The organism is Shumkonia mesophila (genome assembly GCF_026163695.1).
Lineage (GTDB): Bacteria > Pseudomonadota > Alphaproteobacteria > Rhodospirillales > Shumkoniaceae > Shumkonia > Shumkonia mesophila.
On the sequence record NZ_JAOTID010000001.1, the window covers coordinates 340,393 to 397,515 of the forward strand.

The following is a 57,123-nucleotide window of genomic DNA, read 5'->3' on the forward strand; positions in this document are numbered from 1 at the left end:
CATGGGCCGCGGGATCATCCTGATGGACGAGCCCGAGGCGGCACTTTCGCCGTCGAGCCAGATGGCGTTCCTGGGCCTCCTTCGCGAGTGGGACCGCCTGGGGACCGTTCAGGTGATCGTTGCCACGCATTCGCCGATCATCATGTGCTATCCCGACGCCACGCTCTTCTGGTTCGATGGCCAGGGCATCGCCGAAACGACGGCCGAGCAGACGGAGCATTACCGCATCACCAAGGCTTTCCTGTCGAATCCGCCGCGCTATCTGGCGGAAATATTCGATGAAACGGACGCGGCGGAGCCCGAGGGAGCAGACGACCGCTGGGAATAGCCGCCGGCGTCGCCCCGTAATGGGCGGGGGCCGGAAAGGTCCGGACGCGACGGGGCGCCGGCGCCACTCCTTCACTCAAACGTCAATTGCCGCACTCCCCGAAACGTGCGACAAAATAGGCCGCGCGCGGGGCCGGCCGCATGCGGCGGACGGCGGTGGTGCGCCGGATATTTCTGGAACGATCGTGAACACGCCGATGCCTCGTCTCAACCGCGGGCGGGAAAGGGACGATGTGAATCCCCCCTCGCCATCCGTGAGCGCCGCCGCCTTCCTCGTCACCGCGAGGCCGGCATGAAGCGATCCTTCGTCCTTGTCGCCGTCCTGCTGCTGGCCGCCGCCGGCGGCTATGTCTATACCCACGGCATGCCGGCCCTGCCGTGGGCCGCCTCGGGCGGCGCCGCCAGGACGGCGCAGCCGGCGGGGCGCCCGGCCCTGCCCGTCACCGTCGCCCCGGTGGTCAGCCAGGCCGTTCCCGTCACGCTGGGCACCATCGGCACGGTGCAGGCCCGGGCCTCGGTCGCCATCCGCTCGCGGGTCGACGGGCAGCTGCTCAAGGCCTTCTTCACCGAGGGCCAGACGGTGAAGAGGGGCGAGATGCTGTTCGCGCTCGACCCGGCGCCGCTGGAAGCCCAGCTTCGCCAGGCCGAGGCCTTCCTGGCCCGCGACCGCGCCCAGCTGGACAACGCCCGCATCGAGATGGAGCGCTATCTGACGCTGGCCACCAAGGGCATCGCCACCCAGCAGAAGCTGGACGAGACGCGGGCCGCCGTGCACGCGCTGGAGGCCACCATCCGGGCCGACCTGGCGGCGGTGGAGGCGGCCCGGCTGCAACTGTCGTTCACCTCGATCGCGTCGCCCCTCGAGGGGCGGACCGGCAAGCTTCTGGTCGACCCCGGCAACCTGGTGAAGGCCAACGACGTGCCGCTGGTGGTCATCAACCAGATCCGGCCGATCACGGTGGCCTTCTCGCTGCCCGAGCGCCACCTGCCGGAAATCGGCCGGCGAATGCGCGAAGGGCCGCTGACGGTGGAGGCCCGGCTGCCCAACCTCGACCTGGCCCCGGCCAAGGGCACGCTCAGCTTCATCAACAACGCGGTGAACGTGGCGACCGGCACCATCGAGCTCAAGGCCACCTTCAAGAACGCCGACGAGCGGCTGGTTCCCGGCCAGTTCGTCGACGTGGTGCTGACCGTTTCGGTGCTATCCGACGCCCTGGTGGTGCCGGCCCAGGCGGTCCAGAACGGACAGAACGGCAACTATGCCTTCGTCGTCAAGCCCGACCAGACCGTCGAGATGCGCCCGCTTGCCGTGCGCACGCTGGACGACGGGCGGATGATCGCCGAGAGCGGGCTTAAGGCCGGCGAAACGGTGGTCACCGAGGGACAGATGCGCCTGACGCCGGGCGCCCGGGTTTCGGTCAAAACGGCCGCGCCCGGGACGGGCTGATACGGAAGGCCGCCGGCCATGAACGTTTCCGAACTGTGCATCCGCCGCCCGGTGATGACGTCGCTTCTGATGGTGGCGCTGCTGGTGTTCGGCTCCATCGCCTATGTGTCGCTGCCGGTCAGCGAACTGCCGACGGTCGACTTCCCGACCATTTCGGTTTCCGCCTCGCTGCCGGGGGCCGACCCGGAAACCATGGCCTCCGCCGTCGCCACGCCGCTGGAAAACGAGTTCGCCACCATCGCGGGGCTGGATTCCATCACCTCGACCAACACGCTCGGCCGGACCCGGATCACGCTGCAGTTCGCGCTCGATCGCGACATCGACGCCGCCGCCCAGGACGTCCAGGTCGCCATTTCCTCGACGTTGCGTAAGCTGCCCGACGAGATGACCGACCCGCCGACCTTCCGCAAGGTCAACCCGGCCGACGCCTCGATCCTCTATCTGGCGCTCAGTTCCTCGACGCTGCCGCTGACCACCGTCAACGAGTACGCGGAAACCATCCTGGCCCGCCGGCTGTCCACCGTCAGCGGCGTCGCCCAGGTGCAGGTGTTCGGCTCGCAGAAATTCGCGGTGCGCATCCAGGTCGACCCGGACGCGCTGGCGACGCGCGGCATCGGCATCGACGAGGTCGCCGCCGCCGCCCAGGCCGGCAACGTCAACCAGCCGACCGGCAGTCTCAGCGGCCCCTACCAGACGCTGACCATCCGCGCCTCGGGCAAGCTGATGGACGCCACCGCCTTCGCCCAGCAGATCGTCGCCTACCGCGAGGGCGCCCCGGTCCGGCTCAGCGACATCGCCACCGTCATCGGCAGCGTCGAGAACAACAAGAACGCCGGCTGGTACAACAACGCCCGGGCCGCCGTGCTGGCCATCCAGCGCCAGCCCGGCACCAACACGGTGCGCGTCGTCGACGCGGTGATGCGCGAGCTGCCGGCCTTCCGCGCCCAGCTTCCCGGCTCGGTCGAACTCGACGTCCTGTACGACCGCAGCGAGACCATTCGTGACTCGGTCGCCGACGTGCAGTTCACCCTGGTGCTGGCCGCCGGGCTGGTGGTGCTGGTCATCTTCCTGTTCCTGCGCAACCTGCCGGCCACCATCATCCCCAGCCTGGCGCTGCCCATCTCGGTGGTGGGGGCCTTCGGCGGCATGCACATGTTCGGCTTCAGCCTGGACAACCTGTCCCTGATGGCGCTGACGCTCTCGGTCGGCTTCGTGGTCGACGACGCCATCGTCATGCTGGAGAACATCGTCCGCCACGCCGAGCGCGGCGAGACCCGGCGCGAGGCCGCCTTCAAGGGGGCCCGGGAAATCTCGTTCACCATCATTTCCATGACGCTGTCGCTGGCCGCCGTCTTCATTCCGGTGCTGTTCATGGGCGGCATCCTGGGGCGCCTGCTCAACGAATTCGCCATCACCATCGTGCTGGCCATTTTCGTCTCCGGGTTCGTCTCGCTCACCCTCACCCCGATGCTGTGCAGCCGCATGATCGGCACCTCGAAGACCGCCCACCACGGGCGGGCCTACTGGCTGACCCAGAAGGGCTTCGACGTCATGCTCGCGGCCTATGCGGCCAGCCTCGGTTGGTGCCTTAAGCACCGGCGCATCGTGTTCGCCACGTTCCTGATGACCATCGTCGGGGCCGGCTATCTTTACGTCATCGTCCCCAAAGGATTCCTGCCGTCCGAGGACACCGGGCGCATCATCGCCTACACCGAGGCGGCCACCGACATCTCGTTCGACGCCATGGTCCGCAACCAGCAGCAGGCGGCGGCGATCATCGCCAAGGACCCCAACGTCGCCGCCTTCATGTCCTCGGTGGGGTCCGGCGGCCCGCGCGCGGCCGGCAATTCCGGCACCCTGTTCCTGACGCTGAAGCCCCGCCACGAGCGCGAGCTTTCGGCCGACGAGGTCATGCAGCAGCTGCGCCGCAAGCTTGCCGGACTGCCCGGCATCAACGTCTTCCTGCAGAACCCGCCTTCCATCCGCATCGGCGGCCGGCTCAGCAAGTCGCAATACCAGTACACGCTCCAGGACCTGGATCAGGAGCAGCTCTACGCCTCGGCCGGGCGGCTGGTCGAGGCGCTGTCCCGCGAGCCCACCTTCCAGGGCGTGACCAGCGACATGGACATCACCAGCCCCAGCCTCGACGTCCACATCGACCGCAACAAGGCCGCCGTGCTGGGCGTCACCCCGGCCCAGATCGAAACCGCGCTGGGCAGCGCCTATGGGTCGCGCCAGGTATCGACCATCTACACCGCGTCGAACCAGTATGCGGTGATCCTCGAGGTGGAGCCGGCCTACCAGACCGACGCCAGCGCGCTGTCCCGCCTCTACATCCGCTCCAGCAAGGACGTCCTGGTGCCGCTCACCGCCGTCACCACCATGAAGCACGGCTCCGCGCCGCTGGCCATCAACCACCAGGGCCAGCTGCCGTCGGTAACGGTATCCTTCGACCTGTCGCCGGGCGTCTCGCTGGGCGAGGCGGTGGATCGCATCGGCGAGGTGACGCGCGACCTCAAATTACCGGCGACGTTGAGCGGCAGCTTCTCGGGCACCGCCCAGGCCTTCCAGGATTCCTTCCGCGGCCTCGGCATCCTGGTGGTGATGGCCATCCTGGTGGTCTACATCGTGCTGGGCATTCTCTATGAAAGCTACGTCCACCCCCTGACCATCCTGTCGGGCTTGCCGTCGGCCGGCCTGGGGGCGCTTTTGACCCTGCTGCTGTTCGGGGAGGAGCTCAACCTTTACGGCTTCGTCGGCATCATCATGCTGATCGGCATCGTCAAGAAGAACGCCATCATGATGATCGACTTCGCCTTGCAGGCGCAGCGGCGCGACGGCATGGCCGCCGCCGAGGCCATCTACGAGGCCTGCCTGGTGCGCTTCCGCCCGATCATGATGACGACGATGGCGGCCTTCGTCGGCACGCTGCCCATCGCGGTGGGCTTCGGCCAAGGCGCCGAGGCGAGAAGGGCGCTCGGCCTCGCCGTGGTCGGCGGCCTGGTGGTTTCCCAGCTCCTCACGCTCTACCTGACGCCGGTGATCTTCCTCTACTTCGACCGCCTGCAAGGCGCGCGCATGCCGCGCCGCCGGCGCGAAGCCGCCCAGCCCTCGGCCTAAAGCCTACTTGGCCGGCTTCGCCTTCAGGCGCTTGGCGAAGGCCTCCAGCGCCAGATCGTAGCCCTGCGAGCCCAAACCGCAGATCATGCCGACCGAGACCTTGGAGATGTAGGACAGGTGGCGGAAGGTTTCGCGCTGGTGGATGTTCGACAGGTGAACCTCGATGACCGCCATCTCGGCCGACGAGATGGCGTCCATGAGGGCGACCGAGGTGTGGGTGTAGGCCCCGGCGTTGAGCACGATGCCGGCGAACTTGCCGCGCGCCTGCTGGACCCAGGTCACCAGCTCGCCCTCGCTGTTGCTCTGCCTGCAGACGACCTTGAGGCCGAGCTTGCGGCCGTGCTCGACGCAGCGCTTCTCGACATCGGCCAGCGTCTCGCGGCCATAGATTTCGGGCTGGCGGGTTCCCAGCAGGTTGAGGTTGGGGCCGTTCAGAAGAAGAATGGACGTCGCCATGGGCGTGCTCCTTTGTGCGGCCGGATGCCGTCAGCCCGGCATCCGTTCAGGCGGGGAAACCATACAACGCCGCCGGATTGTCGACCAGCACCTCGCGGAAGCCGCCCAGCAGCGCAGATTGTTCACGGATAATGCCGCCGCCCTCTACGGATTTGCGCTCGCGTAGGCTCCCCGACCGGCCCATTTGAGAAGGGACGCCGTCCGACCGCCTCGAGGGAGGTTCGCCGTGAGCCGTTTCATCCATCGTATGCCGTTCGGTGCCGAAACCGGCGCCGGGGGAACCCGTTTTCGCCTGTGGGCGCCGGACGCCGAGGAGGTTTCCCTGCTGATCGAGCGCAGCGCGGAGGAAGGGACCATCGAGGTGCCGATGGCCGCCTTCGAAGACGGCTGGCGCGAGGCGCGGCTCCCCGACGCCGGCCCCGGCAGCCACTACCGGTTCCGCGTCGACGGCGGCCAGGCCGTACCCGATCCCGCCTCGCGCTTCCAGCCGGCCGACGTGCACGGCCCCAGCGAGGTCATCGATCCGCTGGCCTATCCCTGGCGGCATTCCGACTGGCGCGGCCGTCCGTGGGAGGAGAGCGTCTTCTACGAGCTTCACGTCGGCGCCTTTACCGCCGAGGGCACGTTTGCCGCCGCCGCCCGCCACCTCGAGGAACTGGCCGAGCTTGGCGTCACCGCCGTCGAGCTGATGCCGGTGGCCGACTGCCCGGGACGGCGCAACTGGGGCTACGACGGCGTCGGCCTGTTCGCCCCCGATTCCGCCTACGGCCGGCCCGACGACCTGAAGGCCCTTGTCGATGCCGCCCACGGGCTTGGCCTGATGGTTTTCCTCGACGTCGTCTACAACCACTTCGGCCCCGAGGGAAATTACCTCTCCGCCTATGCCGGGCGGTTCTTCGACCCCGCCCGCCAGACCCCGTGGGGCGCGGCCATCGCCTTCGATACCGAAGACAGCCGGCCGGTGCGCGACTTCTTCGTCAACAACGCCCTCTACTGGCTGGAGGAATACCGCTTCGACGGCCTGCGCCTGGACGCCGTGCACGCCATCGAGGATCGCTCCCGCCCCGACATCCTGGAGGAGCTGGCCGACGCCGTTAAGGCCGGTCCGGGGGCCGGGCGGCACGTCCATCTGGTGCTGGAGAACGGCCTCAATCAGGCCCATTACCTGGAGCGCGGGGGGGACGGCCGGCCGCGCCATTACGCCGCCCAATGGAACGACGACATCCACCACGCCTTCCATGTGCTGCTGACCGGGGAAACGCACGGCTATTACACCGACTTCGGCGACGATGCCGCCGCCCACCTCGGCCGCTGCCTGGCCGAGGGCTTCGCCTATCAGGGCGAGGCCAGTCCCTATTTCAAAAGCAGGCGCGGCGAGGCCAGCGCGCAGTTGCCCCCCACCGCCTTCGTCGGCTTCGTGCAGAACCACGACCAGATCGGCAACCGGGCGCTGGGCGACCGGCTGGGCACGCTGGCGCCGCCGGAGGCGCTTCGGGCGGCCACGGTGGCGCTGCTGCTGGCCCCGGCGGTGCCGTTGCTGTTCATGGGCCAGGAGTGGGGCGCCGCGCAGCCGTTCCTCTTCTTCTGCGACCTCGGCGACGCGCTGAAGGCGGCGGTGCGCGACGGCCGGCGGCGGGAGTTCGCCGACTTTCCCGCCTTCCGCGACGAGGCGGCCCGCGAGCGCATTCCCGATCCCACCGCCGAGGAAACCTTCCGCCGCTCGGTGCTGGTGCGCCCGGCGGCCGACGATGCCGCGGCCCTGGGGTGGCTCGACCTGCACCGCCAGTTGCTGTCGCTCCGCCGCTACGAGATCGCGCATCGGTTGGCGGGCGCCGCCGCCGGGCGCGTGCTCTGGCGGGCCGGGGCCGGCCTGATGGTGGCTTGGCGGCTGGGCGACGGCGCCCGGCTGACCATGATGGTCAACCTTGCCGCCGAACCGACCCCCGAGACCCCGCCGCGTGCGAGCGGGCGGCGGCTGTTCGCCACAGAAGACGACATCGGCCAGCCGGGGACGCCGCTTCCCGCGTGGTCGACCGCCGTCTTCCTCGCGGACGCCACGGCCGGGCCGGCATGAGCGCCGCCGACATCCCCGCCATTCCCAGGGCCACCTATCGCCTGCAGTTCCACGGCGGGTTCGGCTTCGCCGACGCGAAAGCCGTGGTCGATTACCTGGACCGGCTCGGCATCAGCCATCTTTATGCCTCGCCCTATCTCAAGGCGCGCGCCGGCAGCACCCACGGCTACGACATCGTCGATCACAACGCGCTCAACCCCGAGGTCGGCGACGAAGCGGCCTTTGCCGCCCTCTGCGACGCTTTGACGGAGCGCGGCATGGGCCAGATCCTCGACTTCGTGCCCAACCACATGGGGGTGGGCCTGGCCGACAACGCGTGGTGGCTCGACGTCCTGGAATGGGGCCGCCAATCGCCCCACGCCGAGGTCTTCGACATCGACTGGCGGCCCGCCCAGGCGGCGCTGCGCGGCAAGGTGCTGCTGCCCGTCCTCGGCGACCACTACGGCCGGGTGCTGGAAGCCGGCGAACTGCGGCTGTCCTTCGACGCCGGCGAGGGCTCGTTCTCGGTGTGGTATTACGGGCATCGCTTTCCCATCTCGCCGCGCCAGTACGCCGGCCTTCTCGATGCCGCCGTCCGGACTCTCGCCGCCGACGCCGATTCGGGCGGCCGCGAGATCGAACCGATCGCCGCCGGCTTTCACGATCTCCGGCGTCCGGCCCGCTCGGCCCGCGGTCGCGCCGCCCGCCGCGAGAAGGCCCGCTCGCTCCAGCAGCGCCTGGCCGCCGCCGTCGCCCGTCACCCCGCCCTGGCCCGCCACGTCGAAGCGGCGGTGGCGCGCCTTAACGGCACGCCCGGCGATGCCGCCAGTTTCGGCCCCCTGCACCGCCTGCTCGAAAGCCAGTCCTACCGTCTCGCCTTCTGGCGGGTCGCCGCCGAGGAGATCAATTATCGCCGCTTCTTCCAGATCAACGACCTGGCCGGGGTGCGCGTCGAGGTGCCGGCGGTGTTCGACGCCGTCCACGCCTTCGTCCTGCGCCTGATCGCCGAAGGCCGCATCCACGGCCTGCGCATCGACCACGTCGACGGCCTGTTCGACCCCCGCCGGTACCTGGAGCGTTTGCAGGCGCGGGCGCGCGCCGCCGCCGGCCTGCCCGACGGGCGGCCGTTCTACGTCGTCGTCGAGAAGATCCTGGCCGGCCACGAGCGCCTGCGCGAGGACTGGCCGGTGGCCGGCACCACCGGCTACGATTTCCTCAACCGGGTCAACGGCCTGTTCGTCGATGCCGCTTCCGAGCGGCCGCTGTCGCAGGTCTACCGGCGCCTCGTCGGCGGACCGGCCGACTTCGACGAGGTCGCCCATGAGGGCCGGCGCCAGGTCATGGACCTGGAGCTGGCCAGCGAACTTCGCGTGCTGGCCAACGGCTTCAACCGCCTGGCCGAGATGAGCTGGCTGACCCGCGACCACACCCTGGTCGGCCTGCGCCAGGCGTTGCGCGAGGTGGCGGCCTGTTTTCCGGTCTATCGTACCTATGTCGACGCCCGGGGGGCGACCGCCGACGATCGCCGCGACCTCGACTGGGCGCTGTCCCTGGCCCGCAGACGCAGCCGCCGCGCCGACAAGAGCGTCTTCGATTTCGTCCACGCCGCGCTGACCACCGACCTGGCGGCCGGCCGGCACGGCCCCTACCGGCGAAACGAGGTCCGGCGCCTGGCCATGAAGTTCCAGCAGTACACCGGCCCGGTCACCGCCAAGGGCGTCGAGGATACCGCGTTTTATCGGTTCAACCGGCTGATCTCGCTGAACGAGGTGGGCGGCGAACCGGCCCGTTTCGGCACCACCGCTTCGGCCTTCCACCATGGCATGCAGGAGCGGGCCCGCGCCTGGCCCCATGCCATGCTGGCCTCCGCCACCCATGACACCAAGCGCGGCGAGGACGCCCGGGCGCGCATCGACGCCCTGTCGGAGATTCCCGGCCTGTGGGAGCACCGGGTGCGGCGCTGGCGGACCCTCACGCGCCGCCTGCGGGTCGACGTGGACGGCCGCCCCGCCCCCGCCGCCAACGACGAATACCTGCTTTACCAAGCCCTGGTCGGCGCCTGGCCGGCCGAATTCCATGGCGCGGCGCCCCTCGACGCCGACGCGCTCGACGCGTTCCGCGAGCGGATCGTCGCCTACATGGCCAAGGCGGTGCGCGAGGCCAAGGTCCATTCCAGCTGGATCGACCCCGATCAGGCCTACGAGGCGGCGCTGGCCACCTTCATCGGCCGCCTGCTGGACGGCCGGCGGCGCAACCTCTTCCTCGACGACTTCCGGGCTTTCCACCGGCGGGTGGCGGAGTTGGGCGCCGTCAATGCGCTGGCCCAGGCCGTCCTCAAGCTGACGGCGCCGGGGGTGCCCGACTTCTATCAGGGCGGCGAACTGTGGGACTTCAGCCTGGTCGACCCCGACAACCGGCGCCCCGTCGATTTCGGCCTCCGGCGCCGGCTGCTCGACGACCTGTCGAGAATGGCCATCGGCGACGGCGTGGCGGACCTGCTGCGGACCTGGCCGGACGGCCGCATCAAGCTGTTCGTCCTCTGGCGCCTGCTGTCCATCCGGCGAGAGCACCCCGAGTTTTTTGCGGAAGGCCGTTACGAAGCGGTAACCGTGGCCGGCGGAAAGGCCGATCACGTGGTCGCTTTTGTGCGGCGGAATGCCGGCGCCGCGCTTCTGGTGGCGGTGCCCCGCCTGGCCTTCCGCCTCAGCGATACCGGGCGGCCCTTCCCTCTCGGTGCCGACGCCTGGGGAGACACCGCGCTCGCTTTGCCTGACGACCTCGCTTCGGGGGCGTGGTCCCATCTTTTCACCGGAGCACACCCGACCGCCGCCAGCGATGGCCGGCTGGCCGTCGCCGACCTGCTGTCAGTCCTGCCGGTCGCCGTCGCCCTGCGAACCGGGGTCGACGGCTAGGGGCGCCATACCGGGCCCGGCCCGGCCTTCGGCGGCCAGCATGGCGGCCAGCCGGCGAAGCCTGGGATCGGCCATCAGCGCCTCGACGGTCAGCGGCAGCCGGCGCTTCCAGTTGGGGTGCTCGTCGCGGGTGCCCGGCAGATTGGTCTGCTCGACGAGCCCCAGCACGTCTTCGGGCCTAACCATCAGCAGATGGGCCGGCGTGCGGGCCAGGAAGCGATAGGCGGAAAGCGCGATGTCGTCGGGCGACGGATGGCCGCCCTCGGGTAGCCCGCCATGGGCGTGCAAGGCGTCGGCGAGCGCGGTGCGATCCTCGACGCGCTCGCGCTTGGCGGCGCGCTCGGCCCCGGAAGAGGCGAGCAGGCCGAGCCGGGCCCGCGTCTCGATGTCGTGGCCGCTCCAGTAGCCGGGCAGCGGCGGCAGGTCGTGGGTGGCGACCGCGGCCAGCGCCAGTTGGGGATAGTGGGCCGGCGGCGTGAACCCGCCGTCGCCGCGCTCGAAATAAAGCAGCCGGTAGGACAGGATGCCGGCCTGGGCCAGGCGTTCGCGGAAGCCGTCGGGAACGGTGCCCAGGTCCTCGCCGATGACGACGCAGCCATGGCGCCGGCTTTCCAGGGCGACGATGCCAAGCAGGTCCTCCAGCGGGAAGCGCATGTACGCGCCCTCGGCCGGCGAGCCCCCGGCCGGAATCCAGAACTGGCGGGCCAGCCCCATCACGTGGTCGATGCGCACGGCGCCGGCATGGCGCATGTTGGCCCTGAGGAGGGCGATGAACGGCGCATAGGCCGCCTCGCCCAAGGCATGCGGATCGAACGGCGGCAGGCCCCAGCCCTGGCCGTCCGGATTGAAGGCGTCGGGCGGCGCGCCGATCTCGGCGCCGAACACCAGCGAATCCTGGTGGATCCACGCTTCCGCCCCGTCCGGCGACGCCCCCAGCGCGATATCGCGATAGAGCCCGATCGTAAGGCCGGCCTGCCGGCCCGCCTCGGCCGCCGCCGCCAGCTGGCGGTCGGCTTCCCATTGCAGGTAGAGGAAGAAGTCGACGGCTTCGGGCTCGGTCGTGCAAAACGCCGCCACGCCGGCGCCGTCGGGCCGCCGGCAGTCGGCCGGCCAGCTTCGCCAGTCGGGACCGAGGGCGGCGCTGAGTGCGTCGAAGGCGGCGTGCGCCGCCAGCTCCCCGCCGCCGCGGCGCGCAAAATCGCGGAAGGCGGCGCCGCGCTCGCTGCCGCCCTCCAGATGGCGCACCCTGAACCCGGCGAACAGGGTGCGCAGGGCGTCGAACTTGAGCGACGCCACCCCCTCGTAGTCGATCAGTTCCAGACGGGCCAGGGCGTCCCGCGTCCTGGCGAAGGCAGGCCCGGCGAAGCGTTGCCGAGCGGCCGGGTCGTCGGCCCAGTCGGGCACCGCCTCGACATCGATGAAGAGTGCGTTGAGGAATCCGCGGTTCGAGCCGTAATAGGGGCTGTCGTGGGTGGGCCTGGCCGGAAACAGGGCGTTCAGCGGGGTCACTCCGACGGCGCCGGCCCCGAGGCCGCCGGCGGCGCGGGCGAGGTCGGCCAGCGCGGTGAAGTCGCCGATCCCCCAATCGCCCGCGGAACGCAGCGCATAGGGCTCGACGGCCATGCCCCAGGCGCGGCCGCCGGCTTCCCACGCCGCCGGCAGGTGGCAGCGGGCCGGCGCCACGATGAGGGTCTGCGTGCATCCCTTGCGCCCGGCCACCGCCGGACCGTCCAGGCACAGCCGGTGATAGCCGAGCGGCAGCCCCGCCCCGAGGTCGAGGCGCACCGCCAGCAGCGGTTCGTCGTTCGGCCCCTCGGTCCGGCCTCCGGCCAGTTCGCCAGGGTGCGCCGACCCGGCGCGCCCGCCGCCGTCTTCGAATTCCAGCCGCCAGTCGAGCCGGACGTTGCCGGCCGCCGCCGCGAACAGGGCGTCGACGGCGACGGCGCCCTCGCCGGCGACGACCACCCGCACCGGATCGAGTGCCCGTTCCGCCCACCGGGCCTCGAGCGCCCTCAACACGGCCTCGGCGGCGGCCTCGTCCGCCGCCGGCCGGCCGAGGCCGGCCAGCAGGGCGGAAAGCGGCCCGGCGGCGACGGAATGGACCCGCCCGGTGATGTCGCGGTAGGTGGGCCCGATGCCGACGGCTTCGGCCAGCCGGGCAAGGAACGGGCCGGGTGGGGATGCCGGATGGGAAGGGTCGTCGGTCATGGCGATCCGCCCCTTGCCTTAAGCGGCATCCGTGCTGGCGTATTCGAACATCAGGAAGGTGCGGGGCGGCACGGTCACGCTGCCGCCCCTCGCCACCCGTGGGCCGCCGCCGGTGGGCGGATCGGCCGCCGTGTCGACGACGCACGCCCAGTCGCCGGGGCCGGAGGCGTTGGGCAGCCGGAAGGAGACCTCGATGTCGCCGGCGTTGAGCACGACAAGGAAGGTGACGTCCGGTTCGGGCTCGCCGGCCGACGTCAGATGGTAATCGCCGGCCTCGCCGCTCAGCAGAAAGCCGATGCAGTGGTTGGTCGGGGTCCGCCAGTCGGCTTCGCCGAACTCGCGGCCGTCCGGCCGCAGCCAGGTGATGTCCTTGATCTCGGTGCCCGGGATGATGCCGCCATGGAAGAAGCGCGAACGGCGGAAGACCACGTGGCGGCGGCGCAGCGCGATGAGGAAGCGGACGAACTCCCGCAACTGGCGGCCTTCCGAGCCGACGTCGTTCCAGTCGATCCAGCTGATCTCGGAATCCTGGCAGTAGGCGTTGTTGTTGCCGAGCTGGCTGCGGGCGAACTCGTCGCCGGCCACCAGCATGGGAACGCCTTGGGACACCAGCAGCGTGGCCAGGAAGTTGCGCATCTGTTGGAAGCGAACGCGCGAGATCGCCCGATCGGCGGTCGGCCCCTCGACGCCGCAATTGGCGCTGAAATTGTCGTTGGTGCCGTCCACGTTGTCTTCCTGGTTGGCCTCGTTGTGCTTCTTGGTATAGCTGACCAGGTCGTTCAGCGTGAAGCCGTCGTGGGCGGTGACGAAATTGATGCTGGCCCACGGCCGCCGGCCGCGCCGCTCGAACAGGTCGCTGGAACCGGTGGTGCGGGTGGCCAGTTCCGAAAGCTGGCCGGCGTCGCCCCGCCAGAAGCGGCGCACGGTATCGCGGTAGCGGTCGTTCCATTCGGCCCAGCCCGGCGGAAAGCCGCCCAGGCGGTATCCGCCCTCGCCCAGGTCCCACGGCTCGGCGATCAGCTTGACCCTGGACAGCGCCGGGTCCTGGCGGACGGCATCGAGAAAGCCGGCGTGCACGTGATATTGCTGGTCGTACTCGCGGGCCAGTGTCGTTGCCAGATCGAAACGATATCCGTCGACGTGCATCTCCTGGACCCAGAAGCGCAGCGAATCCATGACCAGCTGCAAGACCCGCGGATGGTGCGGGTTGAAGCTGTTGCCGCAGCCGGTGAAGTCCAGGTAATCGCGGTAGTTGTCGCCCTGCAGGCGGTAGTAGTTGCGGTTGTCGATGCCGCGGAAGCACAGCGTCGGTCCCAGGCGATCGCTTTCCGCCGTGTGATTGAAGACGACGTCCAGGATGACCTCGATGCCGGCGTCGTGCAGGACATGCACCATGGTCTTGAACTCGCCGAGGCCGCCCTCGGCCAGATAGAGGGGGTGCGGCGCGAAAAAACCGATGGAATTGTAGCCCCAGTAGTTGCGCTGGCCCTTGGCGGCCAGACGGTGCTCGTCGACGAAGGCGTGAACCGGCAACAGCTCGACGGCGGTGATGCCGAGGCCGCGCAGGTAGTCGACCACGGCCGGCGTGGCCAGGCCGGCGAAGGTGCCGCGGTTCTCGGTGGCAACCTCGGGATGGCGCATGGTCAGGCCGCGCACGTGGGCCTCGTAGAGGATGCTCTGCTCCCACGGCGTGCCCGGCGCCTTGTCGTTGCCCCAGGTGAAGGCGGTGTCGACCACCCGGCACTTGTAGGTGTACTTGGCGCTGTCGCGCGAATCGAACGACAGATCCTCCTTGGGATCGCCGACGCGATATCCGAACAGGGCGTCGTGCCAGCGGATGCCGCCGACCAGGGCCTTGGCGTAGGGATCGATCAGCAGCTTGTTGGCATTGAAGCGGTGTCCCTTGTCCGGCGCATACGGGCCGTGCACCCGATAGCCGTAGATCTGGCCGGGGCGGGCGTCGGGCAGATAACAGTGCCACGTCTCGTCGGTATATTCGGGAAGCTGGATGCGCTGGATCTCGCGATCGCCGTGTTCGTCGAACAGGCACAGTTCGACCTTCTCGGCGTTTTCCGAGAACAGCGCGAAATTGACCCCCTTGCCGTCCCAGTTGGCGCCGAGCGGATACGGACTGCCCGGCCACACCCGCATGCGCTTTGCGCTCATGCTTGTCCCTCGATGCCGCGTGGCCGCAGGATGAGAACGGCCAACGGCGGCAGGGTCAGGTTGACCGACCACGGATGGCCGTGGGCGGGCACGGCCTCGGCCTGGACGCCGCCCAGGTTGCCGACCCCGCTGCCGCCGTAGTCGGCGGCGTCGGTGTTGATGCATTCGACATAGAAATCGCCGCTCGGCACCCCGATGCGGTAGCCGTGATGGACCACCGGCGTGAAGTTGCAGACCACCACCGCCACCTCCTCCGGCCGCTTGCCGCGGCGCAGGAAGCTGACCACGCTGTTGTCGACATCCTGGCAGTCGATCCACGAGAAGCCGGCCGGCTCGAAGTCGACCTCGTAAAGGGCGGGCGCCGCCCGGTACAGCCGGTTGAGGTCGCCCACCAGCTGCTTGGCGCCGGCGTGCAGGGGATCGTCGAGCAGGTGCCAGTCCAGGCTGCGGTCGTGCGACCACTCGCGTTCCTGGGCGATGTCGGCGCCCATGAACAGCAGCTTCTTGCCGGGATGGCCGAACATGAAGGCGAAATAGGCCCGGAGGTTGGCGAACTTCTGCCAGCGGTCCCCGGGCATCTTGCCCAAAAGCGAGCCCTTGCCGTGCACCACCTCGTCGTGGGACAGCGCCAGCACGAAATTCTCGGTGAAGGCATAGAGCAGGCCGAAGGTCAGGTTGTTCGGGTGGTAACGACGATAGATCGGCTCCTTGGACATGTACTGCAGGGTGTCGTGCATCCAGCCCATGTTCCATTTGAGCCCGAAGCCCAGACCGCCGAGGTAGGTCGGCCGCGACACCATCGGCCAGGCGGTCGATTCCTCGGCCACCGTCGTCGCCCCGCCGTTCTCGCCGAAGATGACCTCGTTCATGCGTTTGAGGAAGGCCACCGCCTCCAGGTTCTCGTTGCCGCCGTATTGGTTGGGCACCCATTCGCCCGCCTTGCGACTGTAGTCGAGGTAGAGCATGGACGCCACGGCGTCGACGCGCAGGCCGTCGATGTGGAAGGAATCGATCCAGTAGCGGGCGTTGGCCAGCAGGAAGTTCGCCACCTCGCGCCGCCCGTAATTGTAGATCAGCGTCCCCCAGTCGGTGTGGCGGCCCTTGCGGGGGTCGGCGTGCTCGTAGAGATGGGTGCCGTCGAAGAGGCCGAGGCCGTGCTCGTCGGTCGGGAAGTGGCCGGGCACCCAGTCGATCAGCACGCCGATGTCGGCGGCGTGGCAGGCATCGACGAAGGCGCGGAAATCGTCGGGCGAACCGAAGCGGCTGGTCGGCGCGAACAGGCCGATCGGCTGGTAGCCCCACGAGCCGTCGAACGGAAACTCGGACACCGGCATCAGCTCGATGTGGGTGAAGCCCAGGTCGCGCACGTAGGGAACCAGTTCGCCGGCCAGCTCGCGGTAGGTCAGGTAGCGGTTCCCCTCCTCGGGCTTGCGCCGCCAGGAGCCGAGATGGACCTCGTAAACCGAGACGGGCGCGTCGAGCGCGTTGGTCTCGCCGAGGCGGCCGCGCCACAGCTCGTCGGTCCAGGCGAAGGGTTGCGCGGCGACGACGACGCTGGCCGTCTTCGGCGGCACTTCGGCGGCAAACGCGTAAGGATCGGTCTTCAGCGGCAGCAGCCGGCCATCCCCGGCCTTGATCTCGAACTTGTAGGGCTCGCCGGGGCCGATGCCGGGAACGAAGATCTCCCAGATGCCGAAGCTGTGGCGCAGGCGCATGACGTGGCGCCGGCCGTCCCAGCCGTTGAAGCCGCCGACCACGCTGACCCGCCGGGCGTTGGGGGCCCAGACGGCGAAGGCGACGCCGGCGACGCCTTCCAGCGTACGGGGATGGGCCCCCATCACCTCGTAGGCCCTGAGATGGTTGCCCTCGCCCAGGAGGTGCAGGTCGAAATCGCTGATGACCGGCGGGAAGCGGTAGGCGTCCTCGGCCTCCACCACCTCGCCGTTCCAGTCGACGCGCAGGCGATAGGCGAAGCGCTGGCGCCGCTTGCCCAACGGCCCGGCGAAGATGCCGGCGTCGTGAATGCGGGGCAGATCGGCGACGGTCGTGCCGTCGGCGGCGTCCACCACCGCCACCGAACGGGCGCCGGGCAGGCAGGCCCGAGCCAGGAGGCGGCCGCCCGAGGCTTCGTGCATGCCAAGCACGCCGAAGGGGTCTGCGTGATCGCCCGACGCCAGGGCATTAAGGGCGTTACGGTCGAGGGATTGGGGCATTACACCGGCTCCGTTTCATTCAGCAGGCGGGTCAAGCCGGCCAGGGGGATGCGCAGCCAGTCCGGCCGGTTCGCCGCCTCGTAGCCAATCTCGTAGAACAGTTTCTCGAACAGGAACAGCCGTAAGATGCGGGCCCGTCCGGCGGCGTCGGCCGGATAGGACGGGCAGTCGCCGATGACGGCCTGGTAATGGGCGAGGAAGGTTTCGGCCGTCCGGCGCTCCCACTCGGTGGCCAGCGGACGCAGCTTCTCCAGCAAATCGAGCTGCCCCGCCGCGTGTTCGAAAAGGGCGGCCCAGCTGGCGTAATTGAAGGAGCGCAGCATGCCGGCCACGTCCTTGAGCGGCGAACCCTTGGCCCGGCGCTGCGCCAAGGGGCGGGCCGGTTCGCCCTCGAAGTCGAGGATCTGCACGTCGTCCTGGGCGATGATCACCTGGCCCAGGTGGAAGTCGCCGTGCAGGCGGGTGCGGACGGCATCGAGGCGGGACGGCGCCAGATCCTTCAGGCGAGCGAGGATATCGTCGCGCCGGGCCAGCAGGCGGTCGATGTCGTCCTGCAATCCCGGCCCCGCCGCGGAGCGCGCCCGCTTGAGTGCCGCGAAGGCGTCGCGCGCCTGGCCGACGGCCTGGCGCGACCATTCCCGGAGATCCGCCGCGCCCGTCGGCTCGGGGGCGAAGGCCGGATCGCCGACATCGAGCGCGAAGGCCCGGTGCAGCTCGGCGGTCCGCTCGCCCAGGCGGCCCGCCATCAGCAGGAAGAGGGCGTGCGGGTCGCCTTCGCCGCCGGCCGTCCCCGCCTCGGGCTGGACGATCTGGGCGTCTTCGAGATGACGGCCGACGTGATCGAGGGTGAACGACCAGCCGTCGCCCAGATTGCGCACGAACTTCTGCAACACGGCCAAGGCCATCGTCTCGCCGCCCGTCGCGCGGTATTCGGCGGTCCCCAGCAACTGCGGCGAATGGGCATAGCCGGCGGTTTCGGTGAGGAAGCGGCCAACCTCCATCTCCGGGTGGCAGCCAACCTGCACCTGGCGATAGGCCTTGATGATCATCTCCTCGCCGACGATGACCGAGGTGTTGCTCTGCTCGCGCCCCAGGCGGCGAATCTCCATCGCCTTCACGTCGACGCCGGCCGGGAAAGCGGTGGTCGCGGCGAAGTCGAAGCGACCGCCGGCGGTGGCGAGGCCGCGGCCCTCGGCCATGGCGGCGACCAGGCGGCGCACCATCTCGCCGTCGGCCATGGCGTCATAAAGTACGCCGACCCGGGCGTTGCGGCGCACCCGGCACAGGATCGACGGCAGAAGCTGCGTCAGGGGATCGTCGGACATGCTTTCCCAGGCCACCGCGAAGGGCAGGAAATAGCGCTGGCTGGTGCCGTCCGCGAAGGTCGCCTCGAAGAGGCACAGCAGCCAGCCGGTCAGGGAATCGGGCAGTTCGGCGTGCTCGATCAGGTCGACCTTGACCAGCGTCTTGCCCTTGCCGGCGAACCACCGCTGATGGCTCAGGTATTCGGGCAGGATGCGCTCGGTCAGCGTCGCGCGAGGGCCGTCGGCGACCAGGCTCGCCCAGCCCTGCGGCAACACCAGGGTCAAAAGGTCGGGAACCGCCTTCGCGAAATCCTCGTGCCAGACCGGCGCCGCCGCCTCCTCGGCCAGCAGGAACCAATAGAAACCGTAAGCCGGCAAGGTGATGAAATAGGGCAGTTCGCCGATCGGCGGGAAGGCGCTGTTGCCCAAAAGCTCGACCGGCACCCGTCTGGCGAAGCCCGACATGTCGAGCTCGGCCGGCTGCGCCGAGCGCGACAGGTTGGCGATGCAGAGGATCGTTTCGCTTTCGTACTGACGCAGGTAGGCCAGCACCTTGCGGTTGCCCGGATAGAGCAGCGTCAGGCTGCCCCGCCCGAAGGCGCGGTGCGCCTTGCGCACGGTCAGCAGGCGGCGCACCCAGTTGAGCAGCGAGGCCGGATTGCGGGCCTGGGCTTCGACGTTCACCGCCTGGAAGCCATAGACCGGGTCCATGATGGAGGGCAGGAAAAGCTGCGGCGGATCGGCCTTGGAAAAACCGCCGTTGCGGTCGGGCGACCACTGCATGGGCGTGCGCACGCCGTCGCGATCGCCGAGAAAGATATTGTCGCCCATGCCCAGTTCGTCGCCGTAGTAAAGGACCGGCGTGCCGGGCATGGAGAGCAGCAGGCTGTTCAAGAGCTGGATCTTGCTGCGGTCGTTGTCCAGCAGCGGCGCCAACCGGCGGCGGATGCCGACGTTGATGCGGGCCCGGGGATCGGCGGCGTAGAAGCGCCACAGATAGTCGCGCTCGCGGTCGCTGACCATTTCGAGCGTCAGCTCGTCGTGGTTGCGAAGGAAGATGGCCCACTGGCAGGTGTCTGGGATGTCCGGGGTCTGGCGCAGGATGTCGGTGATCGGATGGCGGTCCTCCTGGGCCAGCGCCATGTAGATGCGCGGCATCAGGGGAAAGTGGAAGGCCATGTGGCATTCGTCGCCGTCGCCGAAATAGGGGCGCACGTCCTCCGGCCACTGGTTGGCCTCGGCCAGGAACATGCGGTCGCTGAAGTTCTTGTCCAGCCAGGCGCGCAACTGCTTCACCACGCCGTGCGTCTCGGCGAGATTCTCGTTGTTGGTGCCGTCGCGCTCGACCAGATAGGGGATGGCGTCGAGCCGCACGCCGTCGACCCCGGCGTCGAGCCAGAACTTCATGGCGCTCTTCACCGCCCTCATGACCCGCGGGTTGTCGAAATTGAGGTCGGGCTGGTGCGAGAAGAAGCGGTGCCAGTAGTAGGCCTTGGCCTCGGGGTCCCACGCCCAGTTGGACGCCTCGGTGTCGGTGAAGATGACGCGGGTGCCGGAATACTTCTGGTCGCTGTCGCTCCACACATAGAAATTGCGCCACGACGAGCCGGGTCCGGCCTTCCGGGCCCGCTGGAACCACGGATGCTGGTCCGAGGTGTGGTTGATCACCAGCTCGTTGATCACCCGCATGCCCCGGGCGTGCGCGGCCCGCACGAACTGGCGGAAATCTCGCAGCGTGCCGTAGGCCGGATTGACGTTGTTGTAGTCGGCGATGTCGTAGCCGTCGTCGCGCAAAGGCGAGGGATAGAACGGCAACAGCCACAGCGCGGTGACGCCCAGGCTTTCCAGGTAGTCGAGCTTCTCGGTCAGTCCCGCGAAGTCGCCGATGCCGTCGTTGTTGGCGTCGAAGAAGGCCTTGACGTGCACCTCGTAGACGATGGCGTCCTTGTACCAGAGCGGATCATCGGAAATCATCGCGTTCCCCTCGGCTCGGCATGATCGATGTCACGGGCGGGGCGCACGATCGTCGACGCGCGCACCGGGGTGGACCCGGAAGATGGCGGCGGGGTTCCAGTGGGGGTCGAGACGCAGGGGCTGCCACGCGCCCTGCCAGCGATGGCGTTCGCCCGACAGCATGTCCTCGACCTCGAAGCCGCCGTCGGTGCCCACCCCCATGTCGGCCAGCGGAAACTCGACATGGGCCTCGCGGACGTCGAAGGGATTGAGATTGACGGCGACGAAGATCATGTTCCGCCGGTCCGCCGTCATCTTGCCGTAGAACAGAACGTCGTCGTGGCTGGCGGCGTAAAATCGCAGGTTCTCCATCTCGTGAAGCGCGGGATTGTCGCGCCTGAGCCGGTTGATGCGCGCGATGTAATCCTTGATGTTGCCGGGGCGGTTCCAGTCCCACACCTTGTAGTCGTACTTCTCCGAGTTGTCGTACTCCTCGCGGCCGGGAATGCCGGCGTTTTCGCACAGCTCGAAGCCGTTGTAGATGCCATAGACGCTGGACAGGGTCGCGGCCAGCACGAAGCGGATCATGAAGGCCGGCCGCCCGCCCGTTTGCAGGAAGACGGGCAGGATGTCCGGCGTGTTCGGGAAGAAGTTCGGCCGCAGGTATTCCTTGACCTCGCTTTGCGTCAGCTCGCTCAGGTATTCGGTCAGTTCGTGCTTGGTGTGGCGCCAGGTGAAATAGGTGTAGGACTGCGAGAAGCCGGCCTTGGCCAGCATCTTCAGCATCGGCGGGCGGGTGAACGCCTCGGCCAGGAACAGAACGTCCGGGTGGCGGCCCTGGATGTCCTTGATCATCCATTCCCAGAACGGCACCGGCTTGGTGTGGGGATTGTCGACGCGGAAGATGCGCACGCCCTGCCCGGCCCAGAATTCGACGACGTCGCGAAGCGCGGTCCACAGGGCGTCCCGCTCGGCGCAGTGGAAGTCGACGTTGACGATGTCCTGGTACTTTTTCGGCGGATTCTCGGCGTACTTGATGGTGCCGTCGGGACGGAAGCTGAACCATTCCGGGTGCTCCTTGACCCACGGATGGTCGGGCGCGCACTGGATGGCGAAATCGAGCGCCACCTCCATGCCCACGGCGCGGCAGCGGCCGATGAAGCGACGGAAATCGGCGAGCGTGCCAAGCTCGGGATGGATGGCGTCGTGGCCGCCCTCCGCCGCGCCGATGGCATAGGGGCTGCCCGGGTCGTGGGGGCCGGCGGCGAGCGTGTTGTTCGGCCCCTTGCGATGAATCCGGCCGATCGGATGGATGGGCACGAGGTAGACGACGTCGAAGCCCATGTCGCGGATTTCCGGCAGACGCCGCTCGCAGTCCGCAAAGGTGGCGCCGCGCCCCGGCACCGTCCCCTGCGAGCGGGGAAACATCTCGTACCAGGCGGCGAAGCGCGCCTGCACGCGATCGACCACGACCTCCAGCGTCTTGTAGGCGACAACCCCCTCGCGCTCCGGCCAGGCGGCCATCAGGGCCAGCAGGTCGTCTCCCATCATCACCTCGGCACGCCGGCCGGCATCGGCGGCGGCATCGAAGGCGGCCAGCCGGCCTTCCAGGGCGGTCCGGCCGGCGCCCCGGGCGCGCTCCCGGGCCCGCTCGACGATGACGCGGCCCTCGATCAGTTCCAGGGTCACGTCCTGGCCGGCGCCCCGTTTCTTGGCCAGTTCGTCGCGCCACGTCGCGAAGGCGTCGACCCACGCCTCGAGGGTATAGGCGGCCCGGCCGTTGCGCGTCAGGCGCGCCCGGCCGACCCACAGGTCGAGGCCGGCGTTGACGACCTGCATCGGCGTTTCCGACCACTCCCTGGCGCCGGCCTCGCGCACCTTGAGGACGGCCGCCACCTTGACGTGGCCGTCGGTGAAGACCTCGGCGCGCACCTCCAGCTCGTCGCCCACCTCGCGCTTGATCGGGTATTTGCCGCCGTCGATTTCGAGCGACACGTTCTGGATGATGATGGGCCTCGCCGACAGTTGGGCGCGATCGATGCGGGTGGCGGCGCCGGCCGGCCGGTCGCGGCGGGGACCGGGGGCCGGAACCACGAACAGGCGCGCCCCATGGGGCGGCACCTCCAGCAGGCCGAACGGATTGGGCGCGGCGGCGGGCGGCGCCCCCGGCGTGATCTCGCGCACGGCGCCACCGGCTTCGACGATGCCGGGGATGGCGCTGAGATCGACGGCGGCCGCGCCGTCGGGCCGGGGATTGATGGCGGTCACCACCCGTTCTCCGCCGTCGGCGGTCTGGCGCACCAGCACGGCGGCGTCGGCGGCCGCGGCATACAGCCGATACTGCGGCCCCTCCTCGTTCAGCGCCGGCCGCGCCGTCTTCATGGCGTTGACCTCGGCGATGAACGGCGACAGGTCGAACAGCGGCTCCTCCCAGTCGGCCGGACGGGTGGTGACGACATGAAGCGACCGCGTGAAGCCGTACTCGAAGCCGATCGGCATCATGACGCCGGTCGAGAAGGTGGCCGCGAACAGGTAGCGCTGGCCGCAGATCGCCTCTAGCGTGGCGGTATCGGCGACGCCCCGGCTCTGCAGTTCGGCGGCCAGGCGTGGGGTGTCGTGGCTGTCGGGGAAGGCGATGGAGGGGGCGATGTGGCGGAACTGCTCGTACTGATCGAGAAGCCAGGAACGGCGGAAGTCCCACCAGCGCGAACTGTTGAACAGGTAATCGAAGCCGCCGCCGGCGAGCGCCTCCACCTCGTCCACTCGGCAGCCCAGGGTTTCGGCGGCCAGCACGGCGCCGGAACGAACCTCGCGGGCGGCCTCGGCCACCGCCGCCCATACCGCCGCCGGCACCTTGTAGGCGGCGTCGCAGCGGAAGCCGCCGAAGCCGAGGGCGGCGTAGTGGCGCACCAAGCGCCGCCATTCCTCGACGATGGCGTCGCGCTCGGGCCGTTCGGCGTAGTCGATCTCGGCCAGATCCCCCCACACCGTCACCTTGCCCGGGTCGTCGGGGTCGACGGCGAAGGGCGATTGCACCTTGCCGTCCTCGCCCCTGACGTACCACGAGGCGCGCTCGGTCACCCACGGGTGGTCGATGGCGGTGTGGTTGATCACCAGGTCCATCATGACGGAAAGGCCGTGGCGCCCGGCCTCGGCCGTGAAGGCCGCCAGGCGGCGGTCGGTGTCGGCGGGCGGGCCGTCGCCGAACAGCGGGTTCAGGCGGTAGTAGTCGCGGACCGCATAGAGGCTGCCCGACATCCCGGGCAGATGGAAAGGATTGACGAAGACCCAGTCGAAGCCCATGGCGGCGATGCGGGAAAGGTGGCGCGACCACGCTTCGATCGGCCCGACCAGGGGTGGAAAGAGGTTATAGATTCGGGGACCGTTTTTCATGCCTTTCCCTTGCGCATGTTTTCCATATACGTCCTCGATGCGGATTTTCATCCGGGATTGCCCGCCTTTCCGCCGGGCATCTTTCTTTTGCCTCCCCGTCCCCCGAAAAAGGGGCCTTTCCCCAGCCCCGTTTGAAACGCAGCGCCTCCAATCGTCCTAGACGACGACGGGAGCCACCCCCCAGATGTCCGTCGCGTAGGAATGGATGGAGCGGTCGCTCGAAAACTTGCCCATGTGGGCGACGTTGATGATGGCCTTTCGCGTCCAGTCCTCGACATCAACAAACGTGGCGTCGACTCGTTCCTGGGATTCTAGATATGACGCGAAGTCGGCGAGCAGCAGATAGGGATCACCGCCCCGGAGCAGCTTGTCGACGACCGCGCGGTAGCGGTCGGGTTCGTCGGGCGAGAAGAAGCCTTCGGCGACCATGTCCAGCACCCGCTTCAGTTCGGCGTTCCCGTTATAGTAGCGCCACGGGTCATAGCCACGCAAATGCAGGTGTTCGGCCTCCTCGGCATTAAGCCCGAAGATGAAGATGTTGTCCTCGCCCACCTCGTCCTTGATTTCGATGTTGGCACCGTCGAGCGTGCCGATGGTCAGCGCCCCGTTGAGCGCGAACTTCATGTTGCCGGTGCCCGAGGCCTCGGTGCCGGCCGTCGAGATCTGTTCGGAGAGATCGCTGCCGGGAATGATGACGCCGGCCGCCGACACGTTGTAGTTGGGGATGAACACCACCTTCAGCAGGCCCTGCGCCGCCGGGTCCTCGTTGACCACGGCGGCCACGTCGTTGATCAGGTGGATGATCGACTTCGCCATGACGTAGCTGGGCGCCGCCTTGCCGCCGAAGATCACGGTGCGCGGCACCAGGCCGGCGCCGTTGCCGTCGCGGATGCGGTTGTAGCGGGCGACCACCTGCAGGATGTTCAGGAGCTGGCGCTTGTATTCGTGCAGCCGCTTGACCTGCACGTCGAACATCGAGGCGGGGTCGACGCGGATTTCCACCTCGCGCTGGATAAGGGCGGCCAGCTGGACCTTGTTCTGGCGCTTGATGTCGATGAAGCGGGCGCGGAATTCGGCGTCGTCGACCGACGGCGCCAGGCCCTGCAGCACCGCGAGATCGGTCGTCCAGCCGGTCCCCACCTTTTCGTCGATCAGCTTGGCCAGGCTGGGATTGGCCTGCAGCAGCCAGCGCCGCTGGGTGATGCCGTTGGTGACGTTGACGAACTTGTCGGGGTCCATGCGGTCGAAATCGGCAAACGTGCGGGTGCGCAGGATCTGCGTGTGCAGCGCCGCCACGCCGTTCACCTTGTGGCTGCCGACGATGGCGAGATGGGCCATGCGGATGCGGTGCGCGTCGTCGTCGACCAGGGACACCCGCTTGGGCACGGAAAAATCGCCAGGGAAGACCGCGCGGACGCGCTTCAGGAAGCCGTCGTTGATCCGGTAGATGATGTCCAGATGGTGCGGCAGCACCGCTTCCAGCAGGGGGACCTGCCAGGTTTCCAGCGCCTCGGGCAGCAGGGTGTGGTTGGTGTAGGAGAACACCCGCTGGGTCAGCGCCCAGGCATTTTCCCAGTCATAGCCGTGGTTGTCCATCAGCAGGCGGACCAGTTCGGGGATGGCCAGGGCCGGGTGGGTGTCGTTCAGCTGGATGGCGACCTTCTTGGGCAGGTCGTCGAGGCTGCCGTGCAGTTTCTGGAAGCGCCGGAGGATGTCCTGGATGGAGGCGCTGACGAAAAAGTACTCCTGCTTGAGGCGCAATTCCTGGCCGACCGCGGTGGCGTCGTTGGGATAGAGCACCTTGGAAAGATTTTCCGACAGGGTCTTCTCGCGCACCGCCTCGACGTAGTTGCCTTCATTGAAGGTGCCGAGATCGAACTCGCGGGTAGAGCGGGCCGACCACAGGCGCAGGTTGGTCACGGTGCGCGAGCGGAACCCCGACATCGGCACGTCGAAGGCCATGGCGATGACGTTTTCGGTGTCCACCCAATGGCACTGTTCGCGGCCGTCTGCGCCCTTAAAGGTGAGGATGCGGCCGTTGAAACGCACCGGATAGATGACGTTCGGGCGCTCGAACTCCCACGGGTTGCCGTAGCGCAGCCAGTTTTCCGGTTGCTCGACCTGCTGGCCCTTCTCGATCCGCTGGTTGAACATCCCGAACTCGTAGCGGATGCCGTAGCCGTAGCCCGGATAGCCGTGGGTGGCCAGCGAATCGAGGAAACAGGCGGCCAGCCGCCCCAGGCCGCCGTTGCCCAGCGCGGCGTCGACCTCGCAGTCGGTCACCTGGGCGATGTCGACACCCAGCCGCTTCAGCGCCTCGTCGATGACCCCGTCGACGCCAAGGTCGAGCAGGCATTGCTCCAGCCGCCGGCCGATCAGGTATTCCATCGACAGGTAGTAGACGCGCCGGGCGTCGGCGCGGTGCTGGGCCTGCGAGGTGGCCATCAGGCGTTCGCCGAGGACACCGCGGAGCAGATAGGAAAGGGCATAGTACCAGTCCCGCTCGGTCGCGAACTGGGGATCCTTGCCGACCACATGAACCATGTAGTCGAGCAGGCGCCGCTCGAGGGCCTGGGCGTCGCCGAGCATGCCGGCGCGCGCGTCGTCGCAGGGGTAGAGGGTCAGGGGATCGTTGTTCATCGTTGGTCGCTTTTCAAGCCCGCAGGATGGGTCGCGCCGGAAGCCCGGTGTCGAGACGACGCCGGAAAAGCCGTACGACCATGTCGGAGAAAAATAGGGTCCTTTTGCGAAATGCCGAGGGAATTCTATTCCCCATGGGCGGCGGCTCTAAGTCTTTTTTCGCGGCCGCCGGACGGCGCGCAGGGAAGCGTGAAGGCGGCGACGGCGCCGCGGTCGCCGCGCGAGCCGATCGACAGCTTGCCATCGTGCGCCTCGATGATCCGCTGGCAGACCAGAAGCCCGATGCCCATGTTGCCCGGCTTGGTGGTGAAAAATGGCTCGAACAGGCGGGGTCCGACGTCGGCGGGAATCCCGCAGCCGGTATCCTCGACCTCGACCTTGACGGCGTCGCCGCCGTCGATCGCGGTGCGGATGGTCACCCGGCGTTCGGCCCCGTCGTTCTCGCCCATCGCCTCGATGCTGTTGCGGGCCAGGTTGATGACCACCTGCTGGATGTGCAGGGCGTCCGCCATCACCCGGGGAAGGCCATCCTCGAGATCGAGAACGACCGACACGTCGCACTCGCCGGCCAGGGTGTCGACCAGACGCAGCGCCGAATCGATCGTCCCGTTGATATCGATCGGCGTCCGCTCCAGTTCCTCCTTCGACAGGAACCGCCGGATCCGCCGGTTGATCTCGCCGGCCCGTTCGGCCTGCTCCGACGCCTTGAGCAGGATCGGCAACAGCTCGGCCGGCGCCATGGCGCCCTTCTGCAGGCGGCGGATGCAGCCGCGGATATAGGAATTGATCGCCGCCAGCGGCTGGTTGATCTCGTGGGCGAAGCCGGCCGCCATTTCGCCCATGGCGTTGAGCCGCGAGATGTGGGAGAGCTCGGTTTGCAGGCGGCGCGTCTTCTCCTGGGCGCGCACAAGGTCGGTGAGGTCGGTATAGGACACCGCCACGCCGCCTTCCGGCGTCGGCGACTCGCGGATCATGTATCGCCGGCCGTCGGCCATCTGTTGGATGAACGATTCCCGCGGATGGCGATGGTGCTCGAGGCGCTCGCGGATGAACTCCTCCTCGCGCCCGGCCGCTTCCCCCACCAGTCCCAGGGGCACCAGGGCCCGCAGCAGGGCCTCGAACGAGATGCCGTCGCGCACGCCGTCGGCGGCCGTCGGGACGATCCGCGCATAGGCGGCGTTGGCCAGCACCAGGCGATCCTGGGCGTCGAACAGCGCGAACCCTTCGCGCAGGCTCTCGACAGCGCCGCGCAGTCTGGTCTCGCTGGCCGCCAGCGCCGCTTCCGCCTGGCGGCGCTCATCGATCTCGGTCGTCAGCGCCCGCGTGCGCTCCGCAACCCGCTGTTCCAAAAGGTCGTTGGCCTCCTGGAGCGCCCGCTCCACCTGCTTGCGGCGCACGGCGTCGCAATAGACGTTCAGCGCCGCCCGCACGATCTCCAGGTCGCCCTCCTCGAAGACGCCCGAGACGCCGACCTCCGATTTGTTGCCGGCGACCAGGACGTGATGCGTCGCCGCATCCAGCGCCCACAGGAAGCAGGGCACCCCCAGGCCCTGTTGCAGGGCTTGCGCCACCGCGTCCAGCGGCGTCCACGAATTGACGAACAGCGCCGCCGGCGGCTCGGCGATGGGCGACAGGTCCGGCGGAGCCTCGAAACCCAGCGCGTGCAGCACCATAAAGCCGCCGGTCGCCGGGTCGTGCTTCAGAATCGCCGTCTGATCGTACCAGGTGGACCGCAGAACCGCCTCGAGGAAGGCGTCGCCGATTTCCGTGGCGTCGGTAGCCGTTTCGGCGATGGTCACCGCCTCGCGGATCAGGGCGGCGACGGCCCGGCTGCGGCGCGCCTCCAGATGGGCGCGCTCGTGGGCCCGCTGCAGGCGCAGAAGCTGGCTTCCCATCTCGTCGCACTGGCGGCGATAGAAGTCGCGTTCGCGCCGGAGGTCCTGATCGGAGGTGTCCGCCGTCATCCCTGCGTCCAATGGACAACCGTCAAAACGCCCGTCCAGTCGAGCGGCCGGCTTCGCCCCATGAGCGGGGCGATCTCGACGCCCGAAAAAAATCCCAGCACCGGCATGTCGGACCGGCAAAGCCGGACCATGTCCTGCGCCTCCTCGCTGGAGGACCCGCTCACCAGCCCCGAGCGGCCGGCGCAATCGAAGTACAGGCCGAGCACGCAGGACTTGCCGGCGAGGCGCTCCATCAGCGCCTTCGTTCCCCGCTTGACCGAAGCCAGCATCATGTCGTTGTCGCGGGCCATGAACTGGACGCGGGCGCCGGTCCGGAAGTCGGCCTCGAACAGCGTCAGCGCCCCGCTCTTGGCGTCGGCGGCGACGATCAGCCGGTTGACGTAGGCCGACTCGTCATAGGGCGCGAAGGGATCGCCATGCTTCTCGCCCAGGGTCACCCTGAGCGACAGATCCCGGGCCCGCTTGTCGTCGATCGGCATGCCCAGCATCGTCTCCAGGGCCTCGATGGCGGGCCGGCCGTCCAGCTCGTAGACGACGGCGCCCTCGGCCCGGGTGATCTCCATGAACGAGCTGGCCGGAACGCAGCCGTGCAGGATCACCGTGTCGGCGGTGAGCGCCGGCGGCAGGATGACCGCCACCGCCGCGTGGCGGGTCGAGCCCTGGCCGTCGAACACGTAGCTGGCGGTGAGTTGGACATCGGCGATGGTGCCGCCCCCGACAAGATGGATGGCCATGCCGTCGAGGCCCGCATAAATGCCCTCGACCAGGCGGCTGCCGGCATGCAGGACCGGCGGCGGCCCCGAGCGGACGCTGTCGTAGAACAGGATGACCGCCGCCCCCGGCCGGGCGGCCTCGCGGATGCGCCGGCCCAGCCGTTCGCCGGCCGCCGCTTCGCCGTCATCGAGCCCCGCCTCGGCCAGGATGGCCGGTGCCCCGAGCGAGGCCGGAAAAACGGCGACGGCACATTCGAAGCCGCTGTAGCCGACCGCGTGGCGGGTGATGGTGCCGACGGCGGCGCCGCCGACCAGCGGAATGTCGCCCAAGACGTCGCGCATGGCGGCGAACGCCCTGGGGCCGTCGTGGCGCCCGCCGCTGAAGGCCACCGCCCATGCCGGCGGGTCCCCTGGCGCCAGACCGACAAGGGCCTGGCAGGCCGCCTCGCGGCAGACGACCGCCGAGTCGGGTCCGATGCCCTGTCCCAGGCCAACGGGACTTCCGGCGGCAGGCGGGGCCGCGTCGATCGAATCCATCAGTCCATCCCCCTCCGCGATCGGACGATCGCCACAAGCGAAAAACAGCGAGACCTCCCTGCCGAAGAGCGGCCGCGTCCGTATCCCTCCATCGCGAGTGCCGGCGGATTGTCCCATCGGACCCCGCCCCGATCAATCGCCGAATGCGCCCCCCGCCCCGACCGGCGGGCGGAATCTCATTCCGTGGCACGGCCGTTGAAGCACAGCGGAAGCGTTCCGGACGGCGCGATCCGTGGAATCGGCGGTCTGCGGGGTGGAATTAGGGATTTCCCGGACGCCCGTCCGGGGTTTCCCCAGTTTGTCGCTGGCCCGGGCGTCCTTTAGTCTCCAGGCTTCCGATGGATTCTGCCGCTCCCGGAGCGGCGATGGCGGGACGTGACGTGCGATGGGTAACCTGTTTTGCGGAATGATCTTCACGACCCGGGTGCCGACCGGCGAGGTGGCCTCCTGGCTCCAGAGCCATTGCGAGGGCCAGTGGGACCTGCATCCGGCCAGCGTCGAGCATGACGGGATCACCCGCAAGTTCATGGTACTGTTCGAGCGCGAACGCGACCGTTTGAATTTCGAGGCTCGCTTCTCGGCGGCACCGAGCCTCTCCCCCTCCTTCTGACCGATCCGGACGGGTCCGGCGCCCCGGCGGCGGCCGTCAATCCTCGCGCGGGTCGCGCCGCCCGGAGCGCCGCCCGGGCAGGCGTTTTTCCTCGCTCTTGCGCTCCAGCCTGGCCAACCGTTCCAGCCCTCGCACCACGGCGCGGTTGACGCTGCCGATTGGAAAGCCCCCCTTGGCGTCGGCTTCCCCGGCGGGGACGCCGGTCAGGATCTCGATGCCCTGATCGACGGTCTCCACCGCATAGATGCGGAAGGACTTCGCGGCGACGGCCTCGACGACGTCCCGGCGCAGCATCAGGTGCCTGACGTTGGCGGCGGGGATGAGGACGCCCTGGCGGCCGGTCAGGCCGCGCGCCCGGCAGACGTCGAAGAACCCCTCGATCTTCTCGTTGACGCCGCCGATCGCCTGGACCCGCCCGTGCTGGTCGACCGAGCCGGTCACCGCCCAGCCCTGGCGGATGGGAATCTCGCTCAGCGCCGAGAGCAGCGCGTACAGCTCGGCCGAGGAGGCGCTGTCGCCGTCGACCCCGGAATAGGATTGCTCGAACACCAGGCTGGCCGACAGCGACAGCGGCATCTCGCGGGCGAAACGGGTGCCGAGATAGGAGGCCAGGATCAGCACCCCCTTGGAGTGGAGCGGCCCGCCCAGGGCCACCTCGCGTTCGATGTCGACCACCTGGCCCTTGCCCAGGCGCACCCGGCAGCTGATGCGCGACGGCCGGCCGAAAGCGAAATCGTGCATCTGCAGCACGGCCAGGCCGTTGATCTGCCCCACCCGCTCGCCGCCGGTCTCGACCAAAAGGGTGCCGCGCCGGATTTCTTCCTGGATGCGCTCGCGGACCCGGTCGGCGCGATGGATGCGGGCGTCGATGGCCTTTTGCACATGCGGGGCGCCGACCACCGCCGCCCCTTCCTCGCCGGCCCAGAAGTCCGCCTCGCGCACCAGATCGACGATGCTGCCCATGTGGGTGCTGAGCTTCTCGGCATCGCCGGCCAGCCGGGCGCCGTGCTCGACGACGCGGGCCATGGCGCCGCGGTCCAGCGACTTCAGGTTCTCGCGCCGGGCCAGGGTGGCGATCAGCTTGGCGTATTGCAGCGCGCTGCCGGTGCTGCGGTCCATGCGGTTGTCGAAATCGGCCACCACCTTGAACAGCTCGCCCGCTTCCGGATCGCTTTCGGTCAGCACGTAGTAGAGCTGGGGCTCGCCCAGCAGCACCACCTTGACGTCGAGCGGGATGGGCTCGGGTTCCAGCGTCACCGTGCCCAGAAGGCCGCCGGCCTCGCCGGGCGATTCGATGCGCAGCCGGCGCGAGCGCAGGGCCCGCTTGAGGGTTTCCCAGGCGAACGGCTGGGTCAGCAGCTTGCGGGCGTCGAGGATCAGATAGCCGCCGTTGGCCCGGTGCAGGGCGCCGGCCTTGATCAGGTTGAAGTCGGTGACCAGGGTCCCGAATTCCGACAGGTGCTCGACGCGGCCGATCAGGTTGGGCAGCGTCGGATGATCCTCGTAGACCACCGGTGCGCCCGCCAACCGGCCGTCGACGCAGGCCGGTCCGTGGTCCGAGCGCCCCTCGGCCTCGTCGACCGGCGACGGGCAGGTGTTGTCGACCAGCACGTTGACGTGATAGCGCCGGTAGGGATCGGCCTCGATCTTCGACGGCGGCCGTCCCTGTGCCGCCGCCTCCGGCGCCTGCTCGAAGGACAGGAAATCGCGGACGTTCTCGACCACGTCGCGGCGCACCGCCTCCAGATGGTCGAGCACCGCGGGCAGGCCCGTCCACGGCCGCTTGGCCTCCTCGATCAGGTGGTCGACGGCCTGGCGCGTCACCTGGCGGTTGAGCTTGCGGATCTCCTGGCGCTGCGCCTTCTCCCACTTGGGGATCTCGGCCAGGTGGGCCTCCAGTTCCTTTTGCAGATCGGCCATGGCCTGGGTGCGCCGCTCCTGCTCGTCCTTCGGCAGCTTGGCGAAATCCTGCGGCTCCAGCACCTCGCCGTCGGCGACCGGCGCCAGGACGAGGCCGGCCTGGGTGCGGACAAGGGCGATGCCCTGGCTCTGCGCCCTTTCGTGCAGGCCGCCGAACGCCTCTTCGTGGCGCTGCTTGAAGCGCTGATCGATGACGGCGCGCTGCGCCCGGTAGGCGTCGCTTTCGAAGGCGGCGGGAATGGCGGCGCGCAGTTCCTCGACCAGGCGGTCCATGTCGGCGGCCAGCGGTGCCGCCCGGCCGGGCGGCAGCCGGAGCGCGCGCGGCCGGTGCGGCTCGTCGAAGTTGTTGACATAGCCCCAGTCGTCGGGAACCGGCTCGCCGGCGGCGCGCAGTTCGAGGAAACGGCGGATCAAGCTGTACTTGCCGGTGCCTTCCGGGCCCATGGCGAACAGGTTGAAGCCGTGATGCTTCATGCCGATGGCGAAACGGACCGCCGCCACCGCTCGGTCCTGGCCGATGACGTCCTCGACGGGGTCGATCTCTGCGGTGGTGGCGAAGGGGAAGTCGGCGGGGTCGCAGGGCGTGTAGAGGGCACCCGGCGGCAGGGGCTTCAGGCGGCCCGTCATATCTGCTCCTCAATGCGCTCCATGTCTTCGTCGCTGAGGCCGAAGTGATGGCCGATCTCGTGGATCAGCACGTGGCGCACGATGCGCGTCAGGTCGTCGCCGGTCTCGCACCAATAGTCGAGGATGGGCGAGCGGTAGAGGAAGATCATGTCGGGTTCCTGCCGGGCGTCGGCGACGCTCTGGCGGTCCAGCGACACGCCGCGGTAGAGGCCGAGCAGGTCGAACGGGCTTTCCAGGTCCATCTCGTCCTGGGTTTCCTCGTCGGCGAACTCCTCGATGCGGATCACCACGTCGGTGACATAGCGGCGCAGTTCGAAGGGAATGCGGGCATACGCCTCGTGGGCGATGTCCTCGATGTCGGCCAGCGAAGGCGGAACGGTGAATCGGGGTCTCATGGCGCGAACCTTACCCCGGCTTGACCCGGCGGCCAAGCGCTCCTATGTCGCCGGCAGGCAGTTCCCATCCCGGAACCCGAGAAGGAGGCCCCGATGACCGAAAAACTGACCGGCCCGGCCCGCCGTTCCGCCCTCGCCGCCCTCGACGGATGGAGCGAGGCCGACGGCCGCGACGCCATCGCCAAGGACTTCCGCTTCGCCGATTTCAACGCCGCCTTCGCCTTCATGACGCGGGTCGCGCTCAAGGCCGAGCGCATGGACCACCATCCCGAATGGAGCAACGTCTATAACCGGGTCGGCGTCGTGCTTTCCACCCACGATGCCGGCGGCGTCACGGCGCGCGACATCGAGCTGGCCCGCTTCATCGATCGGGCGGCCGCGGGGTGACGCGCCGGGCCAGTCGGGCCTCCCGCCGGGCGGTGTAGAGGGTCGCCGAAAAGATGATGGCGGCGCCCATCCCCGTCCACAGGTCGAGAACCTCGCCGAACATGACGAAGCCGGCCGCCGCCACGAAGATCAGCCGCGAGAACTCGAACGGCAGCACGGCGGTGACGTCGGCCAGCGCGTAGGCCTTGGCCATGCCCCACTGGACGCCCGAAGCGAACAGGCCCGACGCGATGAGCCACGGCCAAGTGTCGGGCGGCGGCGCCGTCCACACGAAAAGGGCGGGGATCAGCGATAGCGGCGTCGACAGCAGGGCCACCAGCAGCACCACCGTAGTCGGCGGATCGGTGCGCGACAGCACCTTCACCGACAGCGGGATGACCGCCATGAAGAGCGCGGCCAGCAGGGCGACCCACGCCCCCGCCGCCAGCGCCTCGACGCCCGGCCTCAGGATCACCAGGGTGCCGGCGAAGCCGACCGCCACCGCCCCCCAGCGGCGCACCCCCACCCGCTCGCCCAGCAGCAGGCCGGCCCCCAGGGTCGAGAACAGGGGCGCGGTAAAGGTCAGCGCGGTGACCTCGGCGATCGGCATCAGGCTCAGCGCCGAGAACCACGCCATCATCGCCGCCACGCTGGCCACGGCGCGGAACAGGTGCATCCGCCAGTTCCGCGTCGCCAGCGCCGACCGCCCCGAGCGCAGCAGCAAGGGCGACATGACAAGAAGGAAGAAGACCGTGCGGAAGAAGGCGATCTCGAAGGGATGAATCCGCCCGGCCAGGGAATGGACCACCACCGACACACCGGCGAAACTGCAGGCGGAAAACGCCATCCACAGCGCCCCCTGCACGGGCGGCGGGATGTCGGCGGCAAAGACGGCGAAACGGCGGCGGCTCATGGCGGACCGGACCATACGGAGCTTGTCCGGCGATTGCCAGAAGGAAGCGCAAAATGCCGCAAGCGGCCCCCCCGGGGGCGGAGAGGAAATCGGTTATACCGATTGCCCGTGGCGGGACGGGACGGCATACTCCGCGCCCCGCCAACCCATGTCGATAGCCCCACCCATGACCAACGCGCTGCTCTACGCCACCACCGTGCTCTTCTGGGGTACCAGCTGGCTGGCCATCAAGTTCCAGCTGGGCGTGGTGGCGCCCGAGGTGTCGATCGTCTATCGCTTCGGCGCCTCGGCCGTGATCCTGCTGGCTCTCTGCCTCGTCACCCGCCGGCGGCTGCGCTTCTCGCTGCGCGAGCACGCCTTCATGGCGGCCCAGGGACTGTGCCTTTTCTCGACCAACTTCCTGCTCATCTATTCCGCCACCCAATACCTGACCAGCGGACTGGTGGCGGTGGCGTTTTCGACCATCACGGTGATGACCATCGTGCTCGGCGCCCTCTTCTTCGGTTTCCCCGTCCGCCCGCGGGTGGCGGCCGGCGCGGCCTGCGGGCTCCTCGGCATCGGCCTGGTCTTCTGGCCGGAAATCCGGGCTTTCGATCTCGCCGCGGGCGGCAGCCTGGGCCTCGCCCTGGCCCTGGCCGGCACGACCTTCGCGACGACCGGAATGCTGCTCAGCGCCCGCAACCAGCGGGCCGGCCTGCCGGTCATTCCCAACAACGCCTGGAGCATGGCCTACGGCTTCGCCTTCATCGCGCTTTACAGCATCGCGCGCGGCATCCCCTTCACCTTCGATCCGTCGCCGACCTACGTGCTGTCGCTGCTTCACCTTGCCATCGGCGCCACGGTGATCGGCTTCTGGAGCTATCTCACCCTGGTCGGCCGTATCGGACCCGACCGAGCGGCCTATGCCTCGGTCCTCTTTCCCATCGTGGCGCTCACCCTCTCCACCCTCTTCGAGGGCTTCGCCTGGACGCCGCTGGCGCTGGGCGGCGTCGTCCTGGTGCTGGCCGGCAATGGGCTTGTCCTCGCCAAAGGCGGAAAATAGGCCCCCACCCGGGTTCAGATGGCGTCGTCCGGCAATCGTCGTTTCCTGTACTCGTCGGCGTACACCGTCATCGGCTCGGCCATGAGGTCCCGGTAAAGTCCCATTTTGAAATAGAAGGCGTTGCTGTCCGTATACCCGCCCTCGGCCGGGTAGGCGTTGACGCCCCGGTAGTCGATGATCGCCTCATCGCCAAGCCAGGCCCTGATTCGCCCGTTCCGGCCTTGCGAGAAGCGGATCTGGAACCGGAAGTCCAGCCACCGCCCCCTGATGTCCTCCTGCGTTCGGTAGAGGACGGTCGGCTGCGGCCCGGTTTTGTGGGTGATCCGCAGCTCCCCCGCGACATACCGGATGGCGATGACGGGATTGTTGGGATTGCAGTCTTCGATCGGGCAGTCCTGCTTCCACTGGGCCAGAACGAGGCGAACCGGGACAACCGGGAAATCCGGCGGGACAAAAAGGCTGAACACGTATTCATAGCTCAGGTCTTCGAGCGTCCACAGTCCCCATGATTCCATCAGTTCGGCGCGCTCCAGGCCCGATCCCCGTTCGGTCGGAATCTGGTCTCCGCCATGAAGCGTGATTCGGACGGCCCCCATTCCGGCCCTGACAACCGATGACTGCATTTCCACGGCGTCGGGAAGGAATTTGCTGCGCGACCAGATCGTGTCGAGCCGGGACGTCTCGAAGCCATCCTGAACCTGCGGCGGGGAATGTCCGAACAACCGCGAAACGGCGTGCCGGACGGCCCCCGGGTTGACATCCGGATTCACATCGCATGACGTCAGGACAAAGGCACACAAAATCGCGGCGATCTTAAGGGCTCTCACAATGTCACAACTCCAGTAGGGCATCATTTCCGGGTCGTTCCCTCCCCGGCAATTCCGACGGCCTCTTTTTGGGACGCCGGAATTCTAACTCCATTCCCCGGAAGGGATTACCCGGATGCCGTGTGCGAGTCAAATTCCTGGACGGCCCGGCGGTCATCCCCCCAATCGCCCGACGCCTTCAGCGAAGGCATCGCGCACCCCCCATGCGGCCAGGGCATTTCGTGACGCGGTCGAGTCATCCTCGCCACCTCACACCCCCCCCCGCGTCAACCCTATCGAAGGCTTTCGGGGCGCAGCCCCATCGCTTTGTCGCCATGACAATATTGTCGTCGGCAAGCGAACTCGCCGTTCCCATATGAGGCGAACGTGTCGCTTTTCGGGAGCCGTCGTCATGCCCGCCGCCGTCCGCACACCTCTCGTCGCCATCGTCTGCGGCGGGCTCATCCTCAGCCTCGCCATGGGCATCCGCCAGACCTTCGGGCTGTTCCTGCCGCCCGTGACCGCCGACCTGTGCATGGCCCGCGAGACCTTTTCGCTGGCCATGGCGGTGCAGAACCTGCTGTGGGGCGCCGTGCAGCCCGTCGTCGGCATGATCGCCGACCGCTACGGGGCGGGGCGCGTGGTGACGGCCGGGGCCGCCGCCTACGTCGCCGGGCTTGTCGTGATGTCGGGCATGGAGGGGACGGCCGGCCTGCAGATGGGCGGCGGCGTGCTGATCGGCCTGGCCATGGCCGCCACCGGCTTCTCGGTGGTGCTGGGCGCGGTGGCCCGGCGGGTGCCCGAGGAAAAGCGCAGCATGGCCTTGGGGCTGGTTTCCGCCGGCGGCTCGTTCGGCCAGTTCGCCATGGCCCCGGTCGGCCAGGCCCTGATCGCCCAGCAGGGCTGGCAGGGGGCGTTCCTGTCGATGGCGGTGCTGGCCGCCCTGATGGTGCCCCTCGCCCTTGCCGTGGCCGGGCGGCCCTCGGCGGCGGGGCGCGGCCACGGTGCGGCGACGCTGCGCGTGGCGCTGTCGGAAGCCCTCAGCCATCGCGGCTATCTGTACCTGACGGCCGGCTTCTTCGTCTGCGGCTTCCAGGTGGTGTTCGTCGCCGTCCACCTGCCGGCCTACCTCAGGGACCTGGGCCTGCCGGGCACCACGGCGGCCACCGCGCTGGCCCTGATCGGCATCTTCAACATCGCCGGCACCTATGCCTGCGGCGCCCTGGGCGGCATGTATCCCAAGAAGTGGGTGCTGGCCGGCCTTTACGTGCTGCGGGCCATGGTCATCGCCGTCTTCCTGGCCGCCCCCAAGAGTGAGATGTCGGTCTACATCTTCGCCTCCGCCTTGGGCTTCCTGTGGCTGGGCACCGTGCCGCTGACCAGCGGGCTGGTCGGCCACATCTTCGGGGTGCGCTATCTTTCCACCCTGTTCGGCATCGTCTTCTTCGGCCATCAGGTGGGCAGCTTCCTGGGCGTCTGGCTGGGCGGCGTGGTGTACGACGCCACCGGGTCCTACGACGCCATCTGGATCGCCTCCATCGTGCTCGGGCTGGCCGCCGCCCTGCTGCACGCCCCCATCGCCGAGCGGCCGCTGGCGGTACCGGCCGGCAGCGTCGCCGTCACCGCCGAGTAGCCTGGGGGGGGACGATTGCACGCGTATTTTGCCACCCTCGCCCGCTACAACGGCTGGGCCAATAGCCGCCTGTTCAGGGCCTGCCTTGCATTGACCGAGACAGACTATCGGGCACAACGCGGCGCCTTCTTCGGTTCCATCCACGGCACCCTGAACCACATCCTGGTCGCCGACAGGACGTGGATGGCGCGGCTTGCCGGGGGCGATGCCGGCATTCCCCGCCTCGACACCATCCTGCACGATGACCGCGAGGCCCTGTGGCAGGCGCGTCGTGCCGAGGACGCCGCCATCATCGCGTATATCGAATCCCTCGCCCCAGCCCGCCTGAACGATGTCCTGAAATACCGCACCTTGAGGGGAGAACACCAGCAAACGCCTCTGCCCATGGTATTGGGGCATCTGTTCAATCATGCGACCCATCACCGCGGGCAGGTCCACGGCCTGCTTTCCCAGGTCCCGGTCGACCCGCCGCCCCTCGACCTCCTCTATTTCATCCGCGGCGAGCCGGCCTAGCCAGCAACGGCACTCAGCCGGCCGGGTGGCGCAGGAACAGCTTGCCGATGCCGTTCAGCGCGGCGAACGTCTGGGCGAACTGTTGAGCGAAGGCGTCTTCCGGAAGGCTGGGATTGGCGGCCATGACCTCGGCCCGGATGGCGGCGATGGAGCGATGCCCGTCGATGCGCGCGAGAATGGCGCCGGCCAGCGGCGGCAGCGGGAATCGCAAGCCGACGCCGTCGCGATTGGCGGTCAGCGCGCCGCCCGGGCGGATGGCTTTCGCGAGGGCGGAATCCGCCGCCTCGCGCCACACCGGCACCGCCGCCTCGTCGGCGGCGTCGGCGACGCAGGGCCCGGGATGGTCGGCCTTGATGGCGTAGAAGACGTGCTTGCGCAGGTTGCCGGCCAGGTTCTCGGCGAAGGCGCAGCGGTCCAGCCACGGCAGCCGGCCGAGGCGGGCCAGGATTTGCGGGTCGGTCAGATAGGAGGCCGGATCGTAAAGCGCGGGCTCGACGAAGGCGGCGACGCGAAGGCCGGCCCCCGCCGCCAGCGCCGCCACCTCGGGCACGGTGTAGGCGCGATCCCGGCTGTGCAGCAGCAGGTCGTAGAGGCCGGCGTCGTCGCCTTGCAGGTGGTCGGCGATGAAGGGGTTGCGCTTGAGCCAGTTGGTCGGCGGCAGTTGGGCAAGCAGGCGGCGGGCCACGGCCACCCGCGCCGCCGATTCCCCTTCGTCGTCGCCGGCAAGCGCGCGCAGCATGGCCTGGGCCGGATAGACCCCGGTGCGCCCCAGCGCGCCATAGACCATGAGCCCGAGGCCGCCCCGCGGGGCCAGCACGGCGGCAAGCGCCGCCAGCCCGGCCGCCGGGTCGTCCAGGTGATGCAGCACGCCGCAGCAGTCGATGTAATCGAAGGGGCCGAGGCCGGAGCCCGGCAGGTCGAGGAGGGACAGCCGCCGGAAGGCAACGTTGGAAAGACGGCGCGCCTTGACCCGGGCCTCGGCGATGGCGAGCGAGGCTTCCGACAGGTCGATATGCACGATCTCGGCCGGGCCGCCGGCATCGCCAAGCTGCTGGGCCAGCATGACGGTGGCATCCCCGGTGCCGCCGCCGGCCACCAGCACGCGAAACGGCCGGGAGGCATCGCGCCGGCCGGCGAAGACATAGTGGTCGAGCTCGGCGAGATGGCTGGGCGAGCCGGTGATCAGGCGCCTGGCCTCGTCCCTGGGATCGCGCGCCGGATAGGGATAGGCCTCGTACTGGCGGCGCAGTTTGCCCTCGCCCCCCTTGGCGCCTCGTGCCGCCATGCTCAGCGTCCCGTCGTCAGCACGATCTTGCCGGTCGACTTGCGGCCCAGCAGGGCGTCCAAGGCCTTCCTCGCCTCGGCGAGCTCGAAGGTCATGGAGACGCGCGGCTTCAAGGCCCCCTCGGCGTACCAGCCGAGCAGCGTTTTCATCGAATCGGTCAGCAGGTCGGGCCGGTGCAGCCGGTAGGAGCCCCACCCAAAACCAAGGACGCCGATGTGCTTGACCAGCAGGATGTTGGCCGGCACCTGCGGAATGGTGCCGCTGGCGAATCCGATGACGATGATCCGCCCGCCCCAGGCGACGCAGCGCAGCGAGGCGGCGAAGGCGGCCCCGCCCACCGGATCGTAGATGACCTCGGCGCCGCGCCCGCCGGTCAACTCCAGCACCCGGGTGCGCACGTCCTCGGCCGAATGGTCGATCAGGTGATCGGCGCCGTGCTCGGCGGCGATGGCCAGTTTGGAGGGCGTGCCGGCGGTGGCGATGACGGTGGCGCCCAGCTTCTTGCCGATCTCCACCGCCGTCAGGCCGACGCCGCCGGCGGCGCCGTGCACCAGCAGCGTCTCGCCAGGCTTCAGGCCGGCGCGATCGGTAAGCGCCAGGTGCGAGGTGCCGTAGACGACGGCGAAGCCAGCCGCCGTCGTCATGTCCATGCCCTTGGGGATGGGCCAGGCGAAGCTGGAATCGGCCACCGCCTCCTCGGCGTAGCCGCCGTAGTCGAGCTTGGCGAACACCCGGTCGCCGGGCTTGAAGCCCTTGACCCCGGGCGCCGTCTCGACGACCCGTCCGGCCACCTCCATGCCCGGCGAGAAGGGCAGCGGCGGCTTGTTCTGGTAGCGGCCCTCGATCATCACCGTGTCGGCGAAGTTGACGCCGGCGGCGGCCACCGCGATGCGCAGGCCGCCCTCGATCATCGGCGGCGCCGCCGCCTCCTCGACCTTGAGCTCGCGGGGACCGCCCCAGTTCCTGCACACCATCGCCCGCACGCGCGACCTCCTTGATTGTTCCGCCGTTTTGGCCAAGGTTAACAACCCTACACCAGGCAAGCGGGAGAAGGCGAGTGGTCAGAGGCTATTTCGGGGTCGGTGTCGAGCGCATCAGCAAAGCGCTCAACATGGGCAGCATCTTCCGCACGGCCCATGCCTTCGGCGCCAGCTTCGTGTTCACGGTGGCCGCCGTCTACCCCGAGCAGGAGGGGCGCCTGGCCGACACCTCGAACGCGCCGGCCTCGCTGCCCTTTTACAACTTTCCCGACCTCGGTTCGCTCATGCTGCCCAAGGGTTGCGCGCTGGTCGGCGTCGAGCTGACGGACGACGCCGTCGAGCTGCCCACCTTCCGCCATCCGCGCCAGGCCGCCTACATCCTGGGGCCGGAGCGCGGCTCGCTGTCGCCGGCCACCATCGAGCGCTGCGAGTTCGTCATCAAGATTCCCACCCACTTCTGCGTCAACGTCGGCATCGCGGCGGCCATCGTCATGTACGACCGCCTGCTCAACCTGGGCAAGTTCGCCGAGCGGCCGGGCATCCCGGGCGGCAAGCCAACGCCGCGCGAGGCCCCGGTGTTCGGTCCGCCCCGCTTCCGGCGCAAGGTCGACCTGTTCCTGGCGCCGCCGCCGACCCGGGTGACCGACATCGATTGAACCCGGCAAAAGCCGGCATCGCCGCGTCACCCTCTTGGCAACGACGCCGGGCGCGGTTATCAATGGCGCCATGGAAACCGCTCGTCTTTTCCCCATCGTCGCCGCCCTCCTCATCGGAGCCGGCGCCGCCGCCGCCCAGACGCCTTCTCCCGCCTCCGGCTTCATCGACAATTTCGACGACTGGAGCGCCTTCAGCGAGAAGGAGAACGGCAAGCCGCTGTGCTACATGGCCAGCCTTCCCAAGAAGTCCGAGGGCGTGGCCGGACAGCGCGGCGCCGCCTACATGATGGTGACCCACCGGCCGGCCGAGAAGACGACGGGCGAGGTCAGCGTGCGGGCCGGCTATATCTACAAGGAAGGCAGCGAGGTGGAGGTCCGCGTCGGCGGCGGCCAGCCCATCATGCTGTTCACCGACCAGGGTTTCGCGTGGACGCGCGAGGCCAAGACCGACCAGGCCCTGATCGCCGCCATGAAGGCGGGTGCCAGTCTGGTCGTCAAGGGCACGTCGAGCCGCGGCACGCAAACCACCGACAGCTATTCGCTCAAGGGCTTCACGGCGGCGCTCGAGGCCATCAACAAGGCCTGCGGGGTCAAGTAGCCTGTCGCCGGCGAAGCCGGCATCCTGCGACGCACCATGAAAATCATTCTCGTATCCGGATGACCCGCCGCCAGGGCCGGGCTGGAATCCTGCGCCCGTCGCGATGCCGCGGGTTGGCATGCCGATTGCGAGACGTAGAGCAAGGAGCGCCCATGCGGCGCGCTCCATCCGGGAAAATCGTCCATGCGTCCACGCCTCGCCCTCTTCGCCGTCGCCCTTGCCGTGTGCGGGCTTGCCGCCGGCGTCCGGGCCGAGGTGGTGCCGGCGCCGCACCCGGCCGCCACCGGCTCGCAGGTTCGGCTGGCCGCCTTCATGGCCCCGGTGCGCAATGCCGATGGCCGCATCCGGGCGATGGCCGTCACGCCGGTATTGCGCCTGGCTGCCGGCGGGTCGGCCGCCGCCGTCTGCGACCTGTCGCCGCGCGTGCTGGACGCCTTCATCGCCGCCCTCTATCGCGCCCCCCTTCCCGGCCACGGCGCGGCCGGTCTCAACGTCGATGCCGCGCGCGGCCGGCTGACCGAGGCGGTCAACGTGGCGCTCGGGCGTGTCGCGGTGATCGGCATCGACCTGGTGGCCGGCCTGCCGAAAACCGGCGCCGCCGACCCCCGCATCGCTGGCGCCTCCGTGTGCAAGGTGACCAAGAAGAAGGCGGACTGATCTTTTCGCCGTTGCGAAAAATCGCCCCGCCCCCCGTCAGACCCTTTGGCCCGGCCGGCCGAATCGCTATATCCTCCCATCATGACCGATGAACGCATCAACCTGATCGGCCTCGACCGCGCCGAGCTTGGCAGTCTGCTTGCCGAAATGGGCGAGCAGCCCTTCCGCGCCCGGCAGCTGTGGCACTGGGTGTATCACCGCGGCGCCACCGATTTCGACGCCATGACCACGCTGGCCAAGGACTTCCGCCCCCGCCTGGCCGAACGCTTCTGCGTCGAGCGGCCGGGCGTCACCACCGAACTGCGCTCGGCCGACGGCTCGCGCAAATGGCTGCTGCGCTTCGCCAGGGGTCACGAGGCGGAAACCGTGTTCATCCCCGAGGAGGACCGCGGCGCGCTGTGCATCTCGTCGCAGGTCGGCTGCACGCTGACCTGCAAGTTCTGCCACACCGGCACCCAGCTTCTGGTGCGCAACCTGACGGCCGGCGAGATCGTCGGCCAGCTGATGGTGGCCCGCGATTCCTATGGCGAGTGGCCGGCCCCCAAGGGCGGCCGGCTGCTGTCCAATATCGTCATGATGGGCATGGGCGAGCCCCTGATGAACTACGACGAGGTCGCCAAGGCGCTCAAGATCATCATGGATGGCGAGGGCATCGCCATCTCCAAGCGGCGCATCACCCTTTCCACCTCGGGCGTGGTGCCCCTGATCCGCCGCTGCGGCGAGGATCTGGGGGTCAAGCTGGCGATCAGCCTGCACGCGGTGACCGACGAGCTGCGCGACGAGATCATGCCGATCAACAGGAAATACCCGCTGGCCGAGCTGATGGCGGCGTGCCGCGATTACCCGGGCGCCGACAACGCCAGGCGCATCACGTTCGAGTACGTCATGCTGAAGGGGGTGAACGACAGCCCGGCCGACGCCCACGCCCTGGTGCGCCTGGTCAAGGGCATCCCGGCCAAGTTCAACCTCATCCCCTTCAACCCGTGGCCGGGGGCGCCCTATCAGTGCTCGACGATGGACGCCATGACGCGCTTCGCCGAGATCGTCAACGCCGCCGGCTATTCGGCGCCCATCCGCACGCCGCGCGGCCGCGACATCATGGCCGCCTGCGGCCAGCTGCGGTCGGAGACCCAGCGCGAACGGCTGAGCCGCTACAAGACCCGCCTCGCCACCGGCGCCGAGGACGACCACGAGGCCCCGGCCCCGGCCTGATCCGCCGGTCTCCGCAGTCCCCCAAAAAGAAGGGGCGTCCACTCGGGACGCCCCAGGTGCAAGTTGCGGGCACAGGAAACGTTCAGCGGCCGGCCGTCTTGAGGCCGTCGCCGCGCAGGATGACCACGCGGGTCTTCTCGCCGGTGATCCCGAAATCGTCGTCGTTGATCATGAACAGCGCGCCGTCGGGCAGCAGGGCCAAGCCTTCCAGCTTGGCCGGCACTTCGGGGTGATCCGCCGAATCGAAGCGCAGGATCTTGGCGACCGGTGCGATGCCGGCGGCGGCCGCCGCCGTCTGCTCGAGGGAAGGCGCCGTCGCCGCGTCGTCCCACTTGCCGGCCAGGATGTTGGTGGCGCCGGCGAGCGTCACCTCGTGGAGCTTGGTGGTCTTCTCGGTGCGCTCCAGCACCAGCAGGCGGTCGGCGCCCAGGGCCATCACCTCGCTGATCCTGGGATCGCTCTGCTTCTTCGAGGGATCGAGGCGGAAGCTCTGCGGGTCGTCCAGTTCGTAGACGTACTCGCCGACCACTCGGCGGGCCCGGCGGTCGTACTTGAAGAGCCGGGTGTTCCGGGCCTGGGCATAGGCCTTGGCGTCGGGATTGGCGAGCGGGTTCTGGACCATGAAATAGAGGAAGGCCTCGTCGGGAGACACCGCCATCGATTCGATGCCGCGGTTGGTCTGGCGTTTGGTCAGGATGGCCGGCAGGCCGCCGGTGATCTTGTAGTTGGCCCCGGCGAAATCCTTCTCGCTGCCGGCGGGCACGATGCGTTCCTGGATGCGGCCGTCGGCGGCGACGTGAACGATGGAGGGGCCGTTTTCCTCGCCGATCCACCAGCTGCCGTCGGCGAGCCGGACCAGTCCCTCGGCGTCGATGGCGTTGGCGCTGTAGGGAAGCGCCTTGCCGAAGCCGTCCAGCGGCGCCTCGGTCTTGGCCACCGTCAGCGGGTTGAGCAGGCCGTCGATGGGGTTGCCGTCCTTGTCTTTCAGCGCGATGACGTCGAACACCTGGAAGGTGCCGTCGGTCTTGAGCCTCAACCCATAGATCGAGGGCGTATAGGCGGGAACCGGATAGAGGCGGCCCTTTACCCCGTTGCACACCTGATCGGCGGAAAGCCCGGTAATCGCCGGCACGTCGCCGCAGGTGAAGTTGGGGCCGCGGTCGGACAGCGTGTAGACGATATCGGCGGCATCGCCGGCCCGCCGGAAGGCGGCGCTGCCGATGCCGACGCTGAGATCCAGCGTCTTGCCGCCGGGATAAGCCACCCGGCCCAGCTTCAGGATCGGGTCGTTGGCGTGATCGTACAGCACGACCGTATCGGCGGCGAAGGCGGCCCCCGCCCCCAGGGCGACGGCGGCGGCGGTAAAAATCCCCAAGGCGCGGCGGGTCATGGTAGTCCCCCTCATCTTCTCCGGAAAAAAATTGCCATCCCGGAACGACCCGTCGGGGCGCCCCGGAGGCTTCGCCCACTTTAGCCGGGGACGTGTTGCGGTTATGCGACGGCGGCATGACAATGGCGTGACGGGGGCGATGGGGTGGGCAGGCCATTGCGGCGCTTGCCCGGCGTCTTCAAAAGCCTATACTGCGCGCCTCGTTTTGAAATCCCGGACATAAGGGCGCGTCAATCATGAAAGGCCAAGTGAAGAAGGTCGTCCTCGCCTATTCGGGCGGGCTGGACACATCGGTCATCCTGCGCTGGCTGCAGGACGAGTATGGCTGCGAGGTGGTGACCTTCACCGCCGACATCGGCCAGGGCGAGGAGCTGGAACCCGCCCGCAAGAAGGCCGAGATGATGGGCATCAAGCAGATCTTCATCGAGGATCTGCGCGAGGTCTTCGTGCGCGACTACGTGTTCCCGATGTTTCGCGCCAACGCCCTTTACGAGGGCACCTACCTTCTCGGCACCTCGATCGCCAGGCCCCTGATCGCCAAGCGCCAGATCGAGATCGCCAAGCAGGTGGGGGCCGACGCCGTGGCCCATGGCGCCACCGGCAAGGGCAACGACCAGGTGCGCTTCGAGCTCACCTATTATGCGCTCAAGCCCGACATCAAGATCATCGCGCCGTGGCGCCTGTGGAATCTCAACTCGCGCACCAAGCTGATCGAGTTCGCCGACGCCCACCAGATTCCGATTCCCCACGACAAGCGCGGCGAGGCCCCCTATTCGGCCGACGCCAACCTTTTGCACATCTCGTGCGAGGGCAAGGCGCTGGAGAATCCCTGGAACGAGCCCGAGGAATACATCTTCACCCGCTCGGTATCGCCGGAAGCCGCGCCCGATCATCCGACCTACGTCGAGATCGACTTCGAAAAGGGCGACCCGGTGGCCGTCGACGGCAAGCGCCTGAGCCCGGCCGCGCTGCTGACCCGCCTGAACGAACTGGGCGGAGCCAACGGCATCGGGCGCATGGACATCGTCGAGAACCGCTTCGTCGGCATGAAGTCGCGCGGCGTCTACGAGACCCCCGGCGGCACCATCCTGTTCCACGCCCGGCGCGCGGTCGAGAGCCTGACGCTGGACAAGGGCGCCATGCACCTGAAGGACGAGCTGATGCCGCGCTACGCGGAACTCGTCTACAACGGCTTCTGGTTCGCCCCCGAGCGCGAGATGCTCCAGGCCGCCATCGACGAAAGCCAGAAGGTGGTGACCGGCACGGCGCGCGTGAAGCTGTATAAGGGCAACGTCATCGTCGTTGGCCGCAAGTCGCCGAACAGCCTTTATTCCGAGCAGATCGTCACCTTCGAGGCCGACACCGTGTACGATCAGCGCGACGCCACCGGCTTCATCAAGCTGAACGCGCTGCGCCTGCGCCTGCGCAAAAAGGTCGACTGAGGAAACCGGGGCGGGGCCGCGCGGCCCCGCCATCCTCCTTTTTTCGACAAACCAAGAGCCGGCCGCCTCGCGGCTTCATGGCTCCCATCGTCATGCCTTGATCCAATCATATATAATCAATATGATTAAATTTGATTGAGAATGAGGGCCTCCATGGAAACCAAAGTGCTGACCGCCCATGTGCCGCTCGCGCTCGCGGAAAAGGTGGACCGACTGGCCGCCCGCCTGGAGCGTCCGCGCGGTTGGATCGTCAAGCAGGCCTTGGCGGCGTGGGTCGACCAGGAGGAAGAACGCCGACGCCTGACGCTCGAGGCATTGGCCGACGTGGACGCCGGCCATGTCGTCGACCATCGGGAGGTACAGGCCTGGGCCGATAGCCTGGATACCGACGATCCGCTGCCCGCACCGCGTTGATGGACCTGAAATGGACCAGCAAGGCGCTGTCGGATTTGGTGCGCCTCCATACCTTCCTGGCGCCCGCCAACCCGCAGGCCGCGGCGCGTCTTGTCCGGTCGCTGGCAGCCGTGCCGGCGCGGCTGCTCGAACATCCGCGCATGGGTGAAAAACTGGAAGAGTTCGAGCCGCGCGAGGTTCGCCGCATTCTCGTCGACCGCTACGAAATACGCTACGAGGTCCGAGAATCGACCCTCTACGTGCTGCGCCTGTGGCACACCCGGGAGAACCGATAGGCTCCGGGGCACATTACCGCCTCAGCAGCGCCCGGCGGAAATCGGCGGCGTCTTCCGCGGCCAGCGACAGCAGTTCGTCGACGAAGCGCGGCACCACCTCGGTCGCCCGGCCGTAGCGGGCCTCGGCGAAGAGGGACGCCCCCAGCGACGGTTCCAGGTTGAGTTCGACCGTGTGCGCCTCGGTGAACTGGCGCACGTGGCGCACGAAGCCGGCCGCCGGATAGACGTTGCCCGAGGTGCCGACCGAGACGAACAGGGCGCAGCCCTCCAGCGCCGCGTAGATGCGCTCCATCTCCAGCGGCATCTCGCCGAACCACACCACGTGCGGGCGCATGCCGCCGGTCCCTCCGCACGCAAGGCAGGCCGAATCGACGGCGAGGTCGTCCGTCCAGGCGTAGACCGCGCCGCAGTCCTGGCAGCGCACCTTCAGGTGCTCGCCATGCATGTGGACAAGGTTGCGGCTGCCGGCCCGTTCGTGCAGGTCGTCGATATTTTGCGTCACGATCAGCACCTCGCCCGGCCATTCCGCCTCCAGGCGGGCCAGCGCCGCGTGCGCGGCGTTGGGAACGACCGTTCCCTTCATCAGGGTGCGCCGGCGGCTGTTGTAGAAATCGTGCACCTTTACCGGGTCGCGGGCGAAGGCCTCGGGCGTCGCCACCTCCTCGACGCCGACCTTGGCCCATACGCCGTCGGCGTCGCGGAAGGTGTCGAGCCCCGATTCCTTGGAAATTCCGGCCCCCGTCAGCACGACGATGGCATTGTGGTGCGGTGTGGTCATCGTTCCTCCTGACCCCTCGGGGTGGACCGGCGGCATGGCGCCATGATAAGTCAGCCGAGGCATTGAAGGACACGGAGGGTGGGCGTGGTCAACGTCCTTTTCGTCTGCCTCGGCAACATCTGCCGTTCGCCAGCCGCCGAGGGGGTGTTCCGCTCGCTGGTCGAGCGCGAGGGGCTGGCCGGAAAGATCGCCTGCGATTCGGCGGGCACCGGGTCCTGGCATGTCGGCAAGGCGCCGGACGCCCGCATGCGGGCCGCCGCCAGGCAGCGCGGCTATGATCTCGAGTCGCTGCGCGGCCGCCAGGTGACGGCGCGGGATTTCGAGCGTTTCGACTACGTGCTGGCCATGGACGGGGAGAACCTCGCCAACCTGTCGATTCTCTGCCCCAGGGGCCGCGAGAACCGACTTGGCCGCCTGCTCGACTTCGCGCCCGAGGTGGGCCGGCGCGACGTGCCCGATCCCTATTACGGCGGCGCCGACGGCTTCGAGCGGGTGCTCGACCTCGTCGAGGCGGGGGCCCGGGGGCTGCTGGCCGACATCCGGGCCAAGCACCTGTAGGAACCCCGATGTCCGCCCTTACCGAGCGCATCGAAACCATCACCGGCAGCCGGCCGGAGCGCGTCCGGCCCCTGGCTGGCGGCAGCGTCAGCGAGGTCTATCGCGTCGACCTCGCCGACGGCCGGACCCTGGTCGCCAAGACCGGACACGCGGGCGGCGGCCTGGCCGTCGAGGGCTACATGCTGCGCCGGCTGGCCGAGCTATCCGACCTGCCGGTGCCGGCCGTGCTCTACGCCGAGGACACCCTGCTGCTGATGGACTACGTCGAAGCCGGCGGGCGCCTGGACGACGGCGCCCAGGCCCACGCCGCCGAACTGCTGGCCGCCCTGCACGAGATCAGGGGCGAGGCTTTCGGCTTCGAGCAGGACACCCGGATCGGCGGCCTGCCCCAGCCCAATCCGAAGACGGCGCGCTGGCTCGATTTCTTCCGCGACCGGCGGTTGATCCACATGGGCCGCGAGGCGCTGCGGGCCAAGCGCCTGCCGGGCCATCTGATGGGACGCCTCGAGACGCTGGCCGGCCGGCTGGCGACCTGGATCGTCGAGCCGCCCTACCCCGCCCTGCTGCACGGCGACCTGTGGGGCGGCAACATCCTGGCCTACCGCGGCCGCGTGGTCGGATTCATCGATCCCGCCATCTACTACGGCGACCCCGAGATCGAACTCGCCTTCGGCACGCTGTTCGGCACCTTCGGCCCGCCGTTCTTCGCCCGCTATGGCGAACTGCGGCCGATCCGGGAAGGCTTTTTCGAGGAGCGGCGCGATCTCTACAACCTCTATCCGCTGCTGGTCCATGTGCGCCTCTTCGGCGGCTCCTATGTCGGCGCCGTCGAACGGACGCTGACCCAGTACGGGTGTTGAGATGGACGCTGCCCGCCCCGACCTCGTCATCTTCGACTGCGACGGCGTACTGGTGGACAGCGAGCTTCTGGCCAGTCGCCTGCTCGCCGAGGCCCTGGCCGCCGAGGGCTATGCGGTCACCGAGGCCGACTGCCGGGCCCGCTTCACCGGCATCAGCATCCGTTCCGTGATCGAAATCATCGAGGCGGAACGCGGGACGCCGTTGCCCGCCGATTTTGAGGACAAGGTCAGGGCCAACGACCTGGCGGTGTTTGCCCGCGAACTGAAGGCGGTGCCGGGGGTGGCGGCGGCGCTGGCCCGAATTCCGACCGCCAAATGCGTGGCCTCGTCGGGGGCGCCCGAGAAGATCCGCCATTCGCTGACGGTGACCGGGCTGATCGATTTCTTCGCGCCCCATCTGTTCAGCGCCCATATGGTCAGGCGCGGCAAGCCGGCGCCCGACCTGTTCCTGTTCGCCGCCGCCAAGATGGGCGTCGAGGCCGCCCGCTGCGTGGTGGTCGAGGACAGCGCGGCCGGGGTCGCGGCGGCCGGCGCGGCCGGCATGCCGGTGCTGGGCTTCGCCGGCGGCGGCCATGCCGGCGACGGCTACGCGGCCATGCTCAAGGCCACCGGCGCCGCCCGGGTGTTCGACGACATGGCCGAACTGCCGGCCCTGCTTCAGGGGGTGTCGTCCAGCGGATAGTCGACCAGGGGCTCGTAAAGCGCCCCTTCGCTGCCCAGGTGGCTGCGAAACAGCGTGAAGGCGTCGGCCGTGAACGGGCCGCCGAACGAGCCCTGCCGGGTCTGCATGTATTCGCCGACCCGGCCGACCGGGGTTCCGCGCAGGCGGGCCAGCGTCACGTGCGCCTTGAAGTTGCGCCGCTCGGGCGCAAGGCCGCAACGGACCACCGCCGATTCCACCTTTCCGTAAAGGTGGCCGATGGCGGGGCCGGCCTCGACGCCGGCCCACACGGTGTGCACCTGGCGGCCGCGGTCGAAGCAGCCGATGCCGGCGATGCTCAAGGGGAAGGCCGGGGCGCGGATGGCCGCCAGCGCCGCGTCGATGTCCTCGGCCTGTCCCTCGTCGACCTCGCCGATGAAGCGCAGCGTGACGTGCAGGCTTTCGGGGCGCACCCAGCGCGCGCCCGGCAAGCCGCCGGCCAGCAAGGCCAGGCGGGCGCGGATGGCGGAAGGAAGCGGGATGCCGACGAACAGGCGCATGGCGGGTCCGATAGGGCGGCGCCGCTCGCCTACAGGAACAGCGTCAGCACGCCGGTGTAGGCGTAGAGGCGGTTGAAGGAAATCTCGCCGTTGGCGTAGAAGCCGACCAGCGGAATGTCGCCCAGCACGCTGCGGATCAGCGCCATCTCGCCGCCGGCCTCGCCGAACATGTTGGGGCCGCGGGCGATGCACGAGATGTAGATGCCGCCCCGCGGCGGCCGCTCCAGGCGGCTTTTCAGGCGCTCCAGCATGCGCCGGAGGTCGTCGGCGGCGCTGGCCGGATCGCGCTTGACGAAGATCACCCGGTCGCCCGGCTCGACCTGCTGGCCGATGGCCAGCCAGCCGCGCGCCGGATCGATGCCCAAGAGGTTGCGCACCAGGTAGTCGCCGGTGTCCGAGCCGGCGATCGGCAGGGCGGCGTGGATATAACCCGCCGCCTTCGAGAGGTCGGAGGCAAGCTCGGGGCCGATGTCGGCCTTCAGCACGTCCAATGCCCGCTGGCCGTCGAGGCCGATCAGCACGTTGTCCAGACAATCCGAGATTTCGTGGCTTTCGCCGACCGGCGTGCAGCCCTGGCTCAAGCCGGTGACGACGGGAAGGTCGGGCGCGAAGAGGACGCCGGAGACGCCGCCGCCGGTGACCCGCCCGGCCACCTGGTGGGGCGCCTCGCGCGACGAGGTGAGGCCGCCGACCAGGAAGTCGGCGCTGGCTTGCGCTATTTCGTCGATCAGCCCGGCCAGATCCTCGCAGGCGGGATCGGCGTGCACCAGGCCCAGCACCGGCGCGGTGCGGGCGATCCACGCCCGCTGCGTCTCGCCCAACTGGCGGAGCCCGGCGGTCAGCGACGGAAAGACGCAGAAGCTTTCGGGAGGCAGCGTTGCCAGCATCGCCACCACCGCCGGGCGGTCGAAGTATTCCGTCTCGTCGGCGCAAATCCCCATGGCGACGGTGCCGACCCAATGCTCGACCCCGGTCTTCTGGCGCAGGTAGGTGAGGATGCTGGGCAGGTCGCTGGCCAGCACGTCGGTCACGTAGACGAAGCCCAGCGTTGCCTCCTTCGCGGCATCGCCCAGCGCGTCGGCACAGGCCTTGACGGCGTGCGCCCAATCCTCGGCGGCGGCGTGGGCGACCTTGAAGGGGGTCATCGGTGGGCTGTCCTCCATGCTTTTATCCTTCCCGTCCGGCATCATAGCGCAACCGATGGGCGTGCCGAAACCGTGACGACGGCCGGCCGTCAAGGGTCGTCGATCAGGCGTTTGACGTAGGGCAGGATGCGCTCGACGATAACGGCGACGCCGGCCGGGGTGGGATGAAGGCCGTCCGCCTGGTTGAGGGAGCGCTCGGCCGCCACGCCGTCGAGAAAGAAGGGATAGAGGGGAACGCCGTGGCGGGCCGCCAGCCGGGGAAACATGGCGTCGAATTCGGCGGCGTAGTCGCGCCCATAGTTGGGCGGGGCCTTCATGCCGGTAAGCAGGACCTTGAGCCCCTGGGCCTTGGCCCTGGTCACGATGGCGTCGAGGTTGGCCTCGGTCTTTTTGGGGTCGAGGCCGCGCAGGCCGTCGTTGGCCCCCAGTTCGACGATCAGGGCGGCGGGCGGACCGTCGGCGCCGGTGGCCAGCGCCCAGTCGAGGCGCCGGAGGCCGGCGGCGGTGGTGTCGCCCGACACCCCGGCGTTGACTACCCGGGCCTCGATGCCGTCGGCCTTCAGCGCCGCCTGAAGGCGGGCCGGAAAGGCATCGTCGCCGGCCAGCCCGTAGCCGGCGGTCAGGCTGTCGCCCAGCACCACGATGCGCGGCGGGGCCGCATCCGCCGGCGCGGCGCCGGCCAGCACCGTCAGGTTGACAAGCCCGGCCATCACGCCATATCGGATGCTACGGGGAAGACGGCCGAGAATCATCATACCTGGAGCCTCAATGTCCCATCGCCCTGCCACGCCCGAAGCCGCCCTCCGCCTCGACGATGTCCACCTCACACTGGCCAGCGCGGCCGGCCAGGTCAACATCCTGCGTGGCCTCGACCTCGCGATCGCCGCCGGCGAGACGGTCGGCGTCATCGGCCCCTCGGGGTCGGGCAAGACCAGCATGCTGATGGTCATCGCCGGCCTCGAGCGGCCGACCGCGGGCCGCGTCCACGCCGCCGGCGTCGATCTGACGGCCCTGGACGAGGACGGGCTGGCGCTCTTCAGACGCGATCATATCGGGATTGTTTTCCAGAACTTCCACCTGGTTCCGACCATGACGGCGCTGGAAAACGTGGCCATTCCGCTGGAATTCGCCGGCCGTTCCGACGCCTTCGAGGCGGCCCGCGCCAGCCTGGAGCGGGTCGGTCTCGGCCACCGCGTGACCCACTATCCCAGCCAGCTTTCGGGCGGCGAGCAGCAACGCGTCGCGCTGGCCCGCGCCTTCGTCGCCGAGCCGGCCATCCTTTTGGCCGACGAGCCGACCGGCAACCTCGACCGCGCCACCGGCGAAACGGTGATGGACGCGCTCTTCGACCTCCAGCGGCGCTGCAACACCACGCTCGTGCTGGTCACCCACGAGCCGGAGCTGGCCCGCCGTTGCACCCGCGTCATCCACCTGGCGGACGGACGCATCGCCGGCGACGAAAGCGTGCCGGCGCCGCGCGCGGCGGCCCAGGCACGCCCATGAACGGCCTCGGCCTCGCCTTCCGGCTGGCCCGCCGTGAACTGAGGGGCGGCCTCAAGGGGTTCCGCGTCTTCATCGCCTGCCTGACCCTGGGCGTCGCCGCCATCGCCGCGGTCGGCTCGCTGAACCAGTCGGTCGTGGCCGGCCTGGCCGCCGACGGCCGCGCGCTGCTGGGCGGCGACGTCGACGTGCGGACCCAGCAGGCGCCGGCCGACGCCGGGCAACTGGCCTATCTGAAGGCGCAGGCGACACGGCTTTCGACCGTCGTCCAGATGCGCGCCATGGCCCGCCCGGAGACCGGCGTCGACACCCGCGCCCTGGTCGAGCTGAAGGCGGTGGACGGGGCCTATCCGCTGGTCGGCGCCCTGGCCACCGAGCCCCAAGCCCCTCTCGCCTCCCTGCTGGAGAAGCGGGACGGCGGCTGGGGCGTCGTCGTCGATCCGAATCTGCTTACCAAGCTGGGCATCGAGCCGGGGGCCCGGTTGCGCATCGGGGATGCCGAGTTCGTGGTCAGCGCCACCATCGCGCGCGAGCCCGACCGGGTGGCCAGCATGCTGAGCTTCGGGCCGCGTGCCCTGATCGCCGAGGCGGCGCTGGCCGACACCGGGCTGGTGCAGCCGGGCAGCCAGATCGTCTACCACTACCGCCTCACGCTGCCGGCCGGCGTCGATCCCGAGGCCTGGGGCGAGGCGACGGCGGCGGCCTTCCCCGACGCCGGCTGGCGCATCCGCGGCCTCGACGACGCGGCGCCGGGGGTGCGACGCTTCATCGATCGCATGACGCTTTTCCTCACCTTCGTCGGCCTGACCGCGTTGTTGATCGGCGGCATCGGCATCGGCAACGGCGTGAAGAGCTATCTCGACGGGCGTACCGCGACCATCGCCACCCTGAAATGCCTGGGCGCCTCGGGGCGGCTGGTGTTTACCGTCTACCTGATCCAGATCATGGGCCTGGCCTGCGTCGGCGTCGTGCTCGGCCTCCTGCTCGGCGGCGTGGCGCCCCTCGCCGCCGTGGCGCCGCTGGCCGGCCTGCTGCCGGTGCCGCCACGTCTCGGCTTCTATCCCGTCCCCCTGATGTGGGCGGCGGTCTTCGGCCTGCTGACGGCGGCCACCTTCGCACTGTGGCCGCTGGCCCGGGCCCGCGACGTGCCGGCCGCCAACCTGTTCCGCGCCTTCGTGGCGCCGCTGGACGGACGGCCGCGCGCCCGCTACGTCGGCCTCGTCGCAGCGGGCATCGCCGCGCTGGCCGCGCTGACCGTCGCCGGCGCCGGCGAAACCCGGGCCGCCCTGTGGTTCGTCGGCGGCTCGCTGGTCGCCTTCGCCGTCCTGCGCGGTGCCGCCTTCCTGATCATGCGGGCCTCGGCCGGCGTGGCCCGGCCGGCCGGCGCCGAGTGGCGCCTGGCGCTGGCCAACCTGCACCGGCCCGGCGCCTCGACGCCCAGCGTGGTCGTCTCGCTCGGCCTCGGGCTGGCCGTGCTGGTCGCCGTGGTGCTGATCCAGGGCAATCTCAGCCGCCAGATCGGCGAGCGCCTGCCCAAGGAGGCCCCCGCCCTTTTCTTCATCGACATCCAGCCCGACCAGGTGGCCGCCTTCGATGCGACCGTCACCTCCATCCCGCAGGCCAGCGATTACCGCCGGGTGCCGACCCTGCGCGGGCGCATCGTGAAGATCGCCGGCGTGCCGGTCGAGAAGGCCGCCGTCGCCCCCGACGCCGCCTGGGCGGTACGCGGCGACCGGGCGCTGACCTATGCCGCCGAGCCCAGCGCCGATTCCGAGATCGTCGCCGGGAAGTGGTGGCCCGCCGACTATGCCGGACCGCCCCTCGTCTCCATCGATGCCTCCCTCGCCCGCGGCTTCGGCGTCGGCCTCGGCGATACGCTGACGTTCAACGTGCTGGGCCGCGAGATCGAGGCCCGCATCGTCGCCCTGCGCGAGATCGACTGGCGCTCGCTGCGCTTCGACTTCGCCGTCATCTTCGCGCCGGGGACCCTGGAGGGAGCGCCGCAATCCTTCATCGGCGCCGTCCACGCGCCGCCGGGCGCCGACGCCGCCATCGAGAAGGCGGTGACCGAGCGTTTCGCCAACATCTCGACCATCCGGGTGCGCGACGCCCTGGAATCGGCGGCGCGCATCCTGGCCGGGGTGGGCGGCGCGGTCAGGGCGGCGGCATCGGTGACCATCCTGGCCGGCGTGCTGGTGCTGGCCGGCGCCGTGGCGGCGGCCCGTCGGCGGCGGCTCTACGACGCGATCGTTTTCAAGGTGCTGGGGGCGACGCGTACGCGCGTGCTCAAGGCCTTCGTGCTCGAATACGGCATCCTCGGCCTGACCACCGGCGCCATCGCCGCCGTTATCGGCGGCGTCGCCGCCTGGGCGGTGATCGTGTTTTTGATGGAAAGCCCGTGGGTCCTGCTGCCGGGCGCCATGGCGGCGACCCTGGCGGCCGGCCTGCTGGTGACGCTGGCGGTCGGTTTCGCCGGCACCTGGCGGGCCCTGGGCCAGAAGGCGGCGCCCTATCTGCGCAACGAATAATGACAAAAATTTAATCCCGCGCACCCCCCACCGAAGCCCGGAATCCCTTGAATTGCCAGCGTTTCATGCCATATTAGCGGCAAGTGGTTTGCATTATCTGAAAGGGAAACCATCCATGGCATTCGGACCCGATAAACGGTTTGAGCTGCGCACCGCGACGATGACGCGCGCCCAGGCCGAGGCCGCTGAGATCGATGTGGGCCTGCGTGAATACATGCTGCGGGTCTACAACTACATGGCGTCGGGCCTGGCGCTGACCGGCATCATCGCCTACCTGACGGCCACCACGCCGGCCGTGCTGAACCTGCTTTACGCGGTCGGCCCCAACGGCGCCGTGCAGGCGACGCCGCTGGCCTGGATCGTCATGCTGGCGCCGCTGGCCTTCATCCTGGTGCTGTCGTTCGGCGTGCAGCGCATGCAGGCCTCGACGATGCAGATGGTGTTCTGGGCCTTCTCGGCGGTCATGGGCCTGTCGCTGGCCAACATCTTCCTGGCCTTCACCGGGGCCTCCATCGCCCGGGTGTTCTTCATCACCGCCGGCACCTTCGGCGCGATGAGCCTTTACGGCTACACCACCCGGCGGGATCTGACCGCCATCGGCTCGTTCCTGTTCATGGGCCTGATCGGCATCGTCATCGCCTCGCTGGTCAACATGTTCCTGCAGAGCACGGCGATGCAATTCGTCATCTCGGTGGTGGGCGTGCTGGTGTTCGTCGGCCTCACCGCCTACGACACCCAGAAGATCAAGCTGCTGTACCTGGAATCGGATGCGGCCGAGATCGCCACCAAGAAGGCGATCATGGGCGCGGTGACGCTCTACCTCGACTTCATCAACCTCTTCATCATGCTCCTGCACCTGTTCGGCCAGCGCCGCTGACGCGCGCGGAGCGCCTGAAACGAAACCCCGGGAGGCCACCTCCCGGGGTTTTTCGTTGGGACATAGGCGTTGCCGCGATCAATCGCCGGCGCCGGCCGCCTCGAACTGGTCCCAGGCTTCGAGCGTCATCGCCCCGTAGATGAGCGAAGGCCCGCCGCCCATGTAGACGGCCATGGCGATGGTTTCCACCATCTCCTCGCGGCTGGCGCCCAACTCGCGGGCCGCCTTGACGTGAAAAGCGATGCAGCCGTCGCAGCGCACGGCGATGCCGATGGCGGTGGCGATCAGTTCCTTGGTCTTGGGATCGAGGGTGCCGGCCTTGGTGGCCGCCTTGGCGAGGGCCGAGAAGCCCTGCAGGGGTTCGGTCGCGCCTTTGCGCAGAACGCCGATGGCGCGGCTCAAATCCTTGGCCATCTGGGGAAAGTCTTTGCTCATCGATTTCTCTCTTTCTGACGTTTCTTCCGGGATCGGCAGCAGTCCGTCCGCCATCCGGTTTCCACTTTCTTTCCGATGAAATCAAGCCCGCTCGGCCCTGGC

At 68.9% G+C, this 57,123-nt stretch carries 45 protein-coding genes (1 of these 45 only partly in view); 24 read left to right on the top strand and 21 right to left on the bottom strand.

The features are described 5' to 3' along the window. From ODR01_RS01475 to ODR01_RS01485, 3 genes are all read left to right on the top strand, one after another. Positions 1-328: the 3' end of an AAA family ATPase gene (locus ODR01_RS01475; RefSeq protein WP_316975815.1), read on the top strand. The gene continues 476 nt to the left of window position 1, outside the view; the window shows 328 of its 804 coding nt (coding positions 477-804); the start codon falls outside the window, past its left edge; it ends in the stop codon at positions 326-328. Between the two features lie 291 nt (positions 329-619). Next, positions 620-1,774, top strand: coding sequence for an efflux RND transporter periplasmic adaptor subunit (locus ODR01_RS01480; RefSeq protein ID WP_316975816.1), 1,155 nt, complete (start codon positions 620-622; stop codon positions 1,772-1,774). 18 nt (positions 1,775-1,792) lie between these two features. After that, positions 1,793-4,894, top strand: a complete 3,102-nt coding sequence (locus ODR01_RS01485) for an efflux RND transporter permease subunit (protein WP_316975817.1) — start codon at positions 1,793-1,795, stop codon at positions 4,892-4,894. A gap of 3 nt (positions 4,895-4,897) precedes the next feature. Here the strand turns inward: ODR01_RS01485 and aroQ are convergent, their stop codons facing one another. After that, on the bottom strand, positions 4,898-5,350 hold the full coding sequence (gene aroQ / locus ODR01_RS01490; RefSeq protein WP_316975818.1) for a type II 3-dehydroquinate dehydratase: 453 nt from the start codon (positions 5,348-5,350) through the stop codon (positions 4,898-4,900). Between aroQ and ODR01_RS01495 the strand changes: the two genes are divergently transcribed. Genes ODR01_RS01495 through treY form a run of 3 tightly spaced genes read left to right on the top strand, consistent with a single transcriptional unit; the run spans position 5,337 to position 10,315 of the window. After that, a complete protein-coding gene (locus ODR01_RS01495; protein ID WP_316975819.1) occupies positions 5,337-5,516 on the top strand; it encodes a hypothetical protein in 180 nt (59 codons plus the stop codon). The two genes, aroQ and ODR01_RS01495, sit on opposite strands and share 14 nt — an antisense overlap. Positions 5,517-5,576: 60 nt before the next feature. Next, positions 5,577-7,424 carry a malto-oligosyltrehalose trehalohydrolase gene (gene treZ / locus ODR01_RS01500; RefSeq protein WP_316975820.1) on the top strand — a complete coding sequence of 616 codons (1,848 nt, stop codon included), beginning with the start codon at positions 5,577-5,579 and terminating at the stop codon, positions 7,422-7,424. Next, positions 7,421-10,315, top strand: coding sequence for a malto-oligosyltrehalose synthase (treY, locus tag ODR01_RS01505; protein WP_316975821.1), 2,895 nt, complete (start codon positions 7,421-7,423; stop codon positions 10,313-10,315). Before treZ ends, treY begins: the two co-directional genes overlap by 4 nt. Here treY and malQ read toward each other — a convergent pair. The 8 genes from malQ to ODR01_RS01545 form a co-directional block, all read right to left on the bottom strand. Then, positions 10,268-12,523, bottom strand: a complete 2,256-nt coding sequence (malQ, locus tag ODR01_RS01510; RefSeq protein ID WP_316975822.1) for a 4-alpha-glucanotransferase — start codon at positions 12,521-12,523, stop codon at positions 10,268-10,270. The genes treY and malQ overlap by 48 nt on opposite strands. A gap of 18 nt (positions 12,524-12,541) precedes the next feature. After that, positions 12,542-14,689, bottom strand: coding sequence for a glycogen debranching protein GlgX (glgX, locus tag ODR01_RS01515; protein WP_316975823.1), 2,148 nt, complete (start codon positions 14,687-14,689; stop codon positions 12,542-12,544). Continuing rightward, entirely contained in the window at positions 14,686-16,902 is a 2,217-nt protein-coding gene (glgB, locus tag ODR01_RS01520; RefSeq protein ID WP_316975824.1) for a 1,4-alpha-glucan branching protein GlgB, read from the bottom strand. The genes glgX and glgB overlap by 4 nt, the downstream gene beginning before the upstream one ends. Beyond that, on the bottom strand, positions 16,902-20,180 hold the full coding sequence (gene treS, locus ODR01_RS01525; RefSeq protein ID WP_316975825.1) for a maltose alpha-D-glucosyltransferase: 3,279 nt from the start codon (positions 20,178-20,180) through the stop codon (positions 16,902-16,904). Before treS ends, glgB begins: the two co-directional genes overlap by 1 nt. A 30-nt stretch (positions 20,181-20,210) precedes the next feature. Next, the gene (locus tag ODR01_RS01530; protein WP_316975826.1) at positions 20,211-23,552 is read right to left on the bottom strand and encodes a maltotransferase domain-containing protein; all 3,342 of its coding nucleotides are present in this window, start codon (positions 23,550-23,552) and stop codon (positions 20,211-20,213) included. A 156-nt stretch (positions 23,553-23,708) separates the two neighbouring features. Next, on the bottom strand, positions 23,709-26,192 hold the full coding sequence (locus tag ODR01_RS01535; RefSeq protein ID WP_316975827.1) for a glycogen/starch/alpha-glucan phosphorylase: 2,484 nt from the start codon (positions 26,190-26,192) through the stop codon (positions 23,709-23,711). Between the two features lie 125 nt (positions 26,193-26,317). After that, positions 26,318-28,156: a sensor histidine kinase gene (locus ODR01_RS01540; RefSeq protein ID WP_316975828.1), complete on the bottom strand. Its 1,839-nt coding sequence runs from the start codon at positions 28,154-28,156 to the stop codon at positions 26,318-26,320. Next, complete coding sequence (locus ODR01_RS01545; RefSeq protein ID WP_316975829.1) at positions 28,153-29,406, bottom strand: FIST signal transduction protein; 1,254 nt, start codon at positions 29,404-29,406, stop codon at positions 28,153-28,155. The genes ODR01_RS01540 and ODR01_RS01545 overlap by 4 nt, the downstream gene beginning before the upstream one ends. 385 nt (positions 29,407-29,791) lie before the next feature. Between ODR01_RS01545 and ODR01_RS01550 the strand changes: the two genes are divergently transcribed. Then, on the top strand, positions 29,792-30,016 hold the full coding sequence (locus ODR01_RS01550) for a hypothetical protein (RefSeq protein ID WP_316975830.1): 225 nt from the start codon (positions 29,792-29,794) through the stop codon (positions 30,014-30,016). Between the two features lie 36 nt (positions 30,017-30,052). On the opposite strand, the gene ODR01_RS01555 is transcribed toward ODR01_RS01550, so the two are convergent. Both ODR01_RS01555 and ODR01_RS01560 read right to left on the bottom strand, forming a co-directional pair. Then, on the bottom strand, positions 30,053-32,563 hold the full coding sequence (locus tag ODR01_RS01555; protein ID WP_316975831.1) for a Lon protease family protein: 2,511 nt from the start codon (positions 32,561-32,563) through the stop codon (positions 30,053-30,055). Next, on the bottom strand, positions 32,560-32,958 hold the full coding sequence (locus ODR01_RS01560) for a metallopeptidase family protein (RefSeq protein WP_316975832.1): 399 nt from the start codon (positions 32,956-32,958) through the stop codon (positions 32,560-32,562). The genes ODR01_RS01555 and ODR01_RS01560 overlap by 4 nt, the downstream gene beginning before the upstream one ends. A 93-nt stretch (positions 32,959-33,051) precedes the next feature. On the opposite strand from ODR01_RS01560, the gene ODR01_RS01565 reads away from it, so the two are divergent. Continuing rightward, complete coding sequence (locus ODR01_RS01565) at positions 33,052-33,345, top strand: 4a-hydroxytetrahydrobiopterin dehydratase (protein ID WP_316975833.1); 294 nt, start codon at positions 33,052-33,054, stop codon at positions 33,343-33,345. On the opposite strand, the gene ODR01_RS01570 is transcribed toward ODR01_RS01565, so the two are convergent. Further along, positions 33,320-34,252: a DMT family transporter gene (locus ODR01_RS01570; RefSeq protein WP_316975834.1), complete on the bottom strand. Its 933-nt coding sequence runs from the start codon at positions 34,250-34,252 to the stop codon at positions 33,320-33,322. The two genes, ODR01_RS01565 and ODR01_RS01570, sit on opposite strands and share 26 nt — an antisense overlap. 151 nt (positions 34,253-34,403) lie before the next feature. Between ODR01_RS01570 and ODR01_RS01575 the strand changes: the two genes are divergently transcribed. Continuing rightward, on the top strand, positions 34,404-35,279 hold the full coding sequence (locus ODR01_RS01575) for a DMT family transporter (RefSeq protein WP_316975835.1): 876 nt from the start codon (positions 34,404-34,406) through the stop codon (positions 35,277-35,279). A 14-nt stretch (positions 35,280-35,293) separates the two neighbouring features. Here ODR01_RS01575 and ODR01_RS01580 read toward each other — a convergent pair whose 3' ends face one another. Then, positions 35,294-36,133 (bottom strand): heparin lyase I family protein, encoded by an 840-nt coding sequence (locus ODR01_RS01580; protein WP_316975836.1) that lies wholly within the window; start codon positions 36,131-36,133, stop codon positions 35,294-35,296. A gap of 364 nt (positions 36,134-36,497) precedes the next feature. Between ODR01_RS01580 and ODR01_RS01585 the strand changes: the two genes are divergently transcribed. Both ODR01_RS01585 and ODR01_RS01590 read left to right on the top strand, forming a co-directional pair. Continuing rightward, positions 36,498-37,718: an MFS transporter gene (locus tag ODR01_RS01585; protein WP_316975837.1), complete on the top strand. Its 1,221-nt coding sequence runs from the start codon at positions 36,498-36,500 to the stop codon at positions 37,716-37,718. A gap of 15 nt (positions 37,719-37,733) precedes the next feature. Beyond that, positions 37,734-38,231 (top strand): DinB family protein, encoded by a 498-nt coding sequence (locus ODR01_RS01590; RefSeq protein ID WP_316975838.1) that lies wholly within the window; start codon positions 37,734-37,736, stop codon positions 38,229-38,231. Between the two features lie 13 nt (positions 38,232-38,244). On the opposite strand, the gene ODR01_RS01595 is transcribed toward ODR01_RS01590, so the two are convergent. Both ODR01_RS01595 and ODR01_RS01600 read right to left on the bottom strand, forming a co-directional pair. Next, a complete protein-coding gene (locus ODR01_RS01595; protein WP_316975839.1) occupies positions 38,245-39,516 on the bottom strand; it encodes a class I SAM-dependent methyltransferase in 1,272 nt (423 codons plus the stop codon). A 2-nt stretch (positions 39,517-39,518) separates the two neighbouring features. Then, positions 39,519-40,490, bottom strand: a complete 972-nt coding sequence (locus tag ODR01_RS01600) for an NADPH:quinone oxidoreductase family protein (RefSeq protein WP_316976201.1) — start codon at positions 40,488-40,490, stop codon at positions 39,519-39,521. An 83-nt stretch (positions 40,491-40,573) separates the two neighbouring features. Here ODR01_RS01600 and ODR01_RS01605 point away from each other — a divergent pair, with 83 nt between their 5' ends. From ODR01_RS01605 to rlmN, 4 genes are all read left to right on the top strand, one after another. Continuing rightward, on the top strand, positions 40,574-41,152 hold the full coding sequence (locus ODR01_RS01605) for an RNA methyltransferase (protein ID WP_316975840.1): 579 nt from the start codon (positions 40,574-40,576) through the stop codon (positions 41,150-41,152). Positions 41,153-41,222: 70 nt separating this feature from the next. Next, positions 41,223-41,750 carry an invasion associated locus B family protein gene (locus ODR01_RS01610; protein WP_316975841.1) on the top strand — a complete coding sequence of 176 codons (528 nt, stop codon included), beginning with the start codon at positions 41,223-41,225 and terminating at the stop codon, positions 41,748-41,750. Positions 41,751-41,933: 183 nt separating this feature from the next. Then, the gene (locus ODR01_RS01615) at positions 41,934-42,407 is read left to right on the top strand and encodes a hypothetical protein (RefSeq protein WP_316975842.1); all 474 of its coding nucleotides are present in this window, start codon (positions 41,934-41,936) and stop codon (positions 42,405-42,407) included. Positions 42,408-42,488: 81 nt separating this feature from the next. Continuing rightward, a complete protein-coding gene (gene rlmN / locus ODR01_RS01620) occupies positions 42,489-43,619 on the top strand; it encodes a 23S rRNA (adenine(2503)-C(2))-methyltransferase RlmN (RefSeq protein WP_316975843.1) in 1,131 nt (376 codons plus the stop codon). An 82-nt stretch (positions 43,620-43,701) separates the two neighbouring features. On the opposite strand, the gene ODR01_RS01625 is transcribed toward rlmN, so the two are convergent. Beyond that, a complete protein-coding gene (locus ODR01_RS01625; protein WP_316975844.1) occupies positions 43,702-45,009 on the bottom strand; it encodes an esterase-like activity of phytase family protein in 1,308 nt (435 codons plus the stop codon). Between the two features lie 236 nt (positions 45,010-45,245). Between ODR01_RS01625 and ODR01_RS01630 the strand changes: the two genes are divergently transcribed. From ODR01_RS01630 to ODR01_RS01640, 3 genes are all read left to right on the top strand, one after another. After that, the gene (locus ODR01_RS01630) at positions 45,246-46,451 is read left to right on the top strand and encodes an argininosuccinate synthase (RefSeq protein WP_316975845.1); all 1,206 of its coding nucleotides are present in this window, start codon (positions 45,246-45,248) and stop codon (positions 46,449-46,451) included. A gap of 153 nt (positions 46,452-46,604) precedes the next feature. After that, positions 46,605-46,865, top strand: coding sequence for a CopG family ribbon-helix-helix protein (locus ODR01_RS01635; RefSeq protein WP_316975846.1), 261 nt, complete (start codon positions 46,605-46,607; stop codon positions 46,863-46,865). Then, positions 46,865-47,140 (top strand): type II toxin-antitoxin system RelE/ParE family toxin, encoded by a 276-nt coding sequence (locus ODR01_RS01640; protein ID WP_316975847.1) that lies wholly within the window; start codon positions 46,865-46,867, stop codon positions 47,138-47,140. Before ODR01_RS01635 ends, ODR01_RS01640 begins: the two co-directional genes overlap by 1 nt. A gap of 13 nt (positions 47,141-47,153) precedes the next feature. Here ODR01_RS01640 and cobB read toward each other — a convergent pair whose 3' ends face one another. After that, positions 47,154-47,918, bottom strand: a complete 765-nt coding sequence (gene cobB / locus ODR01_RS01645; protein ID WP_316975848.1) for a Sir2 family NAD+-dependent deacetylase — start codon at positions 47,916-47,918, stop codon at positions 47,154-47,156. Between the two features lie 84 nt (positions 47,919-48,002). On the opposite strand from cobB, the gene ODR01_RS01650 reads away from it, so the two are divergent. From ODR01_RS01650 to ODR01_RS01660, 3 genes are read left to right on the top strand one after another with little or no spacing between them, the layout of a single operon-like run. Beyond that, positions 48,003-48,476, top strand: coding sequence for a low molecular weight protein-tyrosine-phosphatase (locus ODR01_RS01650; RefSeq protein ID WP_316975849.1), 474 nt, complete (start codon positions 48,003-48,005; stop codon positions 48,474-48,476). Between the two features lie 8 nt (positions 48,477-48,484). After that, positions 48,485-49,336 carry a fructosamine kinase family protein gene (locus ODR01_RS01655; protein WP_316975850.1) on the top strand — a complete coding sequence of 284 codons (852 nt, stop codon included), beginning with the start codon at positions 48,485-48,487 and terminating at the stop codon, positions 49,334-49,336. A gap of 1 nt (position 49,337) precedes the next feature. Next, a complete protein-coding gene (locus tag ODR01_RS01660) occupies positions 49,338-50,018 on the top strand; it encodes an HAD family hydrolase (RefSeq protein WP_316975851.1) in 681 nt (226 codons plus the stop codon). On the opposite strand, the gene thpR is transcribed toward ODR01_RS01660, so the two are convergent. From thpR to ODR01_RS01675, 3 genes are all read right to left on the bottom strand, one after another. After that, positions 49,994-50,536 (bottom strand): RNA 2',3'-cyclic phosphodiesterase, encoded by a 543-nt coding sequence (thpR, locus tag ODR01_RS01665; protein ID WP_316975852.1) that lies wholly within the window; start codon positions 50,534-50,536, stop codon positions 49,994-49,996. The genes ODR01_RS01660 and thpR overlap by 25 nt on opposite strands. A gap of 29 nt (positions 50,537-50,565) precedes the next feature. Beyond that, positions 50,566-51,699 (bottom strand): FIST signal transduction protein, encoded by a 1,134-nt coding sequence (locus ODR01_RS01670; protein ID WP_316975853.1) that lies wholly within the window; start codon positions 51,697-51,699, stop codon positions 50,566-50,568. A gap of 71 nt (positions 51,700-51,770) precedes the next feature. After that, entirely contained in the window at positions 51,771-52,391 is a 621-nt protein-coding gene (locus ODR01_RS01675) for an arylesterase (RefSeq protein ID WP_316975854.1), read from the bottom strand. A 58-nt stretch (positions 52,392-52,449) separates the two neighbouring features. Between ODR01_RS01675 and ODR01_RS01680 the strand changes: the two genes are divergently transcribed. From ODR01_RS01680 to ODR01_RS01690, 3 genes are all read left to right on the top strand, one after another. Beyond that, a complete protein-coding gene (locus ODR01_RS01680) occupies positions 52,450-53,184 on the top strand; it encodes an ABC transporter ATP-binding protein (RefSeq protein ID WP_316975855.1) in 735 nt (244 codons plus the stop codon). Beyond that, positions 53,181-55,709, top strand: coding sequence for an ABC transporter permease (locus ODR01_RS01685; protein WP_316975856.1), 2,529 nt, complete (start codon positions 53,181-53,183; stop codon positions 55,707-55,709). Before ODR01_RS01680 ends, ODR01_RS01685 begins: the two co-directional genes overlap by 4 nt. A gap of 115 nt (positions 55,710-55,824) precedes the next feature. Further along, positions 55,825-56,586: a Bax inhibitor-1/YccA family protein gene (locus ODR01_RS01690; RefSeq protein ID WP_316975857.1), complete on the top strand. Its 762-nt coding sequence runs from the start codon at positions 55,825-55,827 to the stop codon at positions 56,584-56,586. Positions 56,587-56,664: 78 nt separating this feature from the next. Here the strand turns inward: ODR01_RS01690 and ODR01_RS01695 are convergent, their stop codons facing one another. Then, entirely contained in the window at positions 56,665-57,021 is a 357-nt protein-coding gene (locus tag ODR01_RS01695; RefSeq protein WP_316975858.1) for a carboxymuconolactone decarboxylase family protein, read from the bottom strand. Positions 57,022-57,123: the final 102 nt, after the last annotated feature.

What these genes read in the sequence shown, in the direction of transcription:
- ODR01_RS01480 (WP_316975816.1), top strand. Translation starts at nt 620, where the DNA reads ATGAAGCGATCCTTCGTCCTTGTCGCCGTCCTGCTGCTGGCCGCCGCC.
- ODR01_RS01485 (WP_316975817.1), top strand. Translation starts at nt 1,793, where the DNA reads ATGAACGTTTCCGAACTGTGCATCCGCCGCCCGGTGATGACGTCGCTT.
- ODR01_RS01495 (WP_316975819.1), top strand. Translation starts at nt 5,337, where the DNA reads ATGGACGTCGCCATGGGCGTGCTCCTTTGTGCGGCCGGATGCCGTCAG.
- aroQ (WP_316975818.1), bottom strand. Translation starts at nt 5,350, where the DNA reads ATGGCGACGTCCATTCTTCTTCTGAACGGCCCCAACCTCAACCTGCTG.
- treY (WP_316975821.1), top strand. Translation starts at nt 7,421, where the DNA reads ATGAGCGCCGCCGACATCCCCGCCATTCCCAGGGCCACCTATCGCCTG.
- malQ (WP_316975822.1), bottom strand. Translation starts at nt 12,523, where the DNA reads ATGACCGACGACCCTTCCCATCCGGCATCCCCACCCGGCCCGTTCCTT.
- glgX (WP_316975823.1), bottom strand. Translation starts at nt 14,689, where the DNA reads ATGAGCGCAAAGCGCATGCGGGTGTGGCCGGGCAGTCCGTATCCGCTC.
- glgB (WP_316975824.1), bottom strand. Translation starts at nt 16,902, where the DNA reads ATGCCCCAATCCCTCGACCGTAACGCCCTTAATGCCCTGGCGTCGGGC.
- treS (WP_316975825.1), bottom strand. Translation starts at nt 20,180, where the DNA reads ATGATTTCCGATGATCCGCTCTGGTACAAGGACGCCATCGTCTACGAG.
- ODR01_RS01530 (WP_316975826.1), bottom strand. Translation starts at nt 23,552, where the DNA reads ATGAAAAACGGTCCCCGAATCTATAACCTCTTTCCACCCCTGGTCGGG.
- ODR01_RS01535 (WP_316975827.1), bottom strand. Translation starts at nt 26,192, where the DNA reads ATGAACAACGATCCCCTGACCCTCTACCCCTGCGACGACGCGCGCGCC.
- ODR01_RS01540 (WP_316975828.1), bottom strand. Translation starts at nt 28,156, where the DNA reads ATGACGGCGGACACCTCCGATCAGGACCTCCGGCGCGAACGCGACTTC.
- ODR01_RS01545 (WP_316975829.1), bottom strand. Translation starts at nt 29,406, where the DNA reads ATGGATTCGATCGACGCGGCCCCGCCTGCCGCCGGAAGTCCCGTTGGC.
- ODR01_RS01550 (WP_316975830.1), top strand. Translation starts at nt 29,792, where the DNA reads ATGGGTAACCTGTTTTGCGGAATGATCTTCACGACCCGGGTGCCGACC.
- ODR01_RS01555 (WP_316975831.1), bottom strand. Translation starts at nt 32,563, where the DNA reads ATGACGGGCCGCCTGAAGCCCCTGCCGCCGGGTGCCCTCTACACGCCC.
- ODR01_RS01560 (WP_316975832.1), bottom strand. Translation starts at nt 32,958, where the DNA reads ATGAGACCCCGATTCACCGTTCCGCCTTCGCTGGCCGACATCGAGGAC.
- ODR01_RS01565 (WP_316975833.1), top strand. Translation starts at nt 33,052, where the DNA reads ATGACCGAAAAACTGACCGGCCCGGCCCGCCGTTCCGCCCTCGCCGCC.
- ODR01_RS01570 (WP_316975834.1), bottom strand. Translation starts at nt 34,252, where the DNA reads ATGGTCCGGTCCGCCATGAGCCGCCGCCGTTTCGCCGTCTTTGCCGCC.
- ODR01_RS01575 (WP_316975835.1), top strand. Translation starts at nt 34,404, where the DNA reads ATGACCAACGCGCTGCTCTACGCCACCACCGTGCTCTTCTGGGGTACC.
- ODR01_RS01580 (WP_316975836.1), bottom strand. Translation starts at nt 36,133, where the DNA reads ATGATGCCCTACTGGAGTTGTGACATTGTGAGAGCCCTTAAGATCGCC.
- ODR01_RS01585 (WP_316975837.1), top strand. Translation starts at nt 36,498, where the DNA reads ATGCCCGCCGCCGTCCGCACACCTCTCGTCGCCATCGTCTGCGGCGGG.
- ODR01_RS01595 (WP_316975839.1), bottom strand. Translation starts at nt 39,516, where the DNA reads ATGGCGGCACGAGGCGCCAAGGGGGGCGAGGGCAAACTGCGCCGCCAG.
- ODR01_RS01600 (WP_316976201.1), bottom strand. Translation starts at nt 40,490, where the DNA reads ATGGTGTGCAGGAACTGGGGCGGTCCCCGCGAGCTCAAGGTCGAGGAG.
- ODR01_RS01610 (WP_316975841.1), top strand. Translation starts at nt 41,223, where the DNA reads ATGGAAACCGCTCGTCTTTTCCCCATCGTCGCCGCCCTCCTCATCGGA.
- ODR01_RS01615 (WP_316975842.1), top strand. Translation starts at nt 41,934, where the DNA reads ATGCGTCCACGCCTCGCCCTCTTCGCCGTCGCCCTTGCCGTGTGCGGG.
- rlmN (WP_316975843.1), top strand. Translation starts at nt 42,489, where the DNA reads ATGACCGATGAACGCATCAACCTGATCGGCCTCGACCGCGCCGAGCTT.
- ODR01_RS01625 (WP_316975844.1), bottom strand. Translation starts at nt 45,009, where the DNA reads ATGACCCGCCGCGCCTTGGGGATTTTTACCGCCGCCGCCGTCGCCCTG.
- ODR01_RS01630 (WP_316975845.1), top strand. Translation starts at nt 45,246, where the DNA reads ATGAAAGGCCAAGTGAAGAAGGTCGTCCTCGCCTATTCGGGCGGGCTG.
- ODR01_RS01635 (WP_316975846.1), top strand. Translation starts at nt 46,605, where the DNA reads ATGGAAACCAAAGTGCTGACCGCCCATGTGCCGCTCGCGCTCGCGGAA.
- ODR01_RS01640 (WP_316975847.1), top strand. Translation starts at nt 46,865, where the DNA reads ATGGACCTGAAATGGACCAGCAAGGCGCTGTCGGATTTGGTGCGCCTC.
- cobB (WP_316975848.1), bottom strand. Translation starts at nt 47,918, where the DNA reads ATGACCACACCGCACCACAATGCCATCGTCGTGCTGACGGGGGCCGGA.
- ODR01_RS01655 (WP_316975850.1), top strand. Translation starts at nt 48,485, where the DNA reads ATGTCCGCCCTTACCGAGCGCATCGAAACCATCACCGGCAGCCGGCCG.
- ODR01_RS01660 (WP_316975851.1), top strand. Translation starts at nt 49,338, where the DNA reads ATGGACGCTGCCCGCCCCGACCTCGTCATCTTCGACTGCGACGGCGTA.
- thpR (WP_316975852.1), bottom strand. Translation starts at nt 50,536, where the DNA reads ATGCGCCTGTTCGTCGGCATCCCGCTTCCTTCCGCCATCCGCGCCCGC.
- ODR01_RS01670 (WP_316975853.1), bottom strand. Translation starts at nt 51,699, where the DNA reads ATGGAGGACAGCCCACCGATGACCCCCTTCAAGGTCGCCCACGCCGCC.
- ODR01_RS01675 (WP_316975854.1), bottom strand. Translation starts at nt 52,391, where the DNA reads ATGGCCGGGCTTGTCAACCTGACGGTGCTGGCCGGCGCCGCGCCGGCG.
- ODR01_RS01680 (WP_316975855.1), top strand. Translation starts at nt 52,450, where the DNA reads ATGTCCCATCGCCCTGCCACGCCCGAAGCCGCCCTCCGCCTCGACGAT.
- ODR01_RS01685 (WP_316975856.1), top strand. Translation starts at nt 53,181, where the DNA reads ATGAACGGCCTCGGCCTCGCCTTCCGGCTGGCCCGCCGTGAACTGAGG.
- ODR01_RS01690 (WP_316975857.1), top strand. Translation starts at nt 55,825, where the DNA reads ATGGCATTCGGACCCGATAAACGGTTTGAGCTGCGCACCGCGACGATG.
- ODR01_RS01695 (WP_316975858.1), bottom strand. Translation starts at nt 57,021, where the DNA reads ATGAGCAAAGACTTTCCCCAGATGGCCAAGGATTTGAGCCGCGCCATC.